Raw genomic sequence first — 57,671 nt, 5'->3', positions numbered from 1 at the left:
CGCCTTAAAGCGGGCCAGGCAAGGCGCAGGCCGCTGGGAATGGTTGTTCCCTTTCCAAGGCCTGCAACGCAGGCTGGCCCGCTTTAAGGCACAACCCGAAGGGCCGGGCCTGCTGTTGTGCAGGGCTGCGTTGCTCGAAGCTTATTTGGAATGACCAAACCACGCTTCTCGCGCCTTGCCCTGCACAACAGCAGACCCGGCGCGGCGGGGTAATTAACTGAGAACGCCCCCTCTGTCCAGGCCGTTTTCATTTGTGCTTCAGTGTCTTAGATATATCTCCTGTTACGTAAGCCGAAGGTAAATTGCCGGTAAAGGCGCTTTGCTTAATACCCACCAGTGCTTATCGTTCAGCCTCCTGTAGAAAGAAGCTCACGCGCCCAATGGTTGATCATTCCATGCAATCCTCCGCTTCCCGTAAACCTCGTCGCTGGCTGCTCGGCCTGTTTGTCCTGTTGGTCATCGCTGGCCTGTGCTGGAAATTCTGGCCCGCCGGCACTGCCCAGAAAGACGGTGCTGCGCCGAAAGCCGTGGCCGGCCACACCGGCAAGTCGGGGGGGATGCGTCCGGGCTTCGGCGGGGCGACCGGGCCGATCCCGGTGCGCGTGGCGCCGGCGGTCAAGGGTGATTTCCCGCTGTACTACAAGGCGCTGGGCACCGTCACCGCGCTGAACACCATCAATGTGCGCAGCCGGGTTGGCGGCGAACTGATGAAGATTTCCTTCGAAGAAGGGCAGATGGTCAAGGCTGGCGACCTGCTGGCTGAAATCGATCCGCGCCCTTACCAGAACGCCTTGCTCCAGGCCGAAGGCACGCTGCTGCAGAACCAGGCACAGCTGAAAAACGCGCAGGTCGATGTCGAGCGTTATCGCGGCCTGTTCAAGGAAGACAGTATCGCCAAGCAAACCCTGGACACCGCCGAAGCACTGGTCGGCCAGTACCAGGGCACGGTCAAGACCAATCAGGCGGCGGTCAACGACGCCAAGCTCAATCTCGAATTCACCAGGATCCGCGCCCCGATTGCCGGGCGTGTAGGCCTGCGACAGCTGGACGTCGGCAACCTGGTGGCGGCCAACGACACCACGGCGCTGGCGATCATTACCCAGACCCAACCGATCAGCGTCGCCTTCACCTTGCCGGAAAACAGCCTCGACGTCGTCCTGGCGCGCTACCGCACGGGCGCCAAACTGCCGGCCGAAGCCTGGGACCGTGGCGACACCAAGTTGCAGGCCACCGGCGTGTTGCAGAGCCTGGACAACCAGATCGACGTCACCACCGGCACCCTGAAATTCAAGGCGCGCTACGATAACCGAGATCAGGCGCTGTTCCCCAATCAGTTCGTCAACGTGCACCTGCTGGCCGACACCCTCAAGGATGTGGTGCTCGCGCCGTCGGCGGCGATTCAGTTCGGCACCAACGGCACCTTCGTCTATGCCCTGGACGGCGACAAGAAAGTCGCGATCCGTCAGTTGAAAGTCGGCGCCAGTGACGGTGAAAACACCGTGATTACCGAAGGCCTGGCGCCTGGGGATCGCGTCGTGTTGGAAGGCACCGACCGCCTGAAGGAAGGCAGTGAAGTGGAAGTGGTCAACGACACCCAGGACGTACCGACCAGCCCGACCGGCCATCTGCAAGGTAAATCGGCGGCCAGCTCGACTGAGCCGGCGACCACCGACAAGGTGAAAAAGGGCGGCGCATGAACATCTCGCGGCTGTTCATCCTTCGCCCGGTAGCCACCACACTGAGCATGCTGGCCATTATCCTGGCCGGCGTGATTGCTTATCGGCTGCTGCCGGTGTCGGCATTGCCTCAGGTGGATTACCCGACCATCCGCGTCATGACGCTGTATCCCGGCGCCAGCCCGGATGTCATGACCAGCGCCGTGACCGCGCCGCTGGAGCGTCAGTTCGGGCAGATGCCCGGCCTGACCCAGATGGCGTCGACCAGTTCCGGCGGCGCTTCGGTGCTGACCCTGCGTTTCAGCCTCGACATCAACATGGACGTCGCCGAGCAGCAGGTCCAAGCCGCGATCAACGCCGCGACCAATCTGCTGCCCAAGGACCTGCCGGCGCCGCCGGTGTACAACAAGGTCAACCCGGCGGACACCCCGGTGCTGACCCTGGCCATCACCTCCAAAACCATGCTGTTGCCCAAACTCAATGATCTGGTCGATACACGCATGGCGCAGAAAATCGCCCAGATCAGTGGGGTCGGCATGGTCAGCATTGCCGGCGGCCAGCGTCAGGCGGTGCGGATCAAGGTCAACCCGGAGGCCTTGGCGGCCAATGGCTTGAACCTGTCGGATGTGCGCACCCTGATCGGCGCGTCCAACGTCAACCAGCCCAAGGGCAATTTCGACGGCCCGACCCGGGTCTCGATGCTGGATGCAAACGATCAACTGACCTCGCCCAAGGACTACGCCAACCTGATTTTGGCCTACGCCAACGGCGCGCCGCTGCGCCTCAAGGACGTGGCCGAGATTGTCGACGGCGCCGAAAACGAACGCCTGGCGGCATGGGCCAATGAAAACCAGGCGGTGCTGCTGAACATTCAGCGCCAGCCCGGCGCCAACGTTATCGAGGTGGTCGACCGGATCAAGGCCTTGCTGCCGAGCATCACCGACAACCTGCCGGCCGGTCTCGACGTCACGGTCCTCACCGACCGCACCCAGACCATCCGTGCCTCCGTCACCGACGTGCAGCACGAATTGCTGATTGCCATCGCGCTGGTGGTCATGGTCACGTTCCTGTTCCTGCGTCGGTTCAGCGCCACGATCATTCCGTCGGTGGCCGTGCCGCTGTCGTTGATCGGCACTTTCGGCGTGATGTACCTCGCCGGTTTCTCGGTCAACAACCTGACCTTGATGGCCCTGACCATCGCCACCGGTTTCGTGGTTGACGATGCGATCGTGATGCTGGAGAACATTTCCCGGTATATCGAAGAAGGGGACAGTCCCCTAAATGCTGCGTTGAAGGGCGCCAAGCAGATCGGCTTCACCCTGATTTCCCTGACCCTGTCGCTGATCGCGGTTTTGATTCCGCTGCTGTTCATGGCGGACGTGGTGGGGCGCTTGTTCCGCGAGTTCGCCATCACCCTGGCGGTGGCGATCCTGATTTCCCTGGTTGTGTCCCTGACACTGACGCCGATGATGTGCGCGCGGTTGCTGAAACGTGAACCCAAGGAAGAAGAACAGGGCCGTTTCTACCGCGCCAGCGGTGCAACAATTGATTGGATGATTGCGGCTTACGGCCGCAAGTTAAAGTGGGTTCTCAAGCATCAACCGCTGACGTTGATGGTGGCTATCGGCACCCTGGCGCTGACGGTGTTCCTGTACCTGGTCGTGCCCAAGGGCTTCTTCCCGGTGCAGGACACGGGGGTTATCCAGGGCATTTCCGAGGCGCCGCAGTCGATTTCCTTTGCGGCGATGAGCGAGCGGCAGCAGGAACTGGCCAAGGTGATTCTGGCCGATCCGGCGGTGGAGAGCCTGTCGTCCTACATCGGTGTCGACGGTGACAACTCGACGCTGAACAGCGGTCGCCTGCTGATCAACCTCAAGTCCCATAGCAACCGTGACCTGAGCGCCACCGAAGTGATCGCCCGCCTGCAACCGGAACTGGACAAGCTGGTCGGCATTCGCCTGTTTATGCAACCGGTGCAGGACCTGACCATCGAAGACCGCGTCAGCCGCACGCAATACCAGTTCAGCATGTCGTCGCCCGATTCCGAGTTGCTCAGCCTGTGGAGCGGTCGTCTGGTGGACGCACTGGCGCAACGGCCTGAGTTGACTGACGTCGCCAGCGACTTGCAGGACAAGGGCTTGCAGGTCTATCTGGTGATCGACCGCGATGCAGCGTCGCGGGTCGGCGTATCGGTGTCGAACATCACCGATGCGCTGTACGACGCCTTCGGCCAGCGGCAGATTTCCACCATTTACACCCAGGCCAGCCAATACCGCGTGGTGCTGCAATCGCAGTCCGGCGAGAAGATCGGCCCGGATGCGTTGAACCAGATTCACGTCAAGACCACCGACGGCGGGCAAGTGCGTCTGTCCAGCCTCGCGCACATCGAGGAGCGGCAGGCGCAACTGGCGATCACCCACATCGGCCAGTTCCCGGCGGTGATGATGTCCTTCAACCTCGCGCCCGGCGTGGCGCTGGGGCATGCGGTGGAAATCATCGAACAGGTGCAGAAAGACATCGGCATGCCGATTGGCGTGCAGACCCAGTTCCAGGGCGCCGCCGAAGCATTCCAGGCGTCGTTGTCGAGCACCTTGCTGCTGATTCTGGCGGCGGTGGTGACCATGTACATCGTGCTCGGCGTGTTGTACGAGAGCTACATCCACCCGATCACCATTCTCTCGACCTTGCCCTCGGCGGCGGTCGGCGCCTTGTTGGCCTTGCTGTTGAGCGGCAATGACCTGGGGATGATCGCGATCATCGGCATCATTTTGCTGATCGGTATCGTGAAAAAGAACGCGATCATGATGATCGACTTCGCCCTCGACGCCGAGCGCAATCAGGGCATGGACCCGGAAACCGCGATCTATCAAGCGGCGTTGCTGCGTTTCCGACCGATTCTGATGACCACGCTGGCGGCATTGTTTGGTGCGGTGCCGTTGATGCTGGCCACCGGTTCCGGCGCGGAATTGCGCCAGCCGTTGGGCCTGGTGATGGTCGGCGGTCTGCTGTTGAGCCAGGTGCTGACGCTGTTCACCACGCCTGTGATCTATCTGTATTTCGACCGCCTTGGTCGGCGCTGGGGTCGCAAGTCTGAAGCCGCGGAAGCGGTAGAGCAGCCATGAACCTGTCCGGACCTTTCATCAAGCGCCCGGTCGCGACCATGCTGCTGAGCCTGGCGATCATGCTGCTGGGCGGCGTGAGCTTCGGCCTGTTGCCGGTGTCGCCGTTGCCGCAGATGGACTTCCCGGTGATCGTGGTCCAGGCCAGTTTGCCCGGCGCCAGCCCTGAAGTGATGGCCTCGACCGTGGCCACGCCGCTGGAGCGCTCCTTCGGCGCCATCGCCGGCGTCAACACCATGAGCAGCCGCTCGAGCCAGGGCTCGACCCGGGTGATTTTGCAGTTCGATCTGGACCGCGACATCAACGGCGCGGCGCGGGAGGTGCAAGCGGCGATCAATGCCTCGCGCAACCTGTTGCCGAGCGGGATGCGCAGCATGCCGACCTACAAGAAGGTCAACCCGTCCCAGGCGCCGATCATGGTGCTGTCGCTGACCTCCGACGTACTGGAAAAAGGCCAGCTCTACGATTTGGCCTCGACGATTCTGTCCCAGAGCCTGTCCCAGGTGCAGGGCGTCGGCGAGGTGCAAATTGGCGGCAGTTCCTTGCCAGCGGTGCGCATCGAGCTCGAACCCCAGGCGCTCAACCAGTACGGCGTGGCCCTGGACGATGTGCGCAACACCATCGCCAACGCCAACGTGCGCCGGCCGAAAGGTTCGGTCGAAGACGGCCAGCGGTTGTGGCAGGTGCAGGCCAACGATCAACTGGAGAAAGCCAAGGATTACGAATCGCTGATCATCCACTACGCGGACGGCGCAGCGTTGCGCTTGAAGGATGTGGCCAAGGTCAGCGATGGTGTCGAGGACCGCTACAACAGCGGTTTCTTCAACAATGACGCGGCGGTGCTGCTGGTAATCAACCGCCAGGCCGGTGCGAACATCATCGAGACGGTCAACGAAATCAAGGCGCAGTTGCCGGCGTTGCAGGCGGTGCTGCCGGCCAGCGTCAAGCTGAACCTGGCGATGGACCGTTCGCCGGTGATCAAGGCGACATTGCACGAAGCGGAAATGACCCTGCTGATCGCCGTGGCGCTGGTGATTCTGGTGGTGTTCCTGTTCCTCGGTAACTTCCGCGCCTCGCTGATTCCGACTCTGGCGGTGCCGGTGTCGCTGGTCGGCACGTTTGCGGTGATGTACCTCTATGGGTTTTCCCTGAATAACCTGTCGTTGATGGCGCTGATTTTGGCCACCGGGCTGGTGGTGGACGACGCCATCGTGGTGCTGGAGAACATTTCCCGGCACATCGACGAAGGCGTGCCGCCAATGAAGGCCGCCTACCTCGGGGCTGAGGAAGTTGGCTTCACTTTGCTGTCGATGAACGTCTCGCTGGTGGCGGTGTTCCTGTCGATCCTGTTCATGGGCGGGATTGTCGAAAGCCTGTTCCGTGAGTTTTCCATCACGCTGGCGGCGTCCATCGTGGTCTCGCTGTTGGTCTCGCTGACGCTAACGCCGATGCTCTGCGCCCGTTGGCTCAAGCCGCACACGCCGGGGCAGGAAAACCGTTTGCAGCGCTGGAGCCAGCGGGCCAACGAGTGGATGGTCGGCAAATACGCGACCAGCCTCGACTGGGTGCTGCGTCACCGTCGGTTGACCTTGTTCAGCCTGTTCGTGACAGTCGGCGTTAACATCGCGTTGTATGTCGTTGTTCCTAAAACCTTTATGCCGCAGCAGGACACCGGTCAACTGATCGGTTTCGTGCGTGGCGACGACGGTCTGTCGTTCAGCGTGATGCAGCCAAAAATGGAAATCTTCCGCCGTGCCGTGCTCAAGGACGACGCGGTGCAAAGCGTCGCCGGGTTCATCGGCGGCACCAACGGTACCAACAACGCTTTCATGCTGGTGCGCTTGAAACCGATCAAGGAACGCAACATTTCCGCGCAGAAAGTCATCGAACGCCTGCGCAAGGAAATGCCCAAGGTCCCTGGCGCGCAATTGATGCTGATGGCCGATCAGGACCTGCAGTTCGGTGGCGGTCGTGAACAAACCACCTCGCAGTATTCCTACATCCTGCAAAGCGGCGACCTGGGCGACTTGCGCGAGTGGTACCCGAAAGTCGTCACCGCCTTGAAAGCATTGCCGGAGCTGACGGCGATAGATGCCCGCGAAGGTCGGGGGGCTCAGCAAGTGACGTTGATCGTCGACCGCGATCAGGCGAAACGCCTGGGTGTCGACATGGACATGGTCACTTCGGTGCTGAACAACGCCTACAGCCAGCGGCAGATTTCGACGATTTACGACAGCCTCAACCAGTACCAAGTGGTGATGGAGGTCAATCCGAAATACGCCCAAGACCCGATCACCCTCAAACAGGTGCAGGTGATCACCGCTGACGGCGCGCGGATTCCGTTGTCGACCATTGCCCATTACGAAAACAGTCTGGAAGACGACCGGGTCAGCCACGAGGGCCAGTTCGCCTCCGAGAGCCTGTCTTTTGACATGGCCGACGGCGTGACGGTGGAGCAGGGCACTGCGGCGATTGAGCGGGCCATCGCCAAGGTCGGCCTGCCGGAAAGCGTGATTGCGAAAATGGCCGGCACCGCCGATGCCTTCGCCGCCACCCAGAAGAGCCAGCCGTGGATGATTCTCGGCGCGCTGGTGGCGGTGTACCTGGTGTTGGGCGTGCTGTATGAAAGCTACATTCATCCGCTGACCATTTTGTCGACGTTGCCATCGGCCGGGGTCGGCGCGTTGCTGTCGATCTATGCGCTGGGCGGTGAGTTCAGCCTGATTTCGTTGCTCGGGTTATTCCTGCTCATCGGCGTGGTGAAGAAAAACGCCATTCTGATGATCGACCTAGCCCTGCAACTGGAGCGCCATCAGGGCATGGCGCCGCTGGAATCGATCCGCAGTGCCTGCCTGCAACGTCTGCGGCCGATTCTGATGACCACCCTGGCGGCGATCCTCGGCGCGTTGCCGTTGCTGTTAGGGCGTGCGGAAGGGGCGGAAATGCGTCAGCCGCTGGGCCTGACGATCATCGGCGGGCTGATCTTCAGCCAGGTGCTGACCCTTTACACCACCCCGGTGGTTTACCTCTATCTCGATAAACTGCGCCATCGCTTCAACAAATGGCGTGGCGTGCGTACCGATGCTGCTCTGGAAACTCCGCTATGACTGACCGTTCGCTTATTAATCTGGCCACGCCGCTGGCAGCCGCCCGGGGCTCGCGTTTGTTGAGCCTGGCGCTGTGCGTGGCGATGCTCAGCGCTTGCGCTGTCGGCCCGGACTACCAGCGCCCGCCAGCGGCCGCGCCGGTGCAATACAAGGAAGCGGCCGGCTGGCGTCAGGCCAGCCCGAGTGATTCCCTGGCGCGCGGTGCCTGGTGGGAGTTGTATGGCGATCAGCAGCTCAATGGCCTGATCGAAAAACTCAACAGTTCCAACCAGACCGTCGCCCAGTCCGAAGCCCAGTACCGTCAGGCCCAGGCTTTGGTGCGCAGCGCCCGGGGCGCGTTTTTTCCGACGGTGGACCTGACCGTCGGGAAAAACCGCAGCAGCCAGGGCACTGGCAGCAGCAGTTCGAGCCTGACCAGTTCCTCCAGCGGGATTCGCGACACCTACACCGCGCAGGCCGGGGTCAGTTGGGAGGCGGACATCTGGGGCAAATTGCGCCGGGGCCTTGAAGCCGACACCGCCAACGCCGAGGCCAGTTTTGCCGATCTGGCGGCGATGCGCCTCAGCCAGCAATCGGAGCTGGTGCAGAACTACCTGCAATTGCGGGTGATCGACGAACAGAAACGCCTGCTGGAAGCGACCGTCGAGGCCTATCAGCGCTCGCTGAAAATGACCGAAAACCAGTACCGCGCCGGCGTCTCCGGCAAGGACGCGGTGGCCCAGGCTCAGACCCAGCTCAAAAGCACTCAGGCGGACATGGTCGACCTGATCTGGCAGCGCGCCCAATTCGAGAACGCCGTTGCCGTATTGATCGGGCTGCCGCCAGCCGAGTTCAGCCTGGCCGAAACCAAGAACATCCCGGCGTTGCCCGAAGTGCCGCTGGGTCTGCCATCGCAGTTGCTCGAGCGCCGCCCGGACATCGCTTCGGCAGAGCGTTCGGTGATGGCGGCCAACGCCAACATCGGCGTGGCCAAGGCCGCCTACTACCCGGACCTGACCCTGAGCCTCAACGGCGGTTATAGCAGCAGCACCTATGCCAACTGGATCAGCGTGCCGAACCGCTTCTGGTCGGTGGGGCCTCAACTGGCCATGACCCTGTTTGATGGCGGCCAGCGTTCGGCCGAGGTCGATCGCAGTGAAGCGGCCTACGACGAAACTGTGGCCAAGTACCGCCAGACCGTGCTCGACGGTTTTCGCGAGGTGGAAAACTACCTCGTGCAGCTCAAGGTGCTGGAAGACGAAGCCGGTGTGCGCCAGGAAGCACTGGATGCGGCGCGTGAATCCCTGCGCTTGACGCAAAATCAATACAAGGCCGGGGTGATTGCCTACCTGGATGTGGTGGTTGTCCAGGCCACTGCGTTGAGTAACGAGCGTAGTGTGTTGAGCCTGTTGCAGAGCCGCTTGATCGCCAGCGTGCAGCTGATTGCGGCGCTGGGCGGCGGTTGGGACGGTGCGCTCCAGGTGAGCGAAAACAAATAGGACGGCCCCTGTAGCAGCTGCCGAGGCTGCGTTGTGGCGAGGGGGCTTGCCCCCGTTCGAGCGCGAAGCGGTCGTAAATACAGACGACTCGGTGTTTTTGAACCATAGCTAGGGCCGCTTCGCGCCCCAACGGGGGCAAGCCCCCTCGCCACAACGCAGGCTCGACAGCTGCTACAAGCGAACGTGTCGTCATCGGGAGTCAAACAATCGTTTCATCGGGTTGATGGCCATATGATTGCTTTTGTCAGTGCGTTCTTTGACGTAATCAGTACAATCACCCGATTTGCCCTCCCGAGAACGGAAGCAGTACGGTGGGGCGATCGCGAGAAGTCACATGCTCATCGGTAGCTATTCACCCACGCTGGTTATCATTTCGCTCTGTGTAGCGATTCTCGCCTCCTATACCGCGCTCGACCTGACCGAACGCATTGCCACCGCCAAAGGTCGGGCCGTATTCCTATGGACTGCGGGCGGCGCCTTTGCCATGGGCGTGGGCGTGTGGTCGATGCACTTTATCGGCATGCTCGCGTTCACCTTGCCCATCGACCTGGGCTACGACCTCACCCTCACGTCCCTGTCGCTGCTGACCGCGATCCTGTCTTGCGGTTTTGCCCTCTGGCTGGTCAGTCAGCCACGCCTGCCGACCTGGCAACTGGCGTTTGGCGCGCTGATCATGGGCGCCGGGATCAGTGCCATGCATTACACCGGCATGGCCGCCATGCGCATGCAGCCGGGCATCGATTACGACCCGACGCTGTTTGGCGCATCGCTGCTCATCGCCGTCGGCGCTTCCGGCGCCGCGTTATGGATCGCCTTCCGTCTGCGTCAGCACACGCCGTATGTGGGCCTGCTTCGCGCCGGTGCGGCGGTGATCATGGGCCTCGCCATCGTCGGCATGCACTACACCGGCATGGCCGCGGCGCGATTCCCCGACGGCAGTTTCTGTGGCGCCGCCATCAGCGGCTTGAACGGCAAAGGCCTCGACAATCTGGTGCTGATCACCACGCTCGCGGTGTTGAGCATCGCCTTGTTGACTTCGGTCCTCGATGCGCGTCTTGAAGCCCGCACCGCTGACCTTGCGCGCTCGCTGACCGAAGCCAACCGCGAACTGACCCAACTGGCCCTGCACGACACCCTGACCGGTTTGCCCAATCGCATGTTGCTGGCCGACCGTATCGAACAGGCCATGTCCAAAGTTCAGGAACAGGGTGGTTGCTTTGCGCTGATGTTCATCGACCTCGACGGTTTCAAACCGGTCAATGATGCCTTCGGCCACCACATGGGCGATCAGTTGTTGCGTGAGGTCGGTTTGCGCCTGCGCGAGGACATGCGCAGTCAGGACACATTGGCGCGGATCGGCGGTGATGAATTCGTACTGCTGGTGCGGCTCAGCGAGCCAAACGACGCGCTGAGCGTGGCAGCGCGGCAGGTCGGAATGATCGGCAGTTCGTTCCGGGTCGCCGAACACGACCTGCAGATTTCCGCCAGCCTCGGCATTGCGCTGTACCCGGGCAATGGCCAGACGGCCCAGGAACTGCTGATGAACGCCGACGCGGCGATGTACCACGCCAAGGGCACCGGGAAAAACGGCTACAGCTTCTTCGACGCGTCGATGAACAGCAACGCGCGCAAACAGCTGCAATTACTGCAAGACTTGCGCAATGCCCTCGATCACCAGCAGTTCAGCCTCTATTACCAACCCAAGTTCGACGCCAGCAATGGTCGCCCGGTGGGTGCCGAGGCGCTGCTGCGTTGGGAGCATCCGACCCAGGGCATGCTGCTGCCGGACAAGTTTATTGAACTCGCGGAAAAGACCGGGCTGATCATTCACATCGGTGAATGGGTGCTGAACGAAGCCTGCCGGCAGATGCGCGAATGGTACGTGCTCGGCTACACCGAGTGGCGCATTGCGGTGAACCTCTCGGCGTTGCAGTTCTGTCATGCAGGCCTGGTCAAGAGTGTCTCCAAAGCCTTGGCCACGCATCAACTGCCAGCCAACAGCCTGACCCTGGAAATCACCGAAACCACCGCCATGAGCGATGCCGATGCGAGCATGACGGTCCTTCAGGAACTCTCGGAAATGGGCGTCGACCTGTCCATCGATGACTTCGGCACCGGCTATTCGAGCTTGATGTACCTCAAGCGTCTGCCGGCCAATGAACTGAAAATCGACCGCGGTTTCGTCCGCGATCTGGAACACGACAGTGACGACGCCGCCATCGTGTCAGCCATCGTCGCCCTTGGCCAGGCGCTGGGCTTGCGCATCGTTGCCGAAGGCGTGGAAACCGGCGTCCAGCAAGACTTCCTGACCAAACTCGGTTGCGATTCGTTGCAGGGCTACCTGCTCGGGCACCCGCTGCCGGCGGATCGCTTCATGGCCGACATTGTTCGTGGGGAACGAGTGGCGACGGGCGTTGTGCCTGTAGCAGCTGACGAGCCTGCAAGGCAGCGTCCGGCAGCGAAGCTGTCGTGAAACCGGACGGCGCGGTGTATCAGGGAGAATGTGCTTGCCGGGTTTGCGACTGCTGCGCAGTCGGACGCTGCCTCGCGGGGCTCTGCAGCTGCTACAGAGACGCCATTACATACGACGTTGGTAGATCACTTGACGTGAGTCCATGCAAAACCGAGCAATGGCGGTTATTCTTGGCCCCGACTGCTTACGCGTGAATGGGGAAAAGTCAGCATGGACAAAGTCATTGTCATCACCGGCGGCAGCCGCGGCATCGGCGCTGCAACCGCGTTGTTGGCCGCCGAGCTTGGTTATCGGATCTGCATCAACTATCAGTCCGACGAATCGGCAGCGCAAAGCGTGCTGGCACACGTTCGGGCACTGGGCGCTCAAGCCATTGCAGTGCGCGCCGACGTCAGCATCGAAGACGAAGTGATCAGTCTGTTCCACCGGGTGGACACCGAGCTGGGTCGAGTGACCGCGCTGGTGAACAACGCCGGCACCGTGGGCCACAAGTCCCGCGTCGACGAAATGTCTGAGTTCCGTATTCTAAAAACCCTCAAAACCAACGTTCTGGCACCGATCCTCTGCGCCAAGCACGCGATCATGCGCATGTCGCCCAAGCATGGCGGGCAGGGCGGCAGCATCGTCAATGTATCCTCGGTGGCCTCGCGTTTGGGCTCTCCCAACGAATACGTAGATTACGCGGCGTCAAAAGGCGCGCTGGACAGCTTCACCATCGGCCTGTCCAAGGAAGTGGCGGGCGAGGGCATTCGCGTCAACGCGGTGCGGCCAGGGTTTATCTACACCGACTTCCATGCGCTGAGCGGTGATCCGGATCGGGTAAGCAAACTGGAATCGGCGATTCCGATGGCCCGGGGTGGGCGGCCGGACGAAGTGGCTGAGGCGATTATCTGGTTGCTGTCGGACAAGGCTTCTTATGCAACCGGGACTTTTGTTGATCTTGGGGGCGGGCGTTAATCCTTAAGATTTGTGTTGTCCAGCCCGGCCCCTTCGCGAGCAGGCTCGCTCCCACAGTGGCTAGGTGTGAACACATTAATAGTGAAAAACACTAAACTCCTGTGGGAGCGAGCCTGCTTGCGATAGCAATCTCTCAAACGACACAGCAGTGTCAGAACGACCGCACTATCCGCCCCAACGTCTCCATCGCCTTCTCCGAATCCTCATTCCACGGACTCCCATAATTCAACCGGATACAGTTCCTGAACCGCTGAGTCGGTGAAAAGATCGGCCCCGGCGCGATGCTGATGCCCTGCGCCAACGCCATCTGAAACAACTTCAACGAATCCATTTGCGGTGGCAGTTCCAGCCACAGGAAGTAGCCGCCGGCCGGTTGGCTGACGCGTGTCTGAGTCGGAAAGTAGCGGGCGATGGCGGCGAGCATGGCGCTTTGCTGCTCTTCCAGGGCGTAGCGCAGTTTGCGCAGGTGGCGGTCGTAGCCGCCGTGTTGCAGGTAGTCCGCGATGGCGGCCTGGGCCGGCATCGAGGCGCACAGCGAGGTCATCAGTTTCAGCCGTTCGATCTTCTGCGCATATCGCCCGGCGGCGACCCAGCCGATGCGGTAGCCGGGGGCGAGGCTCTTGGCGAAAGAACCGCAATGCATCACCAGCCCTTCGGTATCAAACGCCTTGGCCGGTTTCGGCGCCTGCTGACCGTAATAAAGTTCGGCGTAGACGTCGTCCTCGATCAGTGGCACCTGGTGGCCGCGCAATAACTCGACCAACTCCTGCTTCTTGGTCTCGGGCATGGTCGCGCCCATTGGGTTCTGGAAACTGGTCATGCACCAGCAGGCCTTGATCGGGTGGCGCTCCAGGGTTTGCGCGAGCACGCCCAGGTCGATACCGTCGCGAGGGTGCACGGGAATCTCGACGGCTTTGAGTTTCAGCCGTTCCAGTATTTGCAGGCAGGCATAGAAGGCCGGCGCTTCTATCGCCACCAGATCGCCGGGTTCGGTGACCGCTTGCAGGCACAGGTTCAAGGCCTCCAGCGCGCCGTTGGTGATCAGCAGCTCTTCCATCGGCAGCATCAGTCCGCCGACCATGTAGCGCAGGGCAATCTGGCGGCGCAGTTGCGGGTTGCCCGGCGACATGTCGGTGACGACCATGCGCGGGTCCATGTCTCGGGCGGCGCTCGCCAGGGAGCGGGACAAGCGCTGCAACGGGAACAGGGTCGGGCTGGGAAACGCCGAGCCGAAGGGGACGGTGGTCGGGTCCTTGATCGAGTCGAGGACCGAGAACACCAGTTCGCTGACGTCGACTTCGGTGGATTCGTTGACCTGGCTGCTGATCACCGGCTCCGAGAACGGGCTCGGCGAGTGTGCATTGACGAAGTAGCCGGAGCGCGGCCGGGCGCGGATCAGGCCGCGACGTTCGAGCAGGTAATAGGCCTGGAACACAGTGGACGGGCTGACCCCATAAGTCTGGCTGGCGTAGCGCACCGACGGCACACGCTGGCCAGGGCCGAGGACCCCGGAGCGGATCAGTTCAGCGATGTCGTCGGCGAATTTTTCGTAGCGTTTCATCGAGTGCCTGGATTGAAGTTATTCAATGGGTACGCTGTTGTGGCGAGGGAGCTTGCTCCCGCTGGGGTGCGAAGCGCCCCCAGAATTTACAACTGCTACGCAGTCGAGCGGGAGCAAGCTCCCTCGCCACAGGAGCCCTGCTTTCCACAGGGCACCGCAGTCTAAGGGATCAACGGTTCATCGGCGCAACAAACCGGCTCTTGGCCACGCTATAGATGTCCGGCTCGTCACTGTCGACAATCTTGAAGCTGATCGTCTGCGAGCTGCTGCTAGGCCGTTCGGTGGTCATGGCCACTGACACCGGCACATCGACAATCTCACCCGGCGCCAGGCTCAACTCGGTCTTGCCTTGCAGCACGAAGCTTTCGCCGTCCACTAGGCTCAGTCGATAATTCTGGCGCAGTTGGGTCTTGTTGATGACCTTCAAGCTGTAGATGTTTTCGATCTGCCCCTGGCTGTTCTCGCGGAACAGGCCGCGGTCCTTGCTCACGTCCAGCGACACCATCGGCCGTTCGACCAGGGCGAGGGCAAGGGCGCCGATCATCACCAGCAGCACCGCGGTGTAACCGATCAGCCGTGGCCGTAGCAGATGAGTCTTGCCCCCTTGCAGTTCATGTTCCGAGGTATAGCTGATCAAGCCACGGGCATAGCCCATTTTGTCCATGATCGAATCGCAGGCATCGATACACGCCGCGCAGCCGATGCACTCCATCTGCAAACCGTCACGAATATCGATCCCGGTCGGGCAGACCTGCACGCACAGCTGGCAATCGATGCAATCCCCCAGGCCCACCTCGGCCGGTTTCACCTCGCGTTTGCGCGGGCCACGGTTTTCACCGCGGGCGACGTCGTAGGAAATGGTCAGGGTGTCCTTGTCGAACATCACGCTCTGGAACCGCGCATACGGGCACATGTGCATGCATACCGCTTCACGCAGCCAGCCGGCGTTGATGTAAGTCGCGCCGGTGAAGAACAGCACCCAGAACAGACTGACACCGCCCATCTGCAAGGTCAGCAGCTCTTCGGCCAGGGGCCGGATCGGCGTGAAGTACCCCACAAACGTCAGGCCGGTGAGCAAGCTGATGGCCAGCCACAGAGTGTGCTTGGCCGAGCGGCGGATCAGTTTGTTCAGGCCCCACGGCGCCGCTTGCAGCTTGATGCGCTGGTTGCGTTCGCCTTCGGTGATCTTCTCGCACCACATGAAGATCCAGGTCCAGGAACTCTGCGGGCAGGTGTAACCGCACCAGACCCTGCCAGCGAACACGGTGATCGCGAACAGACCGAACGCGGCGATGATCAGCAGCGCCGAGAGCAGGATGAAGTCCTGGGGCCAGAAGGTCGCACCGAAGATGTGGAATTTGCTTTCGGAAAGGTCCCAGAGCACCGCCTGACGGTCGCCCCAGTTCAACCATACGGTGCCGAAGAACAGCAAAAACAGAAACCCCGCACCGCAAAGGCGCAAGGTGCGGAACAGGCCGGTGAAGCTGCGGGTGTGGATCAGGTTGTCGCTGGACTTGGCCTTTATCTTTGGACGCAAAGGCTCGTTTTTTATAAATGAGGCAGGTTCTACGGTTCGGACGGGGATTCTTTCGCTCATGGTCTTTCGCTCATCAGCCTCCATCAGGCACGAGCACTATGACCAGCGATCTGTTTGCATAACAGACTCAGGTATTGCAATAAAAAGCGGATCAGATGGGGATTGATCCGCTGCCTGCGACAACTTGATGCACCCCGTCACTACAGGGCGCAGGCGCCTATATCAGGCGCTTGCGAGGCTTGTTGATCCGGGTCAGTCAAATCACCGAATCACTGTCGGTGGCCTTCAAATGCTTACGACCGTCCACTGCGCCTGCTACGGTCAATGCGTCGGCTTCTGCTTCGGTGATGTAAACGCGCTGGCCGTTGAGCTCAACCGCCGACATGGCTTTATCGGAGTCGGTGATGATCGTGACGTCGGGGCACAGACGAATTTCTTCGCCGTTCTCGGTGATGAAAAAGCAGGTCTGGTTTTCGATGCGCACAGTCATGGAGGTGTCCTTTTTTTAGCGGGTTCTAAACTGTTAGGGCGCATCCGAGGGGCATCGTTCTGTGCAACCGATTAATGGTCGGCGCGGTCCATCCTCCCATAACAATCAATCACAAGGATTGCACCATGAACGCCTGGTGGCATGAGGTTTGGGAAACGCTGCAAGCAGAGTTCGCCGACATCGCCGATGCGTCGCAACTGACGCGCATCACCGTGCGGCTGCTGATCGCGGCGATTCTCGGCGGCATTCTCGGTTTCGAGCGTGAACAAAAGGGCAAGGCTGCCGGTGTGCGCACGCACATGCTGGTGGCCCTCGGTGCCGCATTGTTTGTGCTGGTGCCGCAGATGTCCGGTTCCCAGGCCGATGCCATGAGCCGGGTGGTGCAAGGCGTGATCGCCGGGATTGGCTTCCTCGGTGCCGGCACCATCCTGAAAAACCAGGAAGGCGATGAAGGCCACGTCAAAGGCCTGACCACCGCCGCCGGGTTGTGGATGACCGCCGCCATCGGGGTTTCCGCTGGATTGGGCCGAGAGGCGACGGCGGTGTTCAGTACGTTGCTGGCGTTGGCGATTTTCAGCGTGATGCCGAGAGTCGTGAAAATGCTCGACAGGGATAAAGACGAGCAGGAGCGGCCCTGACGGATCATTACTCGGGCGCAACGATCACCGGGGGCATCGTGTTCGGTGGCTCTTCCCGGGGTGGCGGTGTGGTGCCGGGCGGCTCTTGCTCAGGCACCGGTTCTGGCTCGGTCTGCGGGATCGTCGGGGTGTCGATGTTCGGATCGGGGGTTTCGGCCGGGATTGGAATACTCATCGTTGATGCCTCCACTGGCACATGGCGTAAGTCGTGCTTAAGTGTGTTGACCGTCATCTGGGTGATTTGATTCCGCGGCAAATGGGCGTGAACTTTTCCCCGTGCTTGTCGCTCGGAACTTAAGTGCCTTCATTTCGAGACCGACGGGTTTCGTGTGAGCGACGACCAGACACAAGAGCGTCCATGGGGCGTTAAGGAGAGATGCTCGATGACTGCTGAAAAACCGACAGAGCTGAACTACAACCCTCATATGCCGCTGTCGCAGGCGCTATTGCTGCCGCGCATCGCCATTGAAAACGTCATGCCGACCCTGGATGGCGGGCAGTTCGCGGCCAAGGCCGTGGTGGGGCAGGACGTGGTGGTGACCAGCAAAGTGTTCGCTGACGGTCACGATAAGCTGGCCGTGCGCATACGCTGGCGTGCCGACGGTGACGAGGCCTGGCGGAGCGAGGTCATGACCGAGCTCGGCAATAACGGCTGGCAAGGCCAGTTCCGCGTCGAGGATCAGGGCCGCTACGTCTTCTGTATCGAAGCCTGGATCGATCAGTACGCTAGCTTTCTGTATGAAATCGAGAAAAAACACATTGCTGGCGTGCCCATCAGCCTGGAGTTGCAGGAAGGGCGAAACCAGGTGAAACAGGCCGCCGAACGCTCGGAAGGGCCGCTGAGCGAAGATCTGGCGGCGTTGCACCATGAACTGTCCGGTCTGCTCGAAGCCGAGCAGGTCGGGTTGTTTCTGCACCACCGTAGTGCTGAGCTGATGGCCCAGGCGGATCACCGCGCTTATTTGAGCCTCAGCCCCGAATTTCCGTTGGACGTCGAGCGAGAGCTGGCCCAGTTCGCCAGTTGGTATGAGTTGTTTCCGCGCTCGATCACCGACGATCCGGCCCGTCACGGCACGTTTAACGACGTGCATTCGCGACTGGCGATGATTCAGGACATGGGTTTTGACGTGCTGTACTTCCCGCCGATCCACCCGATCGGTCGCAGCTATCGCAAAGGCCCGAACAACTCATTGACCGCCGGCCCCGATGATCCGGGCAGCCCCTATGCCATCGGCAGCGAAGAGGGCGGGCACGAGGCGATTCACTCTGAACTCGGCACCCGCGAAGATTTCCGTCGACTGGTGGCAGCCGCTGCGGATCACGGACTGGAAATTGCCCTCGATTTCGCGATCCAGTGCTCCCAGGACCACCCGTGGCTCAAACAGCACCCGGGTTGGTTCAACTGGCGCCCGGACGGCACGATCAAATATGCCGAGAACCCACCGAAAAAATACCAGGACATCGTCAACGTCGATTTCTATGCCAGCGATGCGATTCCGAGCCTGTGGGTCGAGCTGCGGGATATTGTGGTCGGCTGGGTCGAAGAGGGCGTGAAGATCTTCCGTGTCGACAACCCTCACACCAAGCCGCTGCCGTTCTGGCAATGGCTGATCGCCGATGTGCGGGCGTTGTACCCCGAGGTGATCTTCCTCGCGGAGGCCTTTACCACGCCAGCGATGATGGCGCGGCTGGGCAAGGTCGGTTACTCCCAGAGCTACACCTACTTCACCTGGCGCAATACCAAAACGGAACTGGCGACCTATTTCACCGAACTCAACGAGTCGCCGTGGCGCGAATGCTACCGGCCGAATTTCTTCGTCAATACGCCGGACATCAACCCTGCGTTTCTGCACGAATCCGGTCGCGCCGGTTTTCTTATCCGCGCCGCGCTGGCGACCATGGGCTCCGGCCTGTGGGGTATGTATTCGGGTTTCGAGCTCTGTGAAGCCGCGCCAGTGCCGGGCAAAGAGGAATACCTCAATTCCGAGAAGTACGAGATCCGCCCACGGGACTTTACCGCGCCGGGCAACATCATCGCTGAGATCGCCCAGCTCAACCGCATTCGCCGGCAGAACCCGGCGCTGCACACGCACCTGGGCCTGACGGTCTACAACGCGTGGAACGACAACATTCTGTATTTCGGCAAGCGCAGCGCGGATGGCAGCAACTTTATTCTGGTGGCCGTCAGCCTGGATCCGCAAAACGTCCAGGAAGCGAATTTCGAATTGCCGTTGTGGGAAATGGGTTTGCCGGACGATGCCAGCACCCAGGGCGAAGACTTGATGAGCGGCCATCGCTGGACCTGGCACGGCAAGTACCAGTTCATGCGGATCGACCCGGCGCATCAACCGTTCGGCATCTGGCGGATCACAACCTCTTGAAGACACCGAGCTTTCCTGTGGGATGAACTCTTGTGGCGAGGGAGCTTGCTCCCGCTGGGGCGCGCAGCGGCCCTATCTTTGATTGACAGGTTTTGCGACTGCTTCGCAGCCGAGCGGGAGCAAGCTCCCTCGCCACAGGTAGGCGTTCGGCTCAGGGGCTGCACTGAATTTAACAGGAGTTTCAAATGGCGAAAAAACCCAAGGCAGCCACCTTCATCAAGGACCCGCTCTGGTACAAGGACGCGGTGATCTACCAGGTTCACGTTAAGTCTTTTTTCGACTCAAACAATGACGGGATCGGCGACTTTCCCGGCCTTATCGCCAAACTCGATTACATTGCCGATCTCGGCGTCAACACCATCTGGCTATTGCCTTTCTATCCCTCGCCCCGGCGCGACGATGGCTACGACATTGCTGAATACCGTGGCGTCCACTCTGACTACGGCACCATGGCCGACGCCAAGCGCTTTATCTCCGAGGCGCACAAACGCGGCCTTCGAGTGATTACCGAACTGGTCATCAACCACACCTCTGACCAGCACGCCTGGTTCCAGCGTGCGCGTAAGGCCAAACCCGGTTCCGCGGCGCGGGACTTCTACGTCTGGTCCGATGACGATCAAAAATACGACGGCACCCGCATCATTTTTCTCGACACCGAAAAGTCCAACTGGACCTGGGATCCGGTCGCCGGCCAGTACTTCTGGCACCGCTTCTATTCGCACCAGCCGGACCTGAATTTCGACAACCCACAAGTCATGAAAGCGGTGCTGTCGGTGATGCGCTACTGGCTCGACATGGGCATCGACGGCCTGCGACTGGACGCGATTCCGTACCTGATCGAGCGCGACGGCACCAACAACGAAAACCTGCCCGAGACCCACGACGTCCTCAAGCAGATCCGTGCCGAGATCGACGCCAACTACCCGGACCGTATGCTGCTGGCCGAGGCCAATCAATGGCCGGAAGACACGCAGCTGTACTTCGGTGACACCGACAAAAAAGGCCTCAACGGTGACGAATGCCATATGGCGTTCCATTTCCCGCTGATGCCGCGTATGTACATGGCGCTGGCCCAGGAAGATCGCTTTCCGATCACCGATATCCTGCGCCAGACCCCGGAGATCCCGGCCAACTGTCAGTGGGCGATTTTCCTGCGCAACCACGATGAGTTGACCCTCGAAATGGTCACCGACAAGGAACGCGATTACTTGTGGAATTACTACGCGGCCGACCGTCGGGCGCGGATTAACCTCGGCATTCGTCGACGTCTCGCGCCGTTGATGGAGCGCGACCGTCGTCGTGTGGAACTGCTCAACAGCCTGCTGCTGTCGATGCCGGGCACGCCGACCATGTATTACGGCGATGAAATCGGTATGGGCGACAACATCTACCTCGGCGACCGTGACGGCGTGCGCACGCCCATGCAGTGGTCGATCGACCGCAACGGCGGGTTCTCCCGCGCCGACCCGGCGAGCTTGGTACTGCCGCCGATCATGGACCCGCAATACGGTTACCTGTCGGTCAACGTCGAAACCCAGGCCGGCGACCCGCATTCGCTGCTGAACTGGACCCGGCGCATGCTCGCCGTACGCAAACAATCCAAGGCCTTCGGGCGTGGCACGCTGAAAATGCTGTCGCCGAGCAATCGGCGGATTCTGGCCTACACCCGTGAATTCACCGGCGACGACGGCAAGCACGAAATCATCCTGTGTGTGGCCAACGTGTCCCGTAGCGCGCAAGCGGCGGAGCTCGACCTGTCGGCCTACGTCGGCATGGTGCCGGTGGAGATGCTCGGCGGTAACGCCTTTCCGCCGATCGGCCAGTTGAATTTCCTCCTGACGCTGGCGCCTTACGGCTTTTATTGGTTCGCACTTGCTGCGGAGAATCAAATGCCTAGCTGGCACGTAGAACCGGCGCAAAGCCTGCCGGACTTCACCACCCTGGTGCTGAAAAAGCGCATGGAAGAACTGCTCGAAGCGCCGTCACGCGGCACGCTGGAGCAGGGTATCTTGCCGAGTTGGCTGCAAAACCGCCGCTGGTTCGCCGGCAAGGACGCGGCCATCGAGAAGGTTAACCTGGCCTACGGTGTGCGCTTCGGCGATGCGCTGCACCCGGTGCTTTTGAGTGAAATCGAAGTCACCAGCGGCGGCCAGACCAGCCGTTACCAGTTGCCGTTCGGCTTCATTGCCGATGATCAGGTCGGGCCGGCGTTGCCCCAGCAACTGGCACTGTCTCGGGTACGACGTGGTCCTCAAGTGGGTTTGATCACCGACGCGTTCAGCCTGGAAAACTTTATCCGCGCGGTGCTGCAAGGCATGCAGGATAACGCCGTGTTGCCGTCCGATGGCGGCGAGATTCGTTTCGAGCCGACCGCCGAGCTGGCCAAGTTGGGGCTGACGGCCGAATCGGAAGTGCGCTACTTGTCCGCCGAGCAGTCCAACAGTTCGGTGGTGATCGGCAGCAGCCTGGTCCTGAAGCTGATCCGCAAGGTCGCCTCGGGTGTGCACCCGGAACTGGAAATGAGCGCGTACCTGACCAATGCCGGTTTCAGCAACATCTCGCCATTGCTGGGGTCGGTGGTTCGCCGCGACGCCAAGGGCGAAGACAATCTGCTGATGATCGCCCAAGGCTATTTGAGCAATCAGGGCGATGCCTGGGAGTGGACCCAGAACAACCTCGAACGGGCACTGCGCGACGAACTGGCGGACGCCATGTCCGAGCAGGAGCAGCACTACAACGCCCTCGGTGAGCTGAAAGACTTCGCAGGCATGCTCGGCCAACGGCTGGGTGAGATGCATCAGGTGCTGGCGGCCCCGACCGATGACCCGGACTTCGCCCCGCAGGTCACCACGCAAAAAGATGCCCTGGCCTCGGCCAAAGACGTCGCGGCGCAACTGGAGCACTCGCTGAAGTTGCTCAAACAGCATCAAAGCGAACTGAACCCGGCGGACAAAGCGCTGGTCACTCGTTTGCTGGACAACAAAAAAGCCATCCTCGGTCATGTGCAGGACCTGGGCAAAAAAGCCGTGGGCGGCTTGCGCATTCGCGTCCATGGTGACTTGCACCTGGGTCAGGTGCTGGTGATCAAGGGCGACGCTTACTTGATCGATTTCGAAGGCGAACCGGCACGGCCGCTCAGCGAGCGACGCGGCAAGCACAGCCCCTATAAAGATGTCAGCGGCGTGTTGCGCTCCTTCGATTACGCCGCGGCGATGGCGATCAACGTGCACAACGTCGACAACACCGCCGAAGCCCGAGCGGCACGGCAACGGGTCGCCGACCGCTATTTGAATGAAGCAAAACTGGCATTTGTCGACGCTTATCGGCTGGCGGCAGCTAGTCTTGCTCATGCGTGGCAAGATCCGGAAGGCGAGGACGCCGCGTTGGCGTTGTTCGGGCTGGAGAAGGCGGCGTATGAGGTGGCCTATGAGGCTGAAAATCGCCCCACGTGGCTGCCGGTGCCATTGCACGGTTTGTATGGATTATTGAGTGGGCTTAAACCCTTTTCCGATCTTGGTGGAGAGTAGTTATGAGTTTCTCGAACAAGGAACAGGGTCACGCTAAAGAAGCGCTGCTGCCCAGATCGCGGGATATCGACGCGCTGGTACGCGCTGAACATCACGACCCTTTTGCAATTCTCGGCCCTCACGGCGATGACGCAGGTGGGCAATTCATTCGGGCCTATCTGCCGGACGCGCTGAGCGTGCAGGTACTGGCCAGGGACTCCGGGGAAGAACTCGGCAACCTTGAGGCCACCCAGACGCCTGGCCTGTTTGTCGGGCACTTCGATCGGGCTCAGCCGTATCTGCTGCGCACCCGCTGGGCCGGTGGCGAACAGGTGTCCGAGGACCCCTACAGTTTTGGCCCGCTGCTCGGCGAGATGGACTTGTACCTGTTCGCCGAAGGCAATCACCGCGACCTCAGCGCCTGCCTTGGCGCGCAACTGAAGTCGGTGGACGGAGTCGACGGCGTGCGTTTCGCCGTGTGGGCGCCGAATGCCAAACGGGTGTCGGTGGTCGGTGACTTCAACAACTGGGACGGTCGTCGGCACCCGATGCGCCTGCGCCATCCCACCGGGGTCTGGGAAGTGTTCATCCCGCGTTTGCAGGCGGGGGAAACCTACAAATACGAAATCCTCGGCGCCCAGGGCATTCTGCCGCTCAAGGCTGACCCGATGGCCCTGGCCACCTCGCTGCCACCGGATACCGCGTCAAAAGTCGCCTCACCGTTGAACATCGATTGGCAGGATCAGGCGTGGATGCAGTCCCGGGGCGACCGTCATCAGCCGAGTGCGCCGCTGTCGATCTACGAACTGCACGCCGGCTCGTGGCAATGCGAACTGGACGATCTGGGTGAAGTGGCGCGCCAGTACACCTGGCACGAGCTGGGCGAGCGGCTGATTCCTTACGTGAAGGAGCTGGGGTTCACCCACATCGAACTGATGCCGATCATGGAACACCCGTTCGGCGGTTCCTGGGGTTATCAGTTGCTGTCGCAATTCGCCCCGAGCGCCCGCTACGGTACGCCGCAAGACTTCGCGGCCTTCGTCAACGCCTGCCACCAGGCGGACATCGGCGTGATCCTCGATTGGGTGCCGGCGCATTTCCCCACCGATACCCACGGCCTGGCGCAATTCGATGGCACCGCGCTGTACGAATACGGCAATCCGCAAGAAGGTTTCCATCAGGACTGGGACACGCTGATCTATAACCTGGGCCGCACCGAAGTGCACGGCTACATGCTGGCCTCGGCACTGCACTGGCTCAAGCATTTCCACGTCGATGGCCTGCGGGTCGATGCCGTGGCGTCGATGCTCTATCGCGATTACTCGCGCAAGGCCGGGGAATGGGTGCCAAACCGTCACGGCGGGCGCGAGAACCTGGAAGCCATCGACTTCCTGCGTCACCTCAACGACGTGGTCAACCTGGAAGCGCCGGGTGCGCTGGTGATTGCCGAGGAGTCCACCGCATGGCCGGGCGTCAGCCAAAGCACGCAACAGGGTGGGCTGGGCTTTGACTACAAATGGAACATGGGCTGGATGCACGATTCGTTGCATTACATTCAGCAGGATCCGGTGTACCGCGCCCATCACCACAACGAGCTGAGTTTCGGCCTGGTGTATGCCTGGTCCGAGCGTTTCATCCTGCCGATCTCCCATGATGAAGTGGTGCACGGCAAGCACTCGCTGATCGACAAGATGCCCGGCGACCGCTGGCAGAAATTTGCCAACCTGCGGGCCTATTTGAGCTTCATGTGGGCGCATCCCGGCAAGAAGCTGCTGTTCATGGGCTGCGAATTCGGCCAGTGGCGCGAGTGGAATCACGATCAGCAACTGGACTGGTACCTGCTGCAATACTCGGAACACAAAGGTGTGCAGAAACTTGTCGGCGACCTCAATCGGCTGTACTGCGCTGAGCCGGCGATGCATGACCAGGACGACGCGCCGCAAGGCTTCCAATGGTTGATCGGCGATGATGCGATCAACAGCGTTTACGCGTTCCTGCGCTGGAGCAAGGAAGGCCGGCCGGTGTTGGTGGTGGCGAACTTCACGCCGGTGCCGCGTCAGGCCTATCGCATCGGCGTACCGTTCGCCGGGCGCTGGGGCGAGGTGATCAACAGCGATGCGGCGATGTACGCCGGGTCCAACTATGGCAACAGCGGCGGGGCGTTTACCGAGGAAGAGCCGAGCCATGGGCAGACGCTTTCGCTGGTGTTGAATCTGCCACCGTTGGCGGTGTTGATCCTGAGTCCTGAAGGTTGATCTAGAACCGCTTTCGCGGGCAAGCCTCGCTCCTACAGGTTTGGTGTCGATCATAAAAATTGCGAACGACACAAATCCTGTAGGAGCGAGGCTTGCCCGCGAAGGCGTCGGATCTGACAAAACATATCTTGACGTCAGCCAATCACCACCGCATCCGCACACCCAGACTCCCAATCAACCCGTTCAAATCATTTTCATCCACATCGCTGCTGTAATCGGCGCTGACGTACAGACTCACTGCGGGCGTGACTCTGGCCACCAGTCCCAAACCCACCTCGACCGTCGATGAATTGCGACTGCTGCTGATCTTGTCGACCTGATCAAGGGTTACCGTGTTGCCGGTGTACACGGTGTGCCACAAGTTGGTTCGCACATAGGGTTCGACCCCCAGGCCATTGATTTCGTAATTACCTTTCAACCGTGCGCCGACCCGGCCGCTCCAGGACGTCAGCTCGCTGGACGACGCATTGTTTGAGCCAGCATAGGGCGTATCCAGGGTGACGCGCTGATTGATCAACTGCGCTTGCGGTTCGACCACCCAGTTATCGCTCACGCCAATCGGAAAGCCGCCTTCCACCGACAACGTCACCGCGCTGCCTTCGGTCGCCATCCGTGCGCCCTGGTCGTTACGGCTGTACCCGTTGACCCGGCCGCCACTGGCCGTCAAATCCACGTGCCAGCCCTGTGGCCCGGTCAGGCTCCAGTAGGCGCCGAGGCTCTGGCCTTGAAGGTTGAGGGTGTCGTTGGCAGGGTCGGCGAGTGCGCGACTGGTCAACAGACCGTTGCTGTTGCCTTGTAACTGAGTCATCCCGCCGATCAGGCCGACCCGCTGGGTGTGGCCGCTACCGCTCTGCAGGGTCAGGATCGCCGGGCCTTTGAATTCGGTGCTGCCAGGACTGGAAAAACCCTGCGCCATGAAATCGGTTTGTGCTTGTCGCGAAGCCTGCCCGTACAGCTGATCCCAGGCCGAAGGCGCGGCATCTTCGATGGTCAGGCGTGAACTTCGTGTATCGGAGGCGGCGCTGAAGTGGCCGGGGTAAGGGGCGGTGATATTGACCGTGGGCAAGGTCATTACCGGAATATCCTGGCGATACCAGGGGGTGGTTTTATCCTCTGCGGGACCTGCTTGCACCTCCATGGACGAACACAGCAGCAGTGAACTCGAGACAGTGCAAAAAGTGATTTTGATCTCTTGTTGGGTGAATGAAGTTTTCATGGGGGTCTACCTTGCAATCGCATGCCGTATCTCGCTTTGGCGTCTCTCCTACCCCGAATGAGGGGCGACCGAATGGATTGAGGCAAGCCGCTGGCCGCCCGATTTCGCGGGTGTCTGGAGGTTTGCCCCGGGTGGAGTTTCCGGGGGTAGTAACGTGAAGCTAAGAAGACCCTTGACAGGTCGTCAAGAAAATGGCCGATAAGTGGTATGTGTATTTTATGGCTCGCAAGTGACTGATTTCCGGCACACATCTAAGTTCTTGTTTGTTCGAAAATTCGTCAAAAACCCCTCGTTCAAGAGCCTTTGGATAGCGGGCTATCGGTCTGTATTGGCAAGGTTCAGGGCATGCTGTCCGGCGATGTCTGTGTCTCAATTCTGTCAGTAATGCAGCGCTGAAATGAGCGCAAGGTAATCCGTACCCCCGCACCGGTTTGTCTGTCTGGCGAAAAGGGCAGGCCGCAACCAGGCGGAATATTCAGCCACAAGATTCGGGCGGCTTGCCCAGCGCAGGGACTGGAGCGAAATCAATGTAAACCCAACTCAGTGTCATCTGCCTGACGTGGCGATTGCGTTGAAGAAGCCGCTGAGCAGAGAGGGGAATGACATGAACCGGACAATGTCGTGGAGCCTGTTGTTATCGCTCACCATCGCTGCGGTGTTGACCCGTCACAGATGCACTTCCACCGCCAACGGCAAGTGATCCGACAGGTGCGTCCAGGGTTTATTGCCGAGAATTCGCGGGTTGTGGCTGCTGGCGTTACGCAGGTAGATCCGGTCCAGGCGCAGCAGAGGAAAGCGCGCCGGGTACGTCTTCGCCGGGCGGCCGTTGTGGCGTTCGAATGCTTCGTGCAGGTAATCGCGCCGGGCCAGGGCGGCGTTGCCTTGCAACTGCCAGTCGTTGAAGTCGCCGGCAATGATCACCGGCGCATCGTCGGGCAGGGATTCGAGCAGTAGGCAGAGCAGTTGGAGCTGCAACTGGCGATGGCTTTCCAGCAAGCTCAAGTGAACGCAGATCGCATGGACCTCAGTGTGCCCCGGCACGTCCAGTACGCAGTGCAGCAATCCACGCCGTTCGGGGCCGGTGATCGAGACGTCGAGGTTGCGGTGTTCGCGAATCGGGTATTTCGACAGCAGGGCGTTGCCGTGATGGCCGTTGGGGTAAACGGCGTTGCGACCGTAGGCGAAATCGCTCCACATGCTGTCGGCCAGGAACTCGTATTGCGAGGTCTGCGGCCAGTCGTTGTAACGGGAAGAATGCCGATCGTGCTCGCCGACTACTTCCTGCAGGAATACAAGATCGGCTGACGTACTGCGCACCGCTTCACGCAGCTCCGGGAGGATGAAACGCCGGTTGAGGGCGGTAAACCCTTTGTGGGTGTTGACCGTCAGTACCCTCAATCGATGAATCGCCGGGGGCGAGTCCAAGGGTACTGATTCAACGGCTCGCTGCTCGGAATCGCTGGTCACGTTCACTCCTCTGAATCTGGGCTGCTTATGCATGCGACTGATGCAGCGGCGGGCAGTTCAGTTTGAGCGACACCCATCAATTGTGGGAGCGGGCTTGCTCGCGAAAGCGGTCTGACAGTCAGCACATTAGTTGAATGTCAGGCAGCCTTCGCGAGCAAGCCCGCTCCCACAGGGGCTTTGTGTTGGGTGGGAATGTCATCAGACGAAGACAACTTCATAGGGCAAGCGCATGCGCTCCAGAATCACCCGGGGCAGCAGCGGCGCGATGCCGATGGCCGGTTCGCCGTCGAGCTGGCTGGCGTAGGCGTGGGTGGCGTGGCTTTTGCGTGCGACGGTCCAGGTGTCGAGGCGTATTTTGCGCGCACGATGCCAGGGGAACAGTCCTAGATCACGGGTCGGCCAGTGCCAGGCCCAGACCGGCAGCTCGTTGAGCGTCGCACCGACCATGCTCGCCGCATGGGCGCTGGCGCGGCCGACGGCGTCATGATCCGAGGTGCCGTCTTCGCGCCAGGTACTGAACACCACGTCGCCGGGGCGCAAGTAACGGGCGATGAATTGGGTCAATTGGGTTTCACGCTTGGCCAGGGCGTTGTCGGTAAAGCCGCCGCGAATCCACTTCAGGCTGTGCATCGGCAAACCGAGCCGGCGCAAGGCTTCGACGCTTTCCTGGCCGCGAAACACACTCAGGCGCTTCTCTGACCACTGTTGCGAGCCCGGATGGCTGGAGCTGCCATCGGTGATCGAGATCAATTGCAGGGGATGACCCAAGGAAGAAAGGAGCTGAAGCAAGCCTCCACACATGACCACTTCATCGCCAGGATGCGGCGCGATCACCACGGCACGTGCGCCAGTGGGGACCAGGGTCTCGGTGTTGATGACGGGGATGTTGTCCAGTTGCAGGGCGCTGTTCCAGACCTGTCCCGGCAAGCTGCTTTCGATGAGGGAAACGGGTTTCATCGCGCTACGTCCTTGTTCTGTTTGATAGCAATGTGCAGCGCTCCATACCCTGGATTGCCGCGAGCAGAGTATTGCTCAAGTAAGGCTGTTCGTCGCGTAGCGGTGTGATCTGATCCGGTTTTTTTTAACCAGCCTGTGCCAGGTCTCGCAAATAATCGCCAAAACCACCGCGTGCGCGACTGTCCAGTCGAGCACTGGTCAGCACTTGCGGGTGATGGCTCCAGGCTATGTTTGCGCCACAGCGTTCGAGTTGCCGCACCAATTGCACATCTTCGTCACACGCCAGCGGTTCGAATCCCCCGGCGCGCTGATAGGCGTCAGCGCTGATGCCCAGATTTGCCCCGTGAATGTGCCGATGACCGTCGCGGGCCTGATAGTGCTGGTGATAGCGAATCTGAGCCGACTCATCGAACGACTCGTGCCACGCCTCCACCGTGACAGTGCCGCACACCGCATCGACGTCGAGGGCCAGTTGCGCCACCAGCCAATCGTGCGCCACACGGCTGTCGGCATCGGAACAGGAAATCCAGCGTGCCCCGCGCTCCAGCAGAAACCGTGCGCCTGCGGCGCGAGCCTGACCGACATTACGCGCCTCGATCGCCAGACTGTGCACCGGGTAAGCACCGACGATCTCCGAGGACCGGTCGGTGCAACTGTCGAGCACCACCAGCACCTCGACGGTTTCACCGCCAAGCCGCTCGTGTTGCGCGGCGAGCAGGGCCGCTTCAAGGCAGTCTTCGAGCAAGTCTTCTTCGTTATGCGCGGGGATCAGAATACCAATCATCGCAAGCCCTCCAGAGCCGCCACGGAGCGTGGTTCACGACTCCAGAGTTCCAGTAGAAAATCCGCTTCCTGATGCAGGACCAGGCGCGGTAAATGCAAATGTTCGTGCAGCAAGTCATGGACCTGACGTGCATTCAACGGACAGCCGTCGATGGGCGGGCGCCAGTGGCAGGCCAGCAGTTGGCCGTCGGCGGTCAGCGATTGTCCGGCCTGTTCGATCAGGCGTTTCAGGTCGTCGGCGTCGAGGTAATAGCCGATTTCGCTAAGCACGATCAGGTCGAATTTTTCCTCTGGCCAATCCGCAGGCAAGCGACTGTGGCGGACTTCGGCGTGGTCGAACGGGCCGAGTCGGGTGCGAGCGAGCGTCACGGCTGCGGCAGCGGTGTCGCAACACAGAAGACGATTGCAGCGGCTGGCCAGCTCAAAGCTCAGCTCGCCGTTGGCGCAACCGGGTTCGAAGATCGCGCGATAGTGAGGGCGGGGCAGTGCGGCGAGGGTGATTGCGCGTTTGCGCTGTTCATACCAGCGCTGACGGAACGACCAGGGATCATCGTTGCCGGCAAACAGACCGTCGAAATAACGGTCGTCGACGCTCATACAAACACCACTTCAAACGGTTGCAACAGTCGCTCCAGCACATAGGGCGCCAGCACGGGCGGCAAGCCGACTTGCGGGTCACCCTCCAATTGGCTGGCAAACGCGTGGATCGCGTGGCGTTTGCGCGCGACCAGGTGCGGGGCGAGGAGGATTTTCCGCGCCCGGTGCCACGGCACGAAACTGTCTTCAGGTGCCGCCCAGTGCCAGGTCCATACGGGCAATTCATAGACGGTCGCACCAGCGCGTTTCGCCGCTGTGGCGCTGGCCCGGCCCACGGCTTCGTGGTCGCAATGGCCGTCCTCGCGCCACGTGGTGAATACCACGTCGTTGGGGTGCAAGTGACGTTCGATGAATTCGCTCAATTCGCTTTCTCGATCAGCCACCTGGCTGTCCTTGAATCCGCCGCGCAGCCATTTCAGGCTGTGCAGTGGCAGGCCGAGACGCCGCAAGGCTTCGACCGACTCCTGAGGCCGGACCGCGCTCAGGCGCTCCACCGGCCAGCGCTCGGAGCCGGGATGGCTGGCGCTGCCATCGGTGACCGAGATCAATTGCAAGGGTCGGCCGGCGGCGGCGAGCAATTGAAGGAAACCACCGCAGCCCAGCACTTCGTCATCCGGGTGCGGGGCGATGATCACTGCGCGGGCGCCTTCCGGCACCAGGCTCAGGATGTCGATCACCGGTAACTGCGCCAAGTGGCTGGAGGTCTGCCACCTATGAAGCGGCGTGCCCTGGCCGACGATAAGGTTGGTTTTCATAACGTCCATGTTCCGGTAATGACGGTTTGGCCGAGGGCGGCGAGGTCCCGTTCGGCGTGGCTTTGGCGCAGGAACACCGGCAGGTCGGCGATCAATCGAGCGAATTGCCGATCCTTGCAATAGGGACCTGCACCAAGGGCGTGGCCGACGTGCAACAGGACTTGTTCAGCGGCGTGTTCCACCACCGCCCGGACGCGTCGGGCCAGCAGTTCGGCGTCGTCCAGTGGAGCAGCGTCGATCATCAGTGCGCTGACCCACAAGACCTCGGCAGCGGCATGCAGCGCACTGTCGACGGCGCCGAGGTGGGCGAGGGCGTGGGGTTCTTCACGTTGCGCGCAATGGCTGCGCAGGCGTTCGGCAATGCTCTGTGCCGCACCGTACCAGCAGGCTGCAATGCCGATGCCGCCCTGCCAGAAACCGACCCGATCCAGGTAATCGCCGCGGTAGCCGATGGCTTGTCCTTCGGCGCCTTCGAACACCACTTCGACGCTGCCAGTGGCGCCCATGCCGACGGCTTGCCAGCCCTCATCGGTAATGGTCACGCCGGGTTGATCCAGCGCCACCGCAACCAGTTGCTGGCAGTCCTGATGATCCCAGGCCGTGAGCAATGCATGACTCAACACCGTCGCGCCCGAGCACCAGGCCTTGCGTCCGTTCAGCACCACCATGTGACCTTGCGGACGGACGCGCACCCGCGCCTGTGGAGGTTCAGCGGCCCACATGCCCCACGTGCTACCCGGCGTTGGCGAGCCACCGAGTTGCTGGATGATCGCCAGCGCATCGGTATGGCCTTCGTACAATTTGCACAACCCCAGGTCATGCCCACCGACTGCGGCCAACCGCTGGAATCGCTCCAGCGTCTGGCCGCCGCCCGGCAGCGGAAGCTGATCGAGTCCAGCCTCCACCAGCGCCTGTAGGCACCGGCCTAGCGCCTGAGTATTGGCGTAGTCCGGTGGCTGGCGATCGAGAAAGGCTTGAAGGTCCATTTCACTCTTCTTCCTCATGCTGCAATTCGAACAGCAGCAGCGAACGGCCGGTGACGGAATACTCGTGCCCGAACTCGAAGCGTTCCTGCCCGCGAATCGACGGTTGATTGGTGTCGACCATGCACGTCCAGTGATAGCCGTCCGGCACTTCCGGCAAGGTGAAGTTGACGATGTCGTGGTGCGCGTTGACCACCAGCAACAGGGTCGCGTCACCGCCCTTGCGACGGATACCGGTTTCCTGGGCGCGGCCGTCCATCAACATGCCGAGGCAGCGGCCGTGGGCTTCTTCCCATTGTTCGGTGGACATTTCGCTGCCATCCGGGGCGAGCCAGGTCACGTCCTTGACGCCGATATCCTCGTTGTAATTGCCCACCAGGAAGCGCCCGCGACGCAGGATCGGATAGGCCAGACGCAACTTGATCAGGCGTTTGACGAACTTGAGCAAGGCCTTGCCGTCTTCGCTCAGGTCCCAATTGACCCAGCCGATCTCGCTGTCCTGGCAATAGGCGTTGTTGTTACCTTCCTGGGTCCGGGCGAATTCGTCGCCGGCTACCAGCATCGGTGTGCCTTGGGACAGCAGCAGCGTGGCGAAGAAATTGCGCATTTGCCGCTGACGCAGTTCATTGATTTCGGGGTCGTCGGTCGGGCCTTCGACGCCGTGGTTCCAGGACAGGTTGTTGTTGCTGCCGTCCTGATTGTTCTCGTCGTTGGCTTCGTTGTGCTTGTCGTTGTACGACACCAGATCGTTAAGGGTGAAACCATCATGGGCGGTGATGAAATTCAACGAGGCGTAGGGCCGCCGACCGCGCTGATTGAACATCTCGCCGGACGCGGTCATGCGGCTGGCGAAGTCCGCGAGTTGCCCGTCATCGCCTTTCCAGAAGGCGCGCACGGTGTCGCGGAACTTGTCGTTCCACTCGACCCAGCCCGGCGGAAAACCACCGACCTGATAACCGCCGGGGCCGCAATCCCAGGGTTCGGAAATCATTTTCACCTGACGCAGCACTGGGTCCTGGCGGCAGGCTACAAGGAAACTGTGACGTTCATCAAACCCGTCGTGGTAGCGCCCGAGAATGGTCGCCAGGTCGAAGCGGAAACCGTCCACGTGCATTTCCGTGGCCCAATAGCGCAAGGAGTCGGTGACCATTTGCAGTACGCACGGGTGACTCAAGTCGAGGGTATTGCCGGTGCCGGAATCGTTGATGTAGTAGCGCTTGTCATCGGGCATCAAGCGGTAATACGAGGCGTTGTCGATGCCGCGCATGGACAGGGTCGGACCTTGTTCGTTGCCTTCGGCGGTGTGGTTGTAGACCACGTCGAGGATCACTTCCAGATTGGCCTCGTGCAGGTGCGCGACCATCTCCTTGAACTCGGCGATCTTGCCGCTGGCCAGGTAACGCGGGTCCGGGGCGAAGAACGCGATGCTGTTGTAGCCCCAGTAATTGGTCATGCCTTTGTGCAGCAGGTGCTGGTCGTTGACGAAGGCGTGGATCGGCAGCAACTCCACCGACGACACCCCGAGTTTACGAATGTGTTCCAGCACGTCATCGACCATCAACCCGGCGAAGGTGCCACGCACGTTCTCGGGGACGGAAGGGTGACGCATGCTGATGCCGCGCACGTGCGTCTCATAAATGATCGTCTTGTCCCACGGCACGCTGACGCGATGGTCGTGGCCCCAGGTGTGCGCCGGGTCGATCACCTTGCACTTGGGGACAAACGGCGCGCTGTCGCGCTCATCGAAACTCAAATCGGCATCGGGATGCCCGATGGTGTAGCCGAACAGTGCTTCAGACCATTTCAGCTGGCCGACCAATTGTTTGGCGTAGGGGTCGATCAGCAGTTTGTTGTGGTTGAAGCGATGACCGTTGGCCGGGTCGTATGGGCCATAGACACGGTAGCCGTATATCAGCCCTGGATGGGCGTCGGGCAAGTAGCCGTGGTAGATCTCGTCGGTGTATTCCGGCAGTTCGATGCGTTCGAGTTCGACCTCGCCGGTATCGTCGAAGATGCACAGTTCGACTTTGGTGGCGTTGGCGGAAAACAAGGCAAAGTTGACCCCCAGACCATCCCAGGTCGCACCCAGCGGGAAGGGCAAGCCTTCACGGATTCGCGAGGCCTCGACGTGAGGTTCTGGCGCGGCTTTCTTTGGACTGGACATAGATGCTCCTGCAAAAAGGGAATTCTTTGTAGGAGCGAGGCTTGCCCGCGAAGGCGGTGTTTCAGTCACATTTGAATCGACTGACATGCCGCCTTCGCGGGCAAGCCTCGCTCCTACAGGTTATTCGTGGGCGAGCGAGCCCACGGTGGCCAGCGGGCTGGCCACGAGGTCAAACAGGACGCGATAGTGAGGCGTCAGACAGCAGGCGGTTTGCGCGCTGCTTTAGGCTTCTTCTCGGCAGCTTTTTCGCCAGGCGGAATCACCTTCGAGGCCGCAGCAGGCTTGGCCTTGGCTTTCGGCTCCGGGACCTTGCCATTGGCGGCTTTGGCCGCAGCAGGTTTGGCAGCCGTTTTACTGCCGGCAGCCTTGGGCGATCTTTTGGGGGCCAGGGCTTCGGCTTCAGCGAGCTTGCGCGCCATCTCCCAGTGCCGGGCTTCCTGGCCTTCGGGTTTTCCTTCCGATTCCCAGATTTGATAGGCAAATTCGCGAACGCGTTTATCGTCGGTACTCATCGCAATACTCCTGAACTGAACTCAAGCTTGGGTAAACGTTTGAATAAAGAGATTGACCGGGAAATCCCCCAGCGCGGCGCTGATGTTCAGCTCCCTGTGGTGTGTGACTGTTGTGCTTGAAAAAAGTCCCTTCAGATTTTCCTCAGAGGCGGCGAACGGTAATTTGACCCGCGTATCGCCCCAGCCCAGCGCGTCAACCCGTGGTTCGGCACTGTTTTCCAGCAGCGGGGCGCAACGTATCGGTACGATCACGATGGCCCGTTTTCCCTGATATTCGCGAGCAAAGGCCAGCACTTGGTGGGCCTGGCTGCCAACAACTTCAAGGGCTTGATACGTCCCTCGCCGAAACAGCTCCGCATGCTCGGCCCGCAGGTTCAACACCTGCTTGATCAGGGTTTGCTTGATGCGCCCGTCACGCCAGTTGGCCAACAGGTCGGGCAGATTCAACGGCACCTGCATCGTCTGTTGGCGGCTGGCGTAATCCACCGGCCGGCGGTTGTCCGGGTCCACCAGCGAGAAGTCCCAGTACTCGTTGCCCTGGTAGAGGTCCGGGATCCCTGGCACGGTCATGCGCAGCAAGGTTTGCGCCAAACCGTTAATCGCGCCGGGAGCGGCAATGGATTGAACCGCTTTGCCAAGGGCTGCACGTAACAGCTCACCCTCCGGGCTCAGCAACAGGCGCTCGATAAAGACCTGCATGGCTTTTTCATACGGCTCGTTCGCCGCGCTCCAACTGCTTTGCAACTTGGCTTCACGCAGGGCTTTTTGTTGCCATTGCCACAGACGCTTGGTGTAGTCCTCAAGTGCGGGCTGATCGTCAACGCGCAGGTCCAGTGGCCAGCTGCCGAGAATCGCTTGATAGAGGATCAGTTCATCGCCCGCCGAGGGCATCTGATCGTCGTCACGCAAGGGCCGGGCGAGTGTTCGCCAAAGCGGGACCTGCTCGGCGTACCAGGCACTGCGTTCACTCAACACCGCCAACCGCGCGCGGGTGTCTTCGCCGCGCTTGTGGTCGTGGGTGGCGGTGGCCAGCAGGTTGTCCGGGAACTGTTCCAGGCGATTGATGCAGACGGCATGAAAATCTGTCACCGGCGCACTGAATTGCTCGGTGCTGAAGCCCACGTCATTGCGCGACAGCAGCACCGCCGAGCGATAGAACGCGGTGTCTTCCACAGCCTTGGCGGCAGCGGGTGAAGTCAGTTGCTGGAACCGCACGCAGGCATGTTTGAGGATCTTGCGCTGACGGCCCACCGGGCGTTTGCGCCACGGCTCACCGCCGAGCCAGCCGGCCAGGCAATCGAGCACTGGCCAATCGGCCTCGCCGAGGGTTTGCCGTGCACCGTCCATGGCCTGCTGGAAAAACACATCGTCTTCGGCAGATCGGCCACGCGGGCTGATGTAGGTGCGGTACACCGGGAAGTGCACGATCAGTTCCTGCAACGCCCGACGAATCGCGCCAAGGGTCAGGTCGCGGGTCATCAGGTCGTCCCGGGCCACTTGCAGCAACGCCTGGGCCACACTCTCGAAGTCACCGGCCAATGAGCCATTGAGAATCTGTTGACGCGCCAGTTGCGCTTCCTGACGGAAGTCGGCGGGCCGTTCGCTGTAGCGATTCCACAGTTCACCGAGATTTTTTGCACCGTCGGGATCGTGCTGCAGCAACGACAACTGGTTCATGAATTCGTAACCGGTAGTGCCGTCCACCGACCAGTCGCGGTGCAGGGTTTCGCCTTCACCGAGGATCTTCTCGACGTAGATTGGCAGGTGCCGGTCGGGCGACAGGGTATCGACCCGACGCCGCAGTTTGCGGCAGTAGCCACGCGGGTCGGCGAGGCCGTCGATGTGGTCGATGCGCAAACCGTCGACCAGGCCTTCAGCCACCAGTTCGAAAATTTTCGCGTGGGTTGCCTCGAACACGGCGGGACGTTCAACCCGCAGGCCGCCCAATTCGTTGACATCGAAAAAACGCCGCCAATTGATGTCATCCGCTGCCGTGCGCCAACTGGCCAGGCGATAGCTTTGGCGTTCGAGCAGGTTGTGCAGCCGTTGGAAACCTTCAGGCGTTTGCGAATCGTAGGCGCCGAGATTTTGCTGGATGCACAGCAGCAGCGCGGGGTCGCTGGCCAGTTCACGCAGTTGCGCCTTCAACGGACCCGCCAGGCCATGGGCGTCGGTCTGGTAGCTCAAGGCACTGAAACGGTCCGCGAGAACCCGGAGTTGTTCGTCGTCGGATCGCAGCAGTTCACCGTAGCTCGCCGGGCAGATCGGGAAGTGATGCTCGTAGTGCTCGACATAAAACGCGCCGCGCTGCGCATCGAAGCGCAAGGGCAGGGCGCCGTCCTGCAAGGCGACGCCGTAATCGCTACCCAGGAAAGGCAGCAGCAACTGGCCCTCCATCAACGGGTCGGGCGAGTGCCATTGAATGTCGAAGAACTCGCCGTAAGGGCTCAGGCGTCCCCATTCCAGCAAATCCAGCCACCACGGGTTATCGCCGCCACCGACGGCCATGTGGTTGGAGACAATGTCGAGGATCAGCCCCATCTTGTGTTCGCGCAGGGTTGCGACCAATCGGCGCAGGGCCGCTTCGCCACCCAATTCAGGGTTGACCGTGGTCGGGTCCACCACATCGTAGCCGTGCATGGACCCGGCACGGGCGGCGAGCAGTGGCGAGGCATAAACGTGGCTGATGCCCAGGCTGGCAAAGTACGGCACCAGCGGCACGGCTTGATCCAGCGTGAAGCCTTTATGAAATTGCAGCCGCAGGGTCGCGCGCAGCGGTTGTATTAACGGATGATTCATTGGTCACGCTCGCCAGCCTGAAGTCGCGCACAGGCGAGCAATTCCAGGCGCCGGGCGGCGTCCGCGTCATCGAGCAGCGCTTCACTGCCGCCGGGCAAGCGCCGCGACCAGTTGGGGTGCGCATCGATGGTGCCGGGCAGGTTGGCTTGCTGTTCGATGCCCAAGGCATCTTCCAGTGGCAGCAACACCAGCGGCGCGCGGGTATGACCGAGGAAGCGTACCGCCGCGTCCAGTATCTGGTCGGTCTCATGGGACTCTTCGCGGAAGTTTTGCGGGTCTTCGCTCAGCACGCGACGCAGGCCTTCACGCTCGCGTTCACGGTGTTGGCGCCATTCTATTTCACCCGTGGCATCGACCATGCCCAGTCGGGCGTTCCAGTCGATATCACGGCCATGCCACCAGCCATTGAGCGTCGGCAGGTCATGGGTGCTGGTGGTCGCGAGGGCGTTGTCCGGCCAGTCGAGAATCGATTTGAAGTGCGAATTGTCTTGTTCAAACAGCAGCACTCGCATGCCGAGGATTGCGCGCGCGATGAGTTTTTCCCGCAGGCCATCGGCGACCGTCCCGAGGTCTTCGCCCAGGACGATCGCCTGATGACGATGGGATTCAAGGCTGAGCAAACGCAGCAGGTCGTCCACCGGGTAATACAGGTAGGCGCCGTCGGCGGGCGGTGAACCGTTGGGGATCACCCACAGCCGTTGCAGGCCCATGACGTGGTCAATGCGCAAGCCGCCGGCGTGGGCGAAGTTGGCCCGGAGCATTTCGATGAACGCCCGAAAGCCGTTACGCACCAGGCCTTCAGGAGAGAACGCGGAAATGCCCCAGCCCTGGCCGGCGCGGTTGAGAATGTCCGGCGGCGCGCCCACGGTCAATGAGGCGAGCAGTTCGTCCTGGCGACTCCAGGCCTGACTGCCACCGCCGTCGGCACCCACCGCCAGATCAGCGATCAGGCCGATGCTCATCCCCGCGCTGCGGGCGGCGGTTTGCGCACGCTCCAGGCAGCGGGTGATCAACCACTGGCTGAACGCGAAGAAGCCGATGCGCCCGGCGTTCTCTTCGGCAAATTCGGCGAGGGCAGCACTGCGCGGGTCGCGCCATTGTTCCGGCCACTCGCGCCAGTCGAGGGTTTCACCCTTGGCGGCGCGGGCTTCTTGTATGGCTTCGAAGCGGCAGTGGTTTTCCAGGGCTTCACCGGCCGCGTGGCGGAAGCTGCTGAAGTCGGCATGCAACGGGTGTTCGCCCTGAACGAAGCCTTCGTACAAGGCTTGCAGCAACCGATGCTTGGCTTCGGCAGCCACGGGCCAGTCAATCAGCGGCTGTTCTTCCAGGTGTTGCAGTTCGGCAGCGAGGCCGGTGGCGTCAATCGCGGTACGCCATGCGCGCTCGCCGAGAATAGCGCCCGGCGCAGCGTAGAGGCTGTTGAGGAACAACCGGCTGGACGGTGAATACGGGCTGTAACGCTGGGTGTCGCTGCCGAACATCGCGTGCAGCGGACTGATCGCCAACGCCTCGGCACCGCGTTCGCCGGCCACTCGGGCCAAGTCTTCCAGCGCCTGTGTATCGCCGAATCCGCCATCGCCAGGGCGACGCAGCGAGTACAACTGCACGCTGAGACCCCAGGTGCGTGGAATCGGAGTGTCGACGGCATCGCCGACGCTGTAGCAACGGGGCGGTGCCACTGCCAGGGTAAAAGATTGTCCGTCGATGCTGACGTGCTGATAACCGACCGGAACCAGGCCGGGCAGCATCGCCTCGGCATCCAGTTTCAGGTTGAGCCGTGATCCATCTTCAAGGTGGATCTCGCACGGCGTTTCCGGCTCAAAGAAATGCGCGAGGTCGAGGCTGACACCGAAGTCGGCGGTAATGAGCGGCGGCAGGTGCCGGGTCTGTTGCACTTGCTGCAATTGCAGCAGGCTGGCGTCGATTTCCTGTGCGGTGCTGGCAGGGTGGCCGAGTCCGATCAGGACGTTACGCAATACCGAGGGGGCGACTTTCTGCGGACGGCCGTTGGCGTCGATCCAGTCGACGGCCAAACCGGCACGGCTGGCCAGTATTTCCAGTTGCGCATCACTCATTGGCGCTCTCCATCCGGGGGTAGCAAGGGGGCCGCGGCCGTGAGGCTGACTAGCGCGCAATACGGGGCAAGGGTGCCCTGTTCCAACAGGCCGGCTGACTGAGGCGCAGATTCGAACAACAACCTGGCGTCGGCCTGTGGGGAGTGGACCACTGGCGTGTCGCTGAGGTTCAGGTCAATGCGCAGCTGACTACCATTGCCCAATCGCCAGCGCGCCGTCACCGCACCCTCGGCCAGCACCTCGGCCCCCAAGGCCTGAGCCCCCGGCAGATGCGGGATGATGTGGTCATGGCGAATCCGCAACAGCTGGTGATACAGGCCCTGCATGGCCGATTGCCGGGTGGCGCTCAGTTTTGGCCGCGATGCTTCAAAGGTCTGCTGCGCGTTCGGGTCGGGGATCTGTTCGCGCGTATGAGGATCAGTAAAGGCGCTGAACGCTGCAAATTCGTTACGTCGCCCTTCGCGGACCAGCTCCGCCAGTTCACCGTGGTGGCTGGTAAAGAACAGGAACGGCTCTTCGGCGGCGAACTCGTCGCCCATGAACATCAGCGGGATCATCGGTGACAGCAGCAACAGCGCGGTCGCCGCTTTCAAGGCGTCGAGGTTGGCCAGTTGATGCAGACGTTCGCCGAAGGCGCGGTTGCCGATCTGGTCATGGTTCTGCAAAAACAGCACGAACGCGCTGGGCGGCAAGTGACCGCTGGGCTCGCCCCGTGTTGTCCCGTGGCGGGTCACGTGGCCCTGAAATACGAAGCCCTGGCTCAGGCAGCGCGCCAGTTTTTCCGTGGGATTGTCGGCATAGTCGGCGTAGTAGGCGTCGGTTTCACCGGTCAGCAAAACGTGCAAGGCGTTGTGGCCGTCATCGTTCCACTGCGCGTCGAAACCTTCCTCCAACAGGCTGGCCTGGTTGTGTTCGTTCTCGACCGTCAGCCAGACATGCCGCGCCGGATCGGTCTGTTGCCGAACCCGTTGCGCCAGCTCCTGGAGAAAGTCCGGGCTCTCAATGGCGTGCACGGCATCCAGGCGCAAACCGTCGAAGCGGTACTCCAGCAACCACATCAGCGCATTGTCGATGAAAAAGTCCCGCACCTCGCGCCGCCGGAAATCGATGGCCGCGCCCCAGGGCGTGTGCTTGTCTTCGCGAAAGAAGCCCTTGGCGTAGTGATGCAGGTAATTGCCGTCCGGGCCGAAGTGGTTGTAGACCACGTCGAGAATCACCGCCAGGCCATGGCCGTGGGCGGTGTCGATCAGGTGTTTGAGTTGTTCGGGCGTGCCATAGGACGCTTGGGGCGCGTAGGGCAGAACGCCGTCGTAGCCCCAATTGCGATCGCCGGGAAACTGCGCCAGCGGCATCAGTTCGATCGCGGTGATGCCCAAGTCAACGAGGCGCGCCAGGTGCTGCTCGACCTCGCTGAAGCCGCCGAGCGCACCGACGTGCAATTCGTAGATCACCGCCTCGTTCCAGGGGCGACCGGTCCAAGTGCTGTTTTGCCAGTGATAGGCGAGTGGATCGACCACCACGCTCTGATCGCCGATATCCCCGGCCTGCGCGCGGGAGGCCGGGTCCGGCACCTCCAGCTCGCCATCAATGTTGTAGCGGTAACGCATACCCGCCGGGCAGCGGGTCTTGATCACGAACCAACCATCAGCCTGAGGCAGTAGCGGCAAGGATTGTCCATCTTCCAGTTCGACAGTGACGTAATACGCATCTGGCGCCCACAAGGCAAAACGCGTGTGTTCTGCGTCCAGCATGATTGCGCCGTGGGGCCAGGTCTCAAGGGTCCGTAACGGCATCGTTGAAAACCTCTTTTTACTGTTTGCCCGATTTACCCAGGGCTTTGGCGACGAGTTGTTCGTAGAGTTCGGCGTAGGGTTCAACCGCCTTGCACCAGTTGAAAGGCGCGGCCATGGCACGGCACCGCATGGCGTTGAGCAGCCCGGGGAAGGCGAACACCTTGAACGCGCGGCTCAGGGCCTCTTGATAGCTCTCGACCGTGGATTCGTCGAACAGGAAACCGGTCACGCCGTTTTCAATGGTATCGGCCAAACCGCCGGTATTGCGTGCCACCGGCAGCGAGCCGAAGCGCTGGGCGTACATCTGGCTCAAGCCGCAAGGCTCATAACGCGACGGCATCAACAGGAAATCACTGCCGGCGAACATGCGACGGGCGTCGGTTTCATTAAAACCGATACGCACGCCGATTTGCCCGGGGAAGCGCAGGGCGAGTTCCCGCATGGCTTGTTCTTCTTCCGGCTCGCCACGACCGATGATCGCGATCTGGCCACCGTTGTCGACGATGTATTCGGAGACCGCTTCGGTCAGGTCCAGGCCTTTCTGATACACCAGGCGCGAGACCACGGCGAACAGCGGGCCTTCGGAGTCTTCCAGGCCGAACAGGTCGCGGACATGGGCGGCGTTGACCGCTTTGCCGTCCCAGTCGCCGATGCCGAACGGGCAGAACAGGTGCGGGTCGGTGGCGGCGTCCCAGCTTTCATCAATACCATTGGGAATACCGCTGAGCAGGCCTTGCTGGGTCTTGGCGGCGAGAAAGCCGTCGAGACCGCAGCCGAAGGCCGGCGTGGTGATTTCCTGGGCGTAGGTGGCGCTGACGGTGGTGATGTGGCTCGAATAGGCCATGCCGGCCTTGAGGAACGACATCTTGCCGTAGAACTCCATGCCTTCCTGTTGCAAGGCATGGTTTGGAATACCGAGTTCAGGGCACGAACCCAGGCTGGTGACACCTTGATACGCCAGGTTATGAATGGTGAAGAGCGTCGGGGTGCGCTGTCCACGCCAGTGCATGTAGGCAGGCGCCAGGCCGGCTGGCCAGTCGTGGGCATGCACCAGATCCGGGCACCAGTGAATTTGTGCAAGATTGGCGGCGATATCGGCGGCGGCGAGGCCCAGGCGGGCGAAACGAATGTGGTTGTCCGGCCAGTCGCGGCCGTTGTTGGCGCCGTAGGGAGAACCTTCGCGCTCGTAGAGTTCGGGGCAGATCAACACGTAAATGACCAGACCGTCCGGCATGTCCATGCGTCCGATCTTGCAGGGTGGCAGTGCGGCATGCCCACCCAGTTCACCGATGATATGGATCGGGTTTTCACTGTGCAGCACTTGCGGGTAACCGGGGATCAGCACCCGAACATCGTGAAGGTGAGACATAGCCCGGGGCAGCGCTGCAGAAACGTCGCCCAAACCGCCGGTCTTGACCAGATCGGCAATCTCGGAGGTAACGAACAACACTTTCTTTCTGTTCGGGTTCTGACTGGCAGCCGGTGATAGCGTTTTGGTGCCTGGTACGCTGATCGATTGGGCGCTCGGAGCATTCACGGCGCTTGATTCGCCGACCTGCTGATGAGCACGCTCTCCCTGAATATCTAAAGCCGCACTAATCATATGAATCTCCCGTGTTGTTGATCTAATTCTAGGTCTGGCACCAACGGTGATCGTGGCCAAATCCTGTGGCCGGGCGCAAACGCGCTTCGCATCGGTTAGCAAGTGCTGCCCCATGCGCTAATGCAGAAAGGGTGAAGGAGCCATTGCAAGGAATGCACCAGTCGCTGTGGCCCTACCTTTAACCTGACCCTTGGGCAGGACCGAAAGTTTCGAGTTTTTTACCACCAGATGACTGACCGGTTTTACCTCGCGAAAATGAGTCTAGGCCAGATCCTAGAGCGGGGCAGGTCAAGTGGCGAAATTGTTCGACAATCGGTTGGAAGAGGGTAAAGGCACAGCGCTTGTAGGGGGAAACGCACCGACGAAGGGCAGGTTTATTTTCCAGAATGGGTCAAAACGGGACTTGCGGGTCACGGAAGCGGGCGAATTTTGCTGGGGATTGCACCATTGCAGTGCGATATGTTCGGGATCAAGGGCCCCTTCGCGAGCAAGCCCGCTCCCACAGGATTTACGCGATCCCTGTAGGAGTGAGCCTGCTCGCGATGGCTATCTAACAGGCACCGGAGATGTTGGCTGTTATGGCCCTTTCGCGAGCAGGCTCACTCCTACAGGATCTATGCGATTCCTTTGGGAGCGAGCCTGCTCGCGAAAAATATCAGGCGGTACGCGGTTTGCGCCCTGACACAAAATGACTCACATCATTGAACCCCGGCGTCGAGGAATGTCCCGGTGTCACTAGCGAATCAATAAACGCTTCATCTTCAGCCGTGATCTTTACCGCCTGCGCCTTGGTGTATGCATCCCACTGTTCTTCGGTGCGCGGTCCGACAATCGCCGATGTGACGGCGCTGTTGTTCAACACCCAGGCAATCGCGAACTCTACAATGCCCACGCCGCGCTCCTGGGTGTACCGCTGAATCTGCTGGGCAATGCGCAACGACTCTACCCGCCATTCGGTTTCCAGGATGCGTTTGTCAGCACGACCGGCGCGGCTGTTGGCGTCGGGTTTAACGTCCGGCGCATATTTGCCACTCAACACACCGCGCGCCAGCGGACTGTAAGGCACCACGCCCAAACCATAGTTTTGCGCGGCCGTGATCTGCTCGGTCTCGGCCTGACGGTTGACGATGTTGTACAGCGGCTGACTGATCACGGGCCGGTCGACCCCCAACTGGTCCGCCACCCGAATCACCTCGGCAATCCGCCAGCCACGGTAGTTGGACAGCCCCCAATACCGGATCTTGCCCTGGCGAATCAGATCGCCAATCGCCGACACGGTCACTTCCAGCGGCGTGTTGTGGTCTTCGCGGTGCAGGTAATAGATGTCGAGATAGTCAGTGCCCAGACGCGTCAGGCTGGCATCGAGGCCATTGAAGATATGCTTGCGGCTCAACCCGCTGCGGTTCGGCAGACCGTCGACCGGGCCGAAACCGACCTTGGTCGCCAACACCCATTCGTGGCGGTTGCCGGCAATCGCTTCGCCGACGATCTCTTCGGAACGGCCGCCGGTGTAGACGTCCGCGGTGTCGATGAAATTGATGCCCTGGTCCCAGGCCTTGTCGATGATTCGCAGGGAATCTTCGGTGCTGGTCTGTTCGCCGAACATCATGGTGCCCAGTGTCAGGGTCGACACCTGTAAACCCGAATGACCCAGCGTGCGATAGCTCATGACGAAATCCTTTTGCCGGTGGGAAAGCTTCAATCAAATACCAGAACGTCTGCGCGCAGAAAAGTGAATTTATCGGCAAAGTGCATGACAACGCTCTTGCAGAAACGCCTGCAACACCTTGACCCGCTCCAAGACCTGCACCCGATGCGGACACAGCAAATTGAACGGCACACTTTCGCCTTGCCAGTCATCAAACAGCGTCACCAGCCGCCCGGCCTTCACATCGGCGGCAACGTCGAGCCAAGCTTTGTAGGCAATGCCATGCCCGGCCAACACCCAGCGGCGGGCCACTTCGCCGTCATCGGTGAGGTAGTCGCCGCGCACCTCAACCTCCAACACTTCATCCTGCCGACTAAAACGCCAACTGTTATAAGGCCGGCCGTTACGCAGGTAGAGCAGGGCGCTGTGCTCGCTGAGGTCCGCCGGCGTTTTCGGTGTGCCGTTGCGAGCGAGGTATTCAGGACTGGCGCAGGCCACACGACGATGCCCCGGCAGAATCGGCAACGCCACCAGCGTTGAATCGCTGGGCACCCCGAAACGCAACGCCACGTCGACGGTTTCGCGAAAGAGGTCTGAGTGGCGGTCATTGAGCAGCAGTTGCAGCTGGATATTCGGGTGCTGGCGCTTGAAATCGTCCAGCCACGGCAGCAACACATTGCGCCCGAAATCTGAAGGCGCGGCCAGTTGCAACACGCCGCTCAAGCCTTGAGTTTGATGCTTGAGCGCTTGCTCACCTTCCGCCAGCGCGGCCAGGGCCATACGCACGCTTTCCAGATAACGCCGGCCTTCTTCCGTCAGGCGCATGCTGCGCGTCGAGCGTGCGAACAGGCGGATGCCGAGGCGGGTTTCCAGGCGTTTGAGGGCGATGCTGGCGGCGGCGGGAGTGAGTTCCAAAGTGCGGGCGGCGGCGGAAATGCTCCCGGAGTCGGCGGTGCGGACGAAGATCTCCAGGTCGAGGATCGAGCTCATTGGTAAAAATCCTTTAAAGATCTGGCGTTTTTACCGGGATTTTTTGTGGATTGGCAAGGTGAGGTGCGTAATAAACAGCAATGTTTAACGGACACCTTCAGACACGTACTAAGGCTACATAACCTTGCGCCGTTGCCTACGACTGCGCCAGAATCCGCCGGCTTGTGCGCCTTGGGCCTGGGTTTTATCGTTTCCCCGTCGCTGAATATCAGTGATCGGGTTTGGTAGCCCGGCAATTAGGCGCAAAGCGTCACCATTTGAAGGCCTCTTAAGGTCTCTGTTTTATGGTGGCCATGCGCAGGGCTCCTTCGGGGGCGCCGGGTCCTAATTGCCGGTCTACCAACCCGCGTATGGCCACCACCTTCGTTTGGTAGCGAAGGTGAGGGCTCCTCAGTCTCAATTAGGAGTTTCATCTATGTTCAAACCAACACCAAACCCACCAGAAACGGATGACGTTTCCCCCTACGAATCCCCCGATTCAAAAAAGCTCAACGAAGCCGCCGAACGAGCGCTCGACTTCCACTTCCCGTCCAACGCCGACATCAAAGCCACCCCGCGAACATGCAGTACCCTGTTTTCCGTGGACCCTGAGGCTACGACCGAAACCCTGGCGGTGTATCTGGTCGAAACGCTGGCGTCGGTCGATGTGATGGTTCACCAGTTGGTGGATCATCTGGAGGGTGAGTCGCGTTATGCGCTTTTGGGGATTTCGAACAGCATCATGATGGCGGAGATCACAGCGAACCGGGTGCTGGATAACTTTGGTCAGCAGGGTTAAAGCAGGTACTTAAGAGAGCACAAACCTGTGGCGAGGGAGCTTGCTCCCGTTCGGCTGCGTAGCAGTCGTAAACCGGATTACGCGGTGTGCCTGAGAGCTCGCGGTTGCAGCTTTTGGGGCGGCTTCGCAGCCCAGCGGGAGCAAACTCCCTCGCCAAAAAAGCCTGTGTGGTTGCAAAAGTGTGTCTGACCCCATAAGCGTGCGTGCATGTGCAAAATGAGAAACGGCCCGAAAGGGCCGTTTTTTGTTGATCGTTCCCACGTGCAGTAAGGGAATGCTTCCAGGGACGCACCGCGTTCCAGCTCTGGAAAGGGACGCGGAGCGTCCCGGGCGAGGGTGTCCTGAAGTTTGTGTAAACGATCATGCCTTACACCCGCAACGTCCGCGTCATGCGCAGTGCCAACATACTCCCGCAAACAATCACGCCCGCCAGCAGATACAGCGCCGCATCGGTCGAGCCGGTGCTGTCCTTGACCCAACCCACCAGGTACGGGCTCAGGAAGCCCGCCATCTGCCCCATGGAGTTGATCAGCGCCAAACCGCCCGCCGCCGCGCCCGCGCTCAACATCGCTGTCGGCACCGGCCAGAACATCGGCAAGCCGGTGAGGGCACCCATGGTGGCGATGGTCAAACCGAGAATCGCGATGGCTGGGGTAGTCGCGAAGTTCACGGCAATCAACAGACCCACCGCGCCCATCAGCATCGGCACCACCAAATGCCAGCGACGTTCTTTGCGCAAGTCCGCCGAACGCCCAACCATCAACATGAACACTGCGGCCAGCAGATACGGAATCGCACTCAACCAACCGATCACCAGGTTATCGCTGAAGCCCAGGTTCTTGATGATCGACGGCAGCCAGAAGTTGATCGCGTAGACGCCGCTCTGGATGCAGAAGTAGATCAAGCCGAAGGCCCAGATCGCCGGGTTCTTGAACACGGCCAGCAGCGAGTCGGTGGTGGTTTTCGGTTTGTTGGCCAGATCGATGGCGTGGTCGGCTTCCAGCACCGAACGCTCGAACGGCGTCAGCCACTTGGCATTGGCGTAACTGTCGCTCAGCAGGAAATAGGCGAGGGCGCCGAGGATCACGGTCGGAATGCCTTGCAGCAGGAACATCCACTGCCAGCCCGCCAAACCGCCCTGGCCCGCAGCGAAGTGGTTGAGGATCCAGCCGGAGAACGGGCTGCCGAGCAGACCGGACACCGGGATCGCCGACATGAACAGCGCCATGATGCGGCCTCGGCGGAAGGTCGGGAACCACTGCGAAAGATAAAGCACCACGCCCGGGAAGAACCCGGCTTCGGCCGCGCCGGTGAACAGGCGCAAGGTGTAGAACTCGGTCGGGGTGGTGACGAACAGCAGGCAGGTCGAGAGCGTGCCCCAGACGATCATCATCAGCGCGATCCAGCGCCGTGGGCCGAATTTGGTCAGGGCCAGGTTGCTCGGAACGCCGCACAGCACGTAGCCGATAAAGAAGATCCCGGCCCCGAGGCCGTACACGGTTTCGCTGAATTTCAGCGCGTCGAGCATCTGCAGTTTGGCGAATCCAACGTTGACCCGGTCGAGGTAGTTGAACAGGTAGCAGATGAAGATGAAGGGGATCAAACGCAGGGTAATGCGTTTGTAGACGGCGTTTTTGTCGTCAACGATGGCCTGGGTAGCGGCGGCGCTCTGTGACATGGCGGGCTCTCTCTTTATTATGATTTTTTGCGATGCGCAGGGTAACGTTGATCGCCCAGAGAGTCTCGGCCACCCTCGGGGTTGCTGTCTTTGTGCCTGAGCACAGGGTTTGCCACCCAGCCCTGTGCGGGTGAACAACCCGTCCCATCACGCTTGCAAGGATCCCGATATGTTCGAACTCGATCACGACCTGGCCCAGGACATCGTCGACCGGGCGATGGCCATCCTGCCGTACAACGTCAACGTCATGGACAGCCAGGGATTGATTCTCGGCAGCGGCGAACCGGAGCGCATCAACACCCGCCATGAAGGCGCGCAATTGGTGTTGGCCAACGGGCGGGTGGTGGAGATCGATGCGCAGACGGCGATTCATCTCAAAGGCGTGCAGCCGGGGATCAACTTGCCGCTGCTGCTCGATCAGCGCTTGATCGGTGTGCTGGGAATAACCGGTGAACCCGAGCAACTGCGCACCTATGCCGAACTGGTGCGGATGACCGCCGAAATGTTGGTGGGCCAGCGTAATCAACAGGCCGAGCAGCAATGGCGGCGTCAGCGTTGCGATGATCTGCTGGCGTTGCTGCTGAGTGAGGCGGGGGATTCGCCGCGCTTGCTGGATGAAGCGCAGCAATTGGGTCTGAAACCGCAAATGACGCGGGTGCCTTATCTGTTCGAGTTGGGCATGGAACACGGTCCCGGGCAGACGGTGGATGCGCTCAGTGCCTGGCTGACTTCGCGTTACCCGGACAGTTGGTGCGTGAGTTCGGCGAAGTCGTCGTTGCTGTGGTGCCGACCGGCGAGTCAGGCGATCGAGAATGAACGGCTGCTGGAAAAACTCGACGGCCTGGGCTGGAACATTTTGCGCATAGCCGTGGGTGGGCAGGCGGATGGGTTGTCCGGGCTGCGTCGTTGTTATCGACGGGTCGGCGACTTGTTGGCGTATGGGCGCGATGTGTTGCCGCGTTCGCGTTTGCTCACGCTCACCCGTTATCGGTTGCCGGTGATGCTGTGGCGGCATCGCAACGATGACGCGCTGGATGAGCTGCTCAAACCCCTGCGCAAAGTCATCGCCAAGGACGGCAACGGCCAACTGCTGGCGACGTTACGCAGCTGGTGCGAGCACGACGGGCAGAGTCAGGCATGTGCGGATGCGCTGGGGATTCATCGCAACAGTTTGCGCTATCGGATGGAACGGATCGCCGAGTTGAGCGGGGTTGATCCGCTGAAACTGGATGGCATGCTCGCACTGTATCTTGGTGTCCAACTTCTCCCGCAAACCGACTGACCGAACCCCGTTTCTGTAGCAGCTGCCGAGCAACGCGAGGCTGCGTTCGGCTGCGTAGCAGTCGTGAAATCATGCACTGCGGTGTGTCAGGTAAATCGCGCCTGCCGGGTTTACGACTGCTTCGCAGCCGAACGCAGCCTCGCGCTGCTCGGCAGCTGCTACAACAAATGTGTAGGCCGGGAGGTTTTGTAGAAATGAACAATAAACGCCACCCCCGCTTGTGCAGCGGACCGGCGTTATTGTGCAGGGCTGCTGGCAGCATGGAATGCATTGGAACTGGAGAATTCGCATGAAAATCGTCATCGCCCCCGATTCGTTCAAGGACAGCCTGAGTGCCCAAGGTGTGGCCGATGCCATTGCCCTCGGTCTGGCGCAGGTCTGGCCTGATGCGCAACTGGTCAAATGCCCGATGGCCGACGGCGGCGAAGGCACGGTCGAATCGATTCTCGCAGCGTGCGAAGGTGAATGGCGCCGGACGCCCGTTCGCGGTCCACTCGGGGCCAGGGTCGATGCGGCCTGGGGCTGGTTACCGCACACCCACACCGCGATCATCGAAATGGCTGAGGCCAGCGGCCTGCAGTTGGTGCCGCCGGGGCAGCGCGATGCGTGCGTCAGCAGCACCTTTGGCACCGGTGAACTGATTCGTGCCGCGCTGGATGCCGGTGCGCAACGGGTGATCCTGGCCATCGGCGGCAGTGCCACCAACGATGGCGGCGCCGGAGCGATGCAGGCGCTGGGTGTGAAGTTGCTGGACGCACAAGGACAAGCGCTGGCCCCGGGTGGTCTGGCGTTGTCGCAACTGGCTTGCATCGACCTCAGTGCAATTGATCCGCGCGTGGCCGAGGTGCGCTTCGACATCGCGGCCGACGTCAACAATCCCCTGTGCGGTCCGCACGGTGCTTCCGCGATTTTTGGACCGCAGAAAGGCGCCTCGCCTGAGCAAGTCCGCCAATTGGACGCTGCCCTCGGGCACTTCGCCGAGCTGTGCGCCCGGGCCTTGGGCAAAGACGTCAAGGACGAACCGGGCAGCGGCGCGGCGGGCGGTTTGGGGTTCGCGGCGAAGGCGTTTCTGGACGCGCAATTCAAGGCCGGCGTGGACGTCGTCGCCGAGTTGGTCGGGCTGGCTGAAGCCGTGAAGGGCGCCGACCTGGTGATCACCGGCGAAGGGCGTTTCGATGCACAGACCTTGCGCGGCAAAACACCGTTTGGCGTGGCGCGTATAGCCCGGGAGCAGGGCGTGCCAGTGATTGTGATCGCGGGGACCTTGGGTGAGGGTTATCAGGATCTGTATGAACACGGCATTGATGCCGCGTTTGCCTTGGCCAACGGGCCGATGACGCTCGAGCAGGCCTGTACTGAGGCACCGCGGTTGTTACGTGATCGGGCCAGTGATATTGCGCGGGTCTGGCGCTGCGCAAAGGCATGACGCCTGACTCCCCAGTCGCGAGCAGCCAGCCAAAAAGCAGGCTTGTCTACTGTCATATCTGACAGTAGGCGGGAGGTCTTTTGCTGCGTAGGCTCCGAAGTTTCAGATTGCGACAGGGATTTTCGCATGTCATCGGCTCTTCCATCCCTCAAGGGGACAATCGCACTGATTACGGGTGCGAATCAGCCGTTTGCCAGGCTTTGTGCGCGGGCATTGGCAAAGCAAGGCGCTCAGGTTGTGTTGCAGGCCAGTCAGCAGGAAGCGTTGGACCACGCTGTAACCTCTTTGCAGCGTGACGGCTGCCAGGCGCTCGGGCTGTGTGTCGACAGCACCGATCAGGACTCAATCGCGCGGGCATTTGATGACATCGAGCGCAACCTGGGGCCGGTCAGTCTGTTACTCAACCATGCAGAAAACCGGTGGCCGATCGGTAAAGCCTGGATAGCCGATGGCGATCCTGAATGGCGTGTCGTGGACACGCATATGCTGGGCAGCCATGCATGGTGTGAGCAAGCGTTAACTCGAATGAGCCTCCACGGCACCGGCAGGATCATCAACAGCCTGCAGATGGTCGGTGCACAGCAGGGGTTTCCCTCGGCGTTTACCGTCGCGAAGTTCAAGTTGACCGGTTTCACTGAAGATCTGGCGGTTCGCGCCGCGCCTCGCGGCGTCCGGACGTTCGCCTTCTACCCCGGCTTGATTGATAACAGTGGTCTGCTGACGGACTTGATGACGCCATGCCCGGTCACCGGCAGTTCTATGCAGGGGGCGCGTCGCGAAATGGACGGCTCGCAAAAAGGGGTGGGACGGGTGCTCGAACTGGCAGCGGGATGCTATGACGCGCTAAATGGCCAATATCTGACCATTTACGACGATCTCTACGCCATGGAGTGCGCCGAACGCCAGAGCTATGCCCAAGCGCTGAATGCATGGCTCCTGAAGCGCAACGATTCGAAATGAACGGTTCAACAGGTGTTCCGTAAGTGGGTCACCTCTGAAGCATTGAAAATATTTCTCTGCATGCCCTGCAAGAAGCCTCACCCCAGCCGATACACCTAATAGGCGCACACAAACCTATTACAACAGTGGCGCCCGGCTGAAATCGTGCGTGCCCCAACGCCCGCCACTCCGCCATCACCGCAAGGACGCTCGCCGACTCAATCACCCGAGTATCGTCCTATGTCCCTGCGTAATCTGAATATCGCACCTCGAGCCTTCTTGGGGTTTGCCTTCATTGCCTTGCTTGTCATCGTTCTGGGTGTGTTTGCGGTCAATCGCATGTCGATCATCCGCCAGTCCTCGATCGACATGGGCAGTACCCAACTGCCCAGCGTCGGCTTCTTGGGCAATGTCACCGAAAACATCCTGCGCATGCGCATCTTGTCGTTCCGGATTCTGGTCAACCGCGAGCCGGCCAGTTTGCAGGAAGCTGAAACCCGGATTGCCGTGCTCACCGACAAGGCGCGCAAGGCCCAGGCCAGCTATGCCGAGTTGCCGGCGGGCCCGGACGAAGCGGCGCTGTATAAGGTATTCAGCGCGACGCTGGATAAATACATGCAAGCGCAACGCGAGATGCTGGACCTGTCGCGCCAGAACAAGGTGGAGGAGATGCGCACCTTGATCAATACGCGGATCAAGGAAGGTACCGACCAGATGGGCGAACAGCTCAATAAACTGGTGGCGTACAACCAGGATGGCGCCAAGGCCGCCGGTGTTATCGCGGAAGAAAATTACAACACCGCCGTGAACGGCATCATTGCGGTGTCGGTGGTCGCTTCGCTCATGACTGTGCTGCTGGCCTGGCTGCTGACCCGCAGCATCGTCACGCCGCTAAATCGCGCAGTGCAGGCGGCCGAAACCATTGCCGGTGGCAACCTGACTAAACCCATCGAGATCGACGGCAAGGACGAACCGGCGCGCTTGCTCGGTGCCTTGTCCGTCATGCAAGACAACCTGCGCAGAACCATCGAACAGATCGCCGGTTCGGCGACGCAACTGGGGGCCGCTGCTGAAGAATTGAGCACCGTGACCCAGGAAGCGTCGCGCGGCCTGCAACAACAGAACAACGAAATCGAACAAGCCGCCACGGCGGTCAACGAAATGACCGCCGCCGTGGAAGAGGTTGCGCGCAACGCCGTGTCGACCTCCGAAGCCTCGAACCAGTCGACCCAGGCCGCCCGCGAAGGCCGTGACCGCGTGGTGGAAACCGTCGACGCGATCCAGACCATGACCCATGACGTGCAAAACACTTCGTTGATGATTGAAGGCCTGGCCGCTCAGGGCCGCGACATCGGCAAAGTGCTGGACGTGATCCGTGCCATCGCTGAACAGACCAACCTGTTGGCGCTCAACGCGGCGATCGAAGCGGCCCGCGCCGGTGAAGCCGGACGTGGTTTTGCCGTGGTGGCGGACGAAGTCCGGGCCCTGGCCCATCGCACCGCGCAATCGACGCAGGAAATCGAAAAAATGGTCGCCGGCATCCAGAACGGCACGGGCGAAGCCGTCTCGTCGATGCAGCAAAGCAATCAGCGCACCCAGAGCACGTTGGAGATGGCCCGCGCCGCTGGTGTGGCACTGGAACAAATCACCCAATCGATCCACTTGATCAACGAACGCAACCTGGTGATCGCCAGCGCGTCGGAAGAACAGGCGCAGGTGTCCCGCGAAGTCGACCGCAACCTGGTGAACATCCGCGACCTCGCCACTCAGTCCGCCGCGGGTGCCAATCAGACCAGCGCCGCGACCCATGAACTGTCACGCCTGGCGGTCGATTTGAATGCGATGGTGGCGCGTTTCGTGATTTGAGATAGGGTTGAGACTGGGAGTCCGCGCGCGACAGGAGAAACACATGCGCTATTCAGCCTTGACGCAACGAATCGCCGGCGATGGAGCGGCAGCCTGGCAGATTCATGACCGAGCGCTGGAACTGCGCGAGCAAGGAATCGATGTGCTGCTGTTGTCGATCGGCGATCCGGATTTCGACACGCCGCCGCCCATCGTGCAGGCGGCCATCGACAGCTTGCGGGCCGGTGACACGCACTACCCGGAGGTGCGCGGCAGTCGCGGATTGAGCAGCAGCATCGCGCGCCGCCATCGACAGCGAAGTGGTCAGGCGGTGGACGCCGATCATGTGATCGTGTTTCCGGGGGCGCAGTGTGCGGTGTATTCGGTTGCGCAATGCCTGCTCGATCCCGGCGATGAGGTGATCGTCGCCGAACCGATGTACGTGACCTATGAAGGCGTGTTCGGCGCTTGCGCGGCCAAGGTGGTGCCGGTGGCGGTGCGGCCGGAGAACGGCTTTCGCGTTGACCCGGCAGATGTGGCGGCGCTGATTACGCCGAAAACCCGCGTCCTGTTGCTCAACAGTCCGAACAATCCGTCGGGTGCAAGCCTGTCCTTGAAGACCTGGCAAGCGCTGGCGGCGTTGTGCGTGCGCCATGATCTGTGGCTGGTCAGTGACGAGGTCTACAGCGATCTTTTGTTCGAGGGCGAACACATCAGCCCGGCAAGCCTGCCAGGCATGGCCGAGCGCACCGCGACCGTCAATAGCCTGTCCAAGTCCCACGCCATGAGCGGCTGGCGCGTGGGTTGGTCCATCGGCCCGAAAATGCTGGCCGAGCACCTGGTGCATTTGTCGTTGTGCATGCTGTTCGGCATTCCCGATTTTGTGCAGAAAGCCGCGCAAGTGGCGCTGGATGACGACCTGCCGGAAGTGGCGCTGATGCGTGAGGAATATCGCCTGCGTCGCGATCTGGTGTGCGCCAGGTTGAGTGGTTGCCCGGGGATTCGCCCGATCCGGCCGGATGGCGGGATGTTTGTGATGGTGGATGTACGGCCGACCGGACTGTGCGCCCAAGGCTTCGCCGAGCGTTTACTCGAAGGGTATGGCGTTTCGGTACTGGCGGGGGAGGCGTTCGGGCCGAGTGCGGCGGGGCATATCCGCATCGGGTTGGTGGTGGATCAAGTGAAACTGGCGGATGCCTGCCGGCGGATTGCCTTGTGTGCGGCGGATTTGCTGGAAGCGCGGCGGGCCTGACAGTTTTGTGTGTGAGTGCCGGCCTCTTCGCGGGCAAGCCTCGTTCCTACAGGATCGGCGAAACCCGCAGGAGCGAGGCTTGCCCGCGAAGGCTGACTAACAGACGCCGAAATCCTGACGCCCGGACCACGCCCCGACATTCACCAGATTCTTCGGCCGCTCCCCAGCCAACGCCATCAGCAGATTATCCACCGCACACCTGGCCATCGCCTCCCGCGTCTCATGCGTCGCCGACCCGATATGCGGCGTCGCTACCACGTTGTTCAGCTTTAACAACGCCGAATCAAGATTAAGCGGCTCATGCTCGAACACATCCAGCCCCGCAGCACGAATCTGCCCCGCGCGCAGCGCTTCAATCAGCGCCGCTTCATCCACCACTTTGCCCCGGGAAATATTGATGAAGATGCTCTCGGGGCGCATCAAGGCAAATTCCTCAGCGCCGATCAACCCTTCGGTCTCAGCCGTCAGCGGCAAAGTCAGGCAAATGAAATCGGCCTGTTGCAACAGCTCCGCCAGGCTGCGGTACTGAGCATTGAAGCGTTGCTCAACCGCCGGTTTCGCTGAGTGGCTGTGATAGATCACCGGCATGCCAAAGCCAAAATGGCCGCGCTGGGCCAACGCCTCGCCAATCCGCCCCATGCCGATGATGCCCAGGGTCTTGCCGTGCACGTCGGTGCCGAAATGCACCGGGCCGATGTTTCGGTTCCACTGACCGGCACGAACCCTATTCGCCAGCTCCACCACCCGCCGGGCTGTCGCCAGAATCAGCGCAAACCCCGTGTCCGCCGTGGTTTCCGTCAGCACGTCGGGCGTATTGCTGAGCAGGATGCGCCGCTCGGTCAGGTAATCGATGTCGTAGTTGTCGACGCCCACGGAGACGCTGGCGATGGCCCGCAGATCGGGCGCCAGATCGAGCAATTCGGCGTCCAGCTTCAGACTCGCGCCGAGCAAGCCGTGGGCACGGGGCAGGGCGGCGCGCAGTTGTTCGATGCCCTCCGGGTTGAGGTTGTCGATCAGTGTCACGTCGGTGTGCTCATGCAGGCGAGCCATCAACAGCGGCGAGAGTTTCTTGTACAGCACGACCTGCTTTTTCATCGTCATCTTCTCAACTTCAAATTCAAGGGTGAGCCGTCACTGGCCGTGGCGCAGCGGCCTTGGTCACGACCCGGTCACTGGCGCCGGGCTTGAGGAAAATCGTCAACACCACCGAGAGCATCAACGCGCCGCTCATCAACAAGTAAGAAGCGCCGGGCGAGCCGGTGGAGCTGTTCAGGTAGCCAACCAGATAGGAACCGCCAAACGAACCCAGCGCGCCCATGCTGTTGATCAGCGCCATGGCCCCGCCCGCAACGTTGGCCGGGAGGATTTCCGGAACGATGGCGAAAAACGGTCCGTAAGGCGCATACATGCAGGCACCGGCGATCACCAGCAGGGTGTAGGACCACCAGAAATGTTCGGCGCCCAAGGCGTAGGAACCGTAGAACGCAATCGAGGCAATCAACAGCGGCGGCCAGACGAAGCGTTTGCGCTTCTGCAGTTTGTCCGAGCCCCAGGACACCAGCAGCATGCCGATCACCGCCGCCAGATACGGCAGCGCCGAGAGCCAGCCGGCTTCGATCATGTCCATCTGCGCACCGGCCTTGAGGATCGACGGCAGCCACAATACGAAACCGTAGACACCGATGCTCCAGCAGAAAAACTGCAGCGCGAGGATGATCACTTTCGGCGAGCGGAAGGCTTCGGCGTAGTTTTTCACCGCTTTGATACCGACCTGTTCGGCGGCGAGGGCGCTTTCCAGGTCATGCTTTTCCTGGTCGGTCAGCCACTTGGCCTGGGCCGGACGGTCATCGGCCAGACGCCACCAGATAAACGCCCAGAGCACCGCCGGCAACCCTTCGATGATGAACATCCAGCGCCAGCTGTAATGCTGCACCAGATAACCTGACACCACCGACATCCAGAGCATGGTCACCGGGTTGCCGAGGATCAGGAAGGTATTGGCCCGGGAGCGTTCGGCACGGGTGAACCAGTGGCACAGATACACCAGCATCGCTGGCATTACCGCAGCTTCGACCACGCCAAGCATGAAGCGAATCACGATCAGCCAATAGGCGTTGGATACGATGCCAGTCAGTGTGGCCAAGCCGCCCCAGAGAATCAGGCTGACGAAAATCAGCTTCTTGACGCTGTGCTTCTGTGCATAGATCGCGCCCGGCACCTGGAAGAAAAAGTAACCGAGGAAAAACAGCGCGCCGAGCATTGAAGACAGGCCGGGCGTGATCATCAGGTCGGCGGCCATCCCGGAGGCGGCCGCGAAGCCGTAATTGGCGCGGTCCAGATACGCCAGGCTGTAGGTGATGAAAACGATGGGCATGATGTACCACCAGCGGCGGGTGGCGAGTGAGGCGGTTTTCATGGTGGTGCTCCTGAGCTTGTTGTTTTTGTCGCAGCAGGTAACGGGTCAAAAATCTTCAGTGACTGTGCGGGCCTCTTCGCGGGCAAGCCGCGCTCCTACAAGAGCGCCGCTGCCCTGGAGGAGCGAGGCTTGCCCGAGAACAGCGGTCTCAAACTCGACGGACATTTCAAGTCGGGTCGGCAACCCCTCCATATCCCCCCGACTCTGTACCGCACGGCTGCCAATCCAGTTGGCCCGCTGCACGGCATCGGCGAAGCTGTGGTTTTCGAGCAAGGCGCTGATCATCCCGACGGCAAAGCCATCGCCAGCCCCAACCGTGTCGACCACCGTTGCCACCGGCACGCCGGCGACAAAACCCTGATCCAGCTGCGTGCGGTAATACGCGCCATGCGGCCCGAGCTTGATTGCCACCGCTTCTGCACCCTGATCGAGATAAAACGCCGCAATGTCCGCCGGGTCGTCAAACCCGGTCAGCAAACGGCCTTCACTCAACCCCGGCAGCACCCAATGGGCGAGGGCGGCGAGGCGGTTGATC

39 protein-coding genes and 1 pseudogene (1 of these 40 only partly in view) are annotated in these 57,671 nt (G+C 61.0%); 17 read left to right on the top strand and 23 right to left on the bottom strand.

What is annotated here, in order from left to right:
* Positions 1-380: 380 nt before the first annotated feature.
* The 6 genes from ACA051_RS16295 to ACA051_RS16270 all read left to right on the top strand — a co-directional run bounded on the left by ACA051_RS16295 (position 381) and on the right by ACA051_RS16270 (position 12,810).
* Positions 381-1,697 (top strand): MdtA/MuxA family multidrug efflux RND transporter periplasmic adaptor subunit, encoded by a 1,317-nt coding sequence (locus tag ACA051_RS16295; RefSeq protein WP_497370861.1) that lies wholly within the window; start codon positions 381-383, stop codon positions 1,695-1,697.
* Positions 1,694-4,798: an MdtB/MuxB family multidrug efflux RND transporter permease subunit gene (locus tag ACA051_RS16290; RefSeq protein ID WP_497370859.1), complete on the top strand. Its 3,105-nt coding sequence runs from the start codon at positions 1,694-1,696 to the stop codon at positions 4,796-4,798. The genes ACA051_RS16295 and ACA051_RS16290 overlap by 4 nt, the downstream gene beginning before the upstream one ends.
* A complete protein-coding gene (locus ACA051_RS16285) occupies positions 4,795-7,902 on the top strand; it encodes an efflux RND transporter permease subunit (protein WP_497370857.1) in 3,108 nt (1,035 codons plus the stop codon). Before ACA051_RS16290 ends, ACA051_RS16285 begins: the two co-directional genes overlap by 4 nt.
* Positions 7,899-9,380, top strand: a complete 1,482-nt coding sequence (locus ACA051_RS16280; protein WP_497303143.1) for an efflux transporter outer membrane subunit — start codon at positions 7,899-7,901, stop codon at positions 9,378-9,380. The genes ACA051_RS16285 and ACA051_RS16280 overlap by 4 nt, the downstream gene beginning before the upstream one ends.
* Positions 9,381-9,714: 334 nt before the next feature.
* Positions 9,715-11,853: a putative bifunctional diguanylate cyclase/phosphodiesterase gene (locus tag ACA051_RS16275; protein ID WP_497370855.1), complete on the top strand. Its 2,139-nt coding sequence runs from the start codon at positions 9,715-9,717 to the stop codon at positions 11,851-11,853.
* Between the two features lie 210 nt (positions 11,854-12,063).
* Complete coding sequence (locus tag ACA051_RS16270; RefSeq protein ID WP_497303139.1) at positions 12,064-12,810, top strand: SDR family oxidoreductase; 747 nt, start codon at positions 12,064-12,066, stop codon at positions 12,808-12,810.
* A 151-nt stretch (positions 12,811-12,961) separates the two neighbouring features.
* Here ACA051_RS16270 and mapR read toward each other — a convergent pair whose 3' ends face one another.
* The 3 genes from mapR to ACA051_RS16255 form a co-directional block, all read right to left on the bottom strand.
* Complete coding sequence (gene mapR, locus ACA051_RS16265) at positions 12,962-14,371, bottom strand: GntR family transcriptional regulator MpaR (protein ID WP_497303137.1); 1,410 nt, start codon at positions 14,369-14,371, stop codon at positions 12,962-12,964.
* A 169-nt stretch (positions 14,372-14,540) separates the two neighbouring features.
* The gene (ccoG, locus tag ACA051_RS16260; protein WP_497303135.1) at positions 14,541-15,968 is read right to left on the bottom strand and encodes a cytochrome c oxidase accessory protein CcoG; all 1,428 of its coding nucleotides are present in this window, start codon (positions 15,966-15,968) and stop codon (positions 14,541-14,543) included.
* A 196-nt stretch (positions 15,969-16,164) separates the two neighbouring features.
* Positions 16,165-16,398, bottom strand: coding sequence for a DUF3203 family protein (locus ACA051_RS16255; RefSeq protein ID WP_497293594.1), 234 nt, complete (start codon positions 16,396-16,398; stop codon positions 16,165-16,167).
* Positions 16,399-16,523: 125 nt separating this feature from the next.
* Between ACA051_RS16255 and ACA051_RS16250 the strand changes: the two genes are divergently transcribed.
* Positions 16,524-17,036 (top strand): MgtC/SapB family protein, encoded by a 513-nt coding sequence (locus ACA051_RS16250; RefSeq protein ID WP_497303133.1) that lies wholly within the window; start codon positions 16,524-16,526, stop codon positions 17,034-17,036.
* Between the two features lie 7 nt (positions 17,037-17,043).
* On the opposite strand, the gene ACA051_RS16245 is transcribed toward ACA051_RS16250, so the two are convergent.
* On the bottom strand, positions 17,044-17,211 hold the full coding sequence (locus ACA051_RS16245; protein WP_497303132.1) for a hypothetical protein: 168 nt from the start codon (positions 17,209-17,211) through the stop codon (positions 17,044-17,046).
* Between the two features lie 208 nt (positions 17,212-17,419).
* Here ACA051_RS16245 and ACA051_RS16240 point away from each other — a divergent pair, with 208 nt between their 5' ends.
* From ACA051_RS16240 to glgB, 3 genes are all read left to right on the top strand, one after another.
* Entirely contained in the window at positions 17,420-19,417 is a 1,998-nt protein-coding gene (locus ACA051_RS16240) for an alpha-1,4-glucan--maltose-1-phosphate maltosyltransferase (protein WP_497370853.1), read from the top strand.
* Positions 19,418-19,602: 185 nt separating this feature from the next.
* Positions 19,603-22,944: a maltose alpha-D-glucosyltransferase gene (gene treS / locus ACA051_RS16235; protein ID WP_497370851.1), complete on the top strand. Its 3,342-nt coding sequence runs from the start codon at positions 19,603-19,605 to the stop codon at positions 22,942-22,944.
* Positions 22,945-22,946: 2 nt separating this feature from the next.
* A complete protein-coding gene (gene glgB / locus ACA051_RS16230) occupies positions 22,947-25,178 on the top strand; it encodes a 1,4-alpha-glucan branching protein GlgB (RefSeq protein ID WP_497303126.1) in 2,232 nt (743 codons plus the stop codon).
* Positions 25,179-25,320: 142 nt separating this feature from the next.
* Here glgB and ACA051_RS16225 read toward each other — a convergent pair whose 3' ends face one another.
* The 15 genes from ACA051_RS16225 to ACA051_RS16155 all read right to left on the bottom strand — a co-directional run bounded on the left by ACA051_RS16225 (position 25,321) and on the right by ACA051_RS16155 (position 45,520).
* Positions 25,321-26,394 carry an autotransporter domain-containing protein gene (locus tag ACA051_RS16225; protein ID WP_497303125.1) on the bottom strand — a complete coding sequence of 358 codons (1,074 nt, stop codon included), beginning with the start codon at positions 26,392-26,394 and terminating at the stop codon, positions 25,321-25,323.
* A gap of 666 nt (positions 26,395-27,060) precedes the next feature.
* Complete coding sequence (locus ACA051_RS16220; protein WP_497370849.1) at positions 27,061-27,861, bottom strand: endonuclease/exonuclease/phosphatase family protein; 801 nt, start codon at positions 27,859-27,861, stop codon at positions 27,061-27,063.
* Positions 27,862-28,059: 198 nt separating this feature from the next.
* The gene (locus tag ACA051_RS16215; RefSeq protein ID WP_497370847.1) at positions 28,060-28,818 is read right to left on the bottom strand and encodes a PIG-L deacetylase family protein; all 759 of its coding nucleotides are present in this window, start codon (positions 28,816-28,818) and stop codon (positions 28,060-28,062) included.
* Between the two features lie 124 nt (positions 28,819-28,942).
* Positions 28,943-29,602: a glycosyltransferase family 2 protein gene (locus ACA051_RS16210; RefSeq protein ID WP_497370845.1), complete on the bottom strand. Its 660-nt coding sequence runs from the start codon at positions 29,600-29,602 to the stop codon at positions 28,943-28,945.
* A complete protein-coding gene (locus tag ACA051_RS16205; protein ID WP_497303118.1) occupies positions 29,599-30,198 on the bottom strand; it encodes an SAM-dependent methyltransferase in 600 nt (199 codons plus the stop codon). Before ACA051_RS16205 ends, ACA051_RS16210 begins: the two co-directional genes overlap by 4 nt.
* The gene (locus ACA051_RS16200) at positions 30,195-30,953 is read right to left on the bottom strand and encodes a PIG-L deacetylase family protein (RefSeq protein ID WP_497303116.1); all 759 of its coding nucleotides are present in this window, start codon (positions 30,951-30,953) and stop codon (positions 30,195-30,197) included. Before ACA051_RS16200 ends, ACA051_RS16205 begins: the two co-directional genes overlap by 4 nt.
* The gene (locus tag ACA051_RS16195) at positions 30,950-31,939 is read right to left on the bottom strand and encodes an acyl-CoA dehydrogenase family protein (RefSeq protein WP_497370843.1); all 990 of its coding nucleotides are present in this window, start codon (positions 31,937-31,939) and stop codon (positions 30,950-30,952) included. Before ACA051_RS16195 ends, ACA051_RS16200 begins: the two co-directional genes overlap by 4 nt.
* 1 nt (position 31,940) lies before the next feature.
* Entirely contained in the window at positions 31,941-34,100 is a 2,160-nt protein-coding gene (gene glgX, locus ACA051_RS16190; protein ID WP_497303112.1) for a glycogen debranching protein GlgX, read from the bottom strand.
* A gap of 194 nt (positions 34,101-34,294) precedes the next feature.
* Positions 34,295-34,612 carry a DUF2934 domain-containing protein gene (locus tag ACA051_RS16185; RefSeq protein ID WP_497303110.1) on the bottom strand — a complete coding sequence of 106 codons (318 nt, stop codon included), beginning with the start codon at positions 34,610-34,612 and terminating at the stop codon, positions 34,295-34,297.
* A 21-nt stretch (positions 34,613-34,633) separates the two neighbouring features.
* Positions 34,634-37,411, bottom strand: coding sequence for a malto-oligosyltrehalose synthase (locus ACA051_RS16180; protein WP_497370841.1), 2,778 nt, complete (start codon positions 37,409-37,411; stop codon positions 34,634-34,636).
* Positions 37,408-39,486, bottom strand: coding sequence for a 4-alpha-glucanotransferase (gene malQ / locus ACA051_RS16175; protein WP_497370839.1), 2,079 nt, complete (start codon positions 39,484-39,486; stop codon positions 37,408-37,410). The genes ACA051_RS16180 and malQ overlap by 4 nt, the downstream gene beginning before the upstream one ends.
* Entirely contained in the window at positions 39,483-41,279 is a 1,797-nt protein-coding gene (gene treZ / locus ACA051_RS16170; RefSeq protein ID WP_497370837.1) for a malto-oligosyltrehalose trehalohydrolase, read from the bottom strand. Before treZ ends, malQ begins: the two co-directional genes overlap by 4 nt.
* Positions 41,280-41,295: 16 nt before the next feature.
* A complete protein-coding gene (glgA, locus tag ACA051_RS16165) occupies positions 41,296-42,882 on the bottom strand; it encodes a glycogen synthase GlgA (protein WP_497293564.1) in 1,587 nt (528 codons plus the stop codon).
* Positions 42,883-43,537: 655 nt separating this feature from the next.
* Complete coding sequence (locus ACA051_RS16160; protein WP_497370836.1) at positions 43,538-44,551, bottom strand: aldo/keto reductase; 1,014 nt, start codon at positions 44,549-44,551, stop codon at positions 43,538-43,540.
* Positions 44,552-44,620: 69 nt separating this feature from the next.
* On the bottom strand, positions 44,621-45,520 hold the full coding sequence (locus ACA051_RS16155) for a LysR family transcriptional regulator (protein WP_497370835.1): 900 nt from the start codon (positions 45,518-45,520) through the stop codon (positions 44,621-44,623).
* 415 nt (positions 45,521-45,935) lie between these two features.
* Here ACA051_RS16155 and ACA051_RS16150 point away from each other — a divergent pair, with 415 nt between their 5' ends.
* On the top strand, positions 45,936-46,298 hold the full coding sequence (locus ACA051_RS16150; protein ID WP_497370834.1) for a DUF6124 family protein: 363 nt from the start codon (positions 45,936-45,938) through the stop codon (positions 46,296-46,298).
* Between the two features lie 367 nt (positions 46,299-46,665).
* On the opposite strand, the gene ACA051_RS16145 is transcribed toward ACA051_RS16150, so the two are convergent.
* Positions 46,666-47,976, bottom strand: coding sequence for an MFS transporter (locus ACA051_RS16145; protein ID WP_497370833.1), 1,311 nt, complete (start codon positions 47,974-47,976; stop codon positions 46,666-46,668).
* Between the two features lie 169 nt (positions 47,977-48,145).
* Here ACA051_RS16145 and ACA051_RS16140 point away from each other — a divergent pair, with 169 nt between their 5' ends.
* The 6 genes and pseudogenes from ACA051_RS16140 to ACA051_RS16115 all read left to right on the top strand — a co-directional run bounded on the left by ACA051_RS16140 (position 48,146) and on the right by ACA051_RS16115 (position 54,720).
* Positions 48,146-49,258 (top strand): sugar diacid recognition domain-containing protein, encoded by a 1,113-nt coding sequence (locus ACA051_RS16140; RefSeq protein WP_497303099.1) that lies wholly within the window; start codon positions 48,146-48,148, stop codon positions 49,256-49,258.
* Positions 49,259-49,547: 289 nt separating this feature from the next.
* On the top strand, positions 49,548-50,684 hold the full coding sequence (locus tag ACA051_RS16135) for a glycerate kinase (protein WP_497370832.1): 1,137 nt from the start codon (positions 49,548-49,550) through the stop codon (positions 50,682-50,684).
* A gap of 126 nt (positions 50,685-50,810) precedes the next feature.
* A complete protein-coding gene (locus ACA051_RS16130; protein ID WP_497370830.1) occupies positions 50,811-51,644 on the top strand; it encodes an SDR family NAD(P)-dependent oxidoreductase in 834 nt (277 codons plus the stop codon).
* A gap of 219 nt (positions 51,645-51,863) precedes the next feature.
* A pseudogene (locus tag ACA051_RS16125) lies at positions 51,864-52,586 on the top strand (MCP four helix bundle domain-containing protein); the annotation flags it as partial.
* Between the two features lie 39 nt (positions 52,587-52,625).
* On the top strand, positions 52,626-53,489 hold the full coding sequence (locus tag ACA051_RS16120) for a methyl-accepting chemotaxis protein (protein WP_497310607.1): 864 nt from the start codon (positions 52,626-52,628) through the stop codon (positions 53,487-53,489).
* A gap of 43 nt (positions 53,490-53,532) precedes the next feature.
* Entirely contained in the window at positions 53,533-54,720 is a 1,188-nt protein-coding gene (locus ACA051_RS16115) for a pyridoxal phosphate-dependent aminotransferase (protein ID WP_497370828.1), read from the top strand.
* Positions 54,721-54,816: 96 nt separating this feature from the next.
* Here ACA051_RS16115 and ACA051_RS16110 read toward each other — a convergent pair whose 3' ends face one another.
* The 3 genes in view from ACA051_RS16110 to ACA051_RS16100 are tightly spaced (at most 45 nt apart) and all read right to left on the bottom strand, a layout consistent with a single transcriptional unit that may run on beyond the window.
* Positions 54,817-55,815 (bottom strand): NAD(P)-dependent oxidoreductase, encoded by a 999-nt coding sequence (locus ACA051_RS16110; RefSeq protein ID WP_497370826.1) that lies wholly within the window; start codon positions 55,813-55,815, stop codon positions 54,817-54,819.
* Positions 55,816-55,837: 22 nt separating this feature from the next.
* A complete protein-coding gene (locus ACA051_RS16105; protein WP_497370824.1) occupies positions 55,838-57,136 on the bottom strand; it encodes an MFS transporter in 1,299 nt (432 codons plus the stop codon).
* 45 nt (positions 57,137-57,181) lie between these two features.
* Positions 57,182-57,671, bottom strand: the final stretch of a protein-coding gene (locus tag ACA051_RS16100) for a sugar kinase (RefSeq protein WP_497370822.1). The gene runs 548 nt beyond the window's last position; only the last 490 of its 1,038 coding nucleotides appear in the window; its start codon lies beyond the right edge, outside the window — the gene reads right to left on this strand; it ends in the stop codon at positions 57,182-57,184.

This window comes from Pseudomonas sp. LBUM1669, assembly GCF_059695705.1.
This window is presented reverse-complemented; position numbering and strand designations above follow the sequence as displayed.

Excerpts from the sequence above, each read along its gene's own strand:
- glgX (WP_497303112.1), bottom strand. The coding sequence starts at position 34,100 with ATGTCCAGTCCAAAGAAAGCCGCGCCAGAACCTCACGTCGAGGCCTCG.
- ACA051_RS16110 (WP_497370826.1), bottom strand. The coding sequence starts at position 55,815 with ATGAAAAAGCAGGTCGTGCTGTACAAGAAACTCTCGCCGCTGTTGATG.
- ACA051_RS16255 (WP_497293594.1), bottom strand. The coding sequence starts at position 16,398 with ATGACTGTGCGCATCGAAAACCAGACCTGCTTTTTCATCACCGAGAAC.
- ACA051_RS16145 (WP_497370833.1), bottom strand. The coding sequence starts at position 47,976 with ATGTCACAGAGCGCCGCCGCTACCCAGGCCATCGTTGACGACAAAAAC.
- glgB (WP_497303126.1), top strand. The coding sequence starts at position 22,947 with ATGAGTTTCTCGAACAAGGAACAGGGTCACGCTAAAGAAGCGCTGCTG.
- ACA051_RS16120 (WP_497310607.1), top strand. The coding sequence starts at position 52,626 with ATGCAAGACAACCTGCGCAGAACCATCGAACAGATCGCCGGTTCGGCG.
- ACA051_RS16215 (WP_497370847.1), bottom strand. The coding sequence starts at position 28,818 with ATGAAACCCGTTTCCCTCATCGAAAGCAGCTTGCCGGGACAGGTCTGG.
- ACA051_RS16135 (WP_497370832.1), top strand. The coding sequence starts at position 49,548 with ATGAAAATCGTCATCGCCCCCGATTCGTTCAAGGACAGCCTGAGTGCC.
- ACA051_RS16280 (WP_497303143.1), top strand. The coding sequence starts at position 7,899 with ATGACTGACCGTTCGCTTATTAATCTGGCCACGCCGCTGGCAGCCGCC.
- ACA051_RS16205 (WP_497303118.1), bottom strand. The coding sequence starts at position 30,198 with ATGAGCGTCGACGACCGTTATTTCGACGGTCTGTTTGCCGGCAACGAT.
- malQ (WP_497370839.1), bottom strand. The coding sequence starts at position 39,486 with ATGAGTGATGCGCAACTGGAAATACTGGCCAGCCGTGCCGGTTTGGCC.
- ACA051_RS16250 (WP_497303133.1), top strand. The coding sequence starts at position 16,524 with ATGAACGCCTGGTGGCATGAGGTTTGGGAAACGCTGCAAGCAGAGTTC.
- ACA051_RS16160 (WP_497370836.1), bottom strand. The coding sequence starts at position 44,551 with ATGAGCTATCGCACGCTGGGTCATTCGGGTTTACAGGTGTCGACCCTG.
- ccoG (WP_497303135.1), bottom strand. The coding sequence starts at position 15,968 with ATGAGCGAAAGAATCCCCGTCCGAACCGTAGAACCTGCCTCATTTATA.
- ACA051_RS16150 (WP_497370834.1), top strand. The coding sequence starts at position 45,936 with ATGTTCAAACCAACACCAAACCCACCAGAAACGGATGACGTTTCCCCC.
- ACA051_RS16240 (WP_497370853.1), top strand. The coding sequence starts at position 17,420 with ATGACTGCTGAAAAACCGACAGAGCTGAACTACAACCCTCATATGCCG.
- ACA051_RS16180 (WP_497370841.1), bottom strand. The coding sequence starts at position 37,411 with ATGAATCATCCGTTAATACAACCGCTGCGCGCGACCCTGCGGCTGCAA.
- ACA051_RS16285 (WP_497370857.1), top strand. The coding sequence starts at position 4,795 with ATGAACCTGTCCGGACCTTTCATCAAGCGCCCGGTCGCGACCATGCTG.
- ACA051_RS16270 (WP_497303139.1), top strand. The coding sequence starts at position 12,064 with ATGGACAAAGTCATTGTCATCACCGGCGGCAGCCGCGGCATCGGCGCT.
- ACA051_RS16115 (WP_497370828.1), top strand. The coding sequence starts at position 53,533 with ATGCGCTATTCAGCCTTGACGCAACGAATCGCCGGCGATGGAGCGGCA.
- ACA051_RS16290 (WP_497370859.1), top strand. The coding sequence starts at position 1,694 with ATGAACATCTCGCGGCTGTTCATCCTTCGCCCGGTAGCCACCACACTG.
- treZ (WP_497370837.1), bottom strand. The coding sequence starts at position 41,279 with ATGCCGTTACGGACCCTTGAGACCTGGCCCCACGGCGCAATCATGCTG.
- ACA051_RS16130 (WP_497370830.1), top strand. The coding sequence starts at position 50,811 with ATGTCATCGGCTCTTCCATCCCTCAAGGGGACAATCGCACTGATTACG.
- ACA051_RS16140 (WP_497303099.1), top strand. The coding sequence starts at position 48,146 with ATGTTCGAACTCGATCACGACCTGGCCCAGGACATCGTCGACCGGGCG.
- ACA051_RS16185 (WP_497303110.1), bottom strand. The coding sequence starts at position 34,612 with ATGAGTACCGACGATAAACGCGTTCGCGAATTTGCCTATCAAATCTGG.
- ACA051_RS16200 (WP_497303116.1), bottom strand. The coding sequence starts at position 30,953 with ATGAAAACCAACCTTATCGTCGGCCAGGGCACGCCGCTTCATAGGTGG.
- ACA051_RS16245 (WP_497303132.1), bottom strand. The coding sequence starts at position 17,211 with ATGAGTATTCCAATCCCGGCCGAAACCCCCGATCCGAACATCGACACC.
- ACA051_RS16295 (WP_497370861.1), top strand. The coding sequence starts at position 381 with ATGGTTGATCATTCCATGCAATCCTCCGCTTCCCGTAAACCTCGTCGC.
- ACA051_RS16210 (WP_497370845.1), bottom strand. The coding sequence starts at position 29,602 with ATGATTGGTATTCTGATCCCCGCGCATAACGAAGAAGACTTGCTCGAA.
- ACA051_RS16155 (WP_497370835.1), bottom strand. The coding sequence starts at position 45,520 with ATGAGCTCGATCCTCGACCTGGAGATCTTCGTCCGCACCGCCGACTCC.
- mapR (WP_497303137.1), bottom strand. The coding sequence starts at position 14,371 with ATGAAACGCTACGAAAAATTCGCCGACGACATCGCTGAACTGATCCGC.
- ACA051_RS16195 (WP_497370843.1), bottom strand. The coding sequence starts at position 31,939 with ATGGACCTTCAAGCCTTTCTCGATCGCCAGCCACCGGACTACGCCAAT.
- glgA (WP_497293564.1), bottom strand. The coding sequence starts at position 42,882 with ATGATTAGTGCGGCTTTAGATATTCAGGGAGAGCGTGCTCATCAGCAG.
- ACA051_RS16225 (WP_497303125.1), bottom strand. The coding sequence starts at position 26,394 with ATGAAAACTTCATTCACCCAACAAGAGATCAAAATCACTTTTTGCACT.
- ACA051_RS16105 (WP_497370824.1), bottom strand. The coding sequence starts at position 57,136 with ATGAAAACCGCCTCACTCGCCACCCGCCGCTGGTGGTACATCATGCCC.
- ACA051_RS16275 (WP_497370855.1), top strand. The coding sequence starts at position 9,715 with ATGCTCATCGGTAGCTATTCACCCACGCTGGTTATCATTTCGCTCTGT.
- treS (WP_497370851.1), top strand. The coding sequence starts at position 19,603 with ATGGCGAAAAAACCCAAGGCAGCCACCTTCATCAAGGACCCGCTCTGG.